This window comes from Streptomyces tremellae (genome assembly GCF_039540215.1).
GTDB lineage: Bacteria > Actinomycetota > Actinomycetes > Streptomycetales > Streptomycetaceae > Streptomyces > Streptomyces tremellae.
Genome location: NZ_BAABEP010000005.1, coordinates 1 through 57671, shown reverse-complemented (window position 1 = coordinate 57671; position 57671 = coordinate 1). Strand labels below are relative to the sequence as shown.

General features: G+C 73.5%; 42 protein-coding genes (1 of these 42 running past the window's edge). 13 read left to right on the top strand and 29 right to left on the bottom strand.

From position 1 onward, the window contains the following. The 4 genes from ABEA77_RS06170 to ABEA77_RS06155 all read left to right on the top strand — a co-directional run. Positions 1 to 9, top strand: the 3' portion of a protein-coding gene (locus ABEA77_RS06170) for a GPW/gp25 family protein (RefSeq protein WP_345642306.1). 414 nt of this gene lie to the left of the window's left edge; the window shows 9 of its 423 coding nt (coding positions 415-423); the start codon falls outside the window, past its left edge; its stop codon occupies positions 7 to 9. Next, complete coding sequence (locus ABEA77_RS06165) at positions 9 to 1970, top strand: putative baseplate assembly protein (protein ID WP_345642304.1); 1962 nt, start codon at positions 9 to 11, stop codon at positions 1968 to 1970. The genes ABEA77_RS06170 and ABEA77_RS06165 overlap by 1 nt, the downstream gene beginning before the upstream one ends. Further along, positions 1967 to 2530, top strand: a complete 564-nt coding sequence (locus ABEA77_RS06160; protein WP_345642301.1) for a phage tail protein — start codon at positions 1967 to 1969, stop codon at positions 2528 to 2530. Before ABEA77_RS06165 ends, ABEA77_RS06160 begins: the two co-directional genes overlap by 4 nt. A 711-nt stretch (positions 2531 to 3241) precedes the next feature. Further along, a complete protein-coding gene (locus tag ABEA77_RS06155; protein WP_345642298.1) occupies positions 3242 to 3946 on the top strand; it encodes an NADase-type glycan-binding domain-containing protein in 705 nt (234 codons plus the stop codon). Positions 3947 to 3969: 23 nt separating this feature from the next. Here ABEA77_RS06155 and ABEA77_RS06150 read toward each other — a convergent pair whose 3' ends face one another. The 6 genes from ABEA77_RS06150 to ABEA77_RS06125 all read right to left on the bottom strand — a co-directional run bounded on the left by ABEA77_RS06150 (position 3970) and on the right by ABEA77_RS06125 (position 9955). After that, positions 3970 to 4629, bottom strand: coding sequence for a GntR family transcriptional regulator (locus ABEA77_RS06150; protein ID WP_345642296.1), 660 nt, complete (start codon positions 4627 to 4629; stop codon positions 3970 to 3972). 93 nt (positions 4630 to 4722) lie between these two features. Continuing rightward, entirely contained in the window at positions 4723 to 6039 is a 1317-nt protein-coding gene (locus tag ABEA77_RS06145; protein WP_345642293.1) for an Nramp family divalent metal transporter, read from the bottom strand. 37 nt (positions 6040 to 6076) lie between these two features. After that, the gene (locus ABEA77_RS06140; protein WP_345642290.1) at positions 6077 to 7051 is read right to left on the bottom strand and encodes a PDR/VanB family oxidoreductase; all 975 of its coding nucleotides are present in this window, start codon (positions 7049 to 7051) and stop codon (positions 6077 to 6079) included. Between the two features lie 103 nt (positions 7052 to 7154). Further along, on the bottom strand, positions 7155 to 7700 hold the full coding sequence (locus tag ABEA77_RS06135; RefSeq protein WP_345642287.1) for a Rieske (2Fe-2S) protein: 546 nt from the start codon (positions 7698 to 7700) through the stop codon (positions 7155 to 7157). Next, the gene (locus tag ABEA77_RS06130; protein WP_345642284.1) at positions 7697 to 8827 is read right to left on the bottom strand and encodes an amidohydrolase family protein; all 1131 of its coding nucleotides are present in this window, start codon (positions 8825 to 8827) and stop codon (positions 7697 to 7699) included. The genes ABEA77_RS06135 and ABEA77_RS06130 overlap by 4 nt, the downstream gene beginning before the upstream one ends. A gap of 3 nt (positions 8828 to 8830) precedes the next feature. Continuing rightward, a complete protein-coding gene (locus tag ABEA77_RS06125) occupies positions 8831 to 9955 on the bottom strand; it encodes an amidohydrolase family protein (protein WP_345642281.1) in 1125 nt (374 codons plus the stop codon). Between the two features lie 458 nt (positions 9956 to 10413). Here ABEA77_RS06125 and ABEA77_RS06120 point away from each other — a divergent pair, with 458 nt between their 5' ends. Further along, positions 10414 to 11697 carry an MFS transporter gene (locus ABEA77_RS06120; RefSeq protein ID WP_345642279.1) on the top strand — a complete coding sequence of 428 codons (1284 nt, stop codon included), beginning with the start codon at positions 10414 to 10416 and terminating at the stop codon, positions 11695 to 11697. A 96-nt stretch (positions 11698 to 11793) separates the two neighbouring features. On the opposite strand, the gene ABEA77_RS06115 is transcribed toward ABEA77_RS06120, so the two are convergent. From ABEA77_RS06115 to mmsB, 8 genes are all read right to left on the bottom strand, one after another. After that, complete coding sequence (locus ABEA77_RS06115; protein WP_345642277.1) at positions 11794 to 12516, bottom strand: GntR family transcriptional regulator; 723 nt, start codon at positions 12514 to 12516, stop codon at positions 11794 to 11796. Between the two features lie 126 nt (positions 12517 to 12642). Further along, positions 12643 to 13299, bottom strand: a complete 657-nt coding sequence (locus ABEA77_RS06110; RefSeq protein ID WP_345642274.1) for a LutC/YkgG family protein — start codon at positions 13297 to 13299, stop codon at positions 12643 to 12645. Next, entirely contained in the window at positions 13296 to 14732 is a 1437-nt protein-coding gene (locus ABEA77_RS06105; RefSeq protein ID WP_345642272.1) for a lactate utilization protein B, read from the bottom strand. The genes ABEA77_RS06110 and ABEA77_RS06105 overlap by 4 nt, the downstream gene beginning before the upstream one ends. Further along, positions 14714 to 15466, bottom strand: a complete 753-nt coding sequence (locus ABEA77_RS06100) for a (Fe-S)-binding protein (RefSeq protein WP_345642269.1) — start codon at positions 15464 to 15466, stop codon at positions 14714 to 14716. Before ABEA77_RS06100 ends, ABEA77_RS06105 begins: the two co-directional genes overlap by 19 nt. Then, the gene (locus ABEA77_RS06095) at positions 15463 to 16668 is read right to left on the bottom strand and encodes a CaiB/BaiF CoA transferase family protein (protein ID WP_345642268.1); all 1206 of its coding nucleotides are present in this window, start codon (positions 16666 to 16668) and stop codon (positions 15463 to 15465) included. Before ABEA77_RS06095 ends, ABEA77_RS06100 begins: the two co-directional genes overlap by 4 nt. A 1-nt stretch (position 16669) precedes the next feature. Next, on the bottom strand, positions 16670 to 17665 hold the full coding sequence (locus ABEA77_RS06090) for an enoyl-CoA hydratase/isomerase family protein (protein WP_345642265.1): 996 nt from the start codon (positions 17663 to 17665) through the stop codon (positions 16670 to 16672). Further along, complete coding sequence (locus ABEA77_RS06085) at positions 17662 to 19134, bottom strand: aldehyde dehydrogenase family protein (RefSeq protein WP_345642262.1); 1473 nt, start codon at positions 19132 to 19134, stop codon at positions 17662 to 17664. The genes ABEA77_RS06090 and ABEA77_RS06085 overlap by 4 nt, the downstream gene beginning before the upstream one ends. 180 nt (positions 19135 to 19314) lie before the next feature. Next, on the bottom strand, positions 19315 to 20211 hold the full coding sequence (gene mmsB, locus ABEA77_RS06080) for a 3-hydroxyisobutyrate dehydrogenase (protein ID WP_345642260.1): 897 nt from the start codon (positions 20209 to 20211) through the stop codon (positions 19315 to 19317). A 111-nt stretch (positions 20212 to 20322) separates the two neighbouring features. Between mmsB and ABEA77_RS06075 the strand changes: the two genes are divergently transcribed. Beyond that, positions 20323 to 21240: a LysR family transcriptional regulator gene (locus ABEA77_RS06075; protein ID WP_345642258.1), complete on the top strand. Its 918-nt coding sequence runs from the start codon at positions 20323 to 20325 to the stop codon at positions 21238 to 21240. A 162-nt stretch (positions 21241 to 21402) separates the two neighbouring features. Then, positions 21403 to 21942, top strand: a complete 540-nt coding sequence (locus ABEA77_RS06070) for a gamma carbonic anhydrase family protein (protein WP_345642255.1) — start codon at positions 21403 to 21405, stop codon at positions 21940 to 21942. Between the two features lie 25 nt (positions 21943 to 21967). Here the strand turns inward: ABEA77_RS06070 and ABEA77_RS06065 are convergent, their stop codons facing one another. Beyond that, positions 21968 to 22672: a FadR/GntR family transcriptional regulator gene (locus ABEA77_RS06065; RefSeq protein WP_345642252.1), complete on the bottom strand. Its 705-nt coding sequence runs from the start codon at positions 22670 to 22672 to the stop codon at positions 21968 to 21970. A gap of 158 nt (positions 22673 to 22830) precedes the next feature. On the opposite strand from ABEA77_RS06065, the gene ABEA77_RS06060 reads away from it, so the two are divergent. Genes ABEA77_RS06060 through ABEA77_RS06050 form a run of 3 tightly spaced genes read left to right on the top strand, consistent with a single transcriptional unit; the run spans position 22831 to position 25120 of the window. Continuing rightward, entirely contained in the window at positions 22831 to 23058 is a 228-nt protein-coding gene (locus ABEA77_RS06060; protein WP_345642249.1) for a biotin/lipoyl-containing protein, read from the top strand. Next, positions 23055 to 24062: a thiamine pyrophosphate-dependent dehydrogenase E1 component subunit alpha gene (locus ABEA77_RS06055; protein WP_345642246.1), complete on the top strand. Its 1008-nt coding sequence runs from the start codon at positions 23055 to 23057 to the stop codon at positions 24060 to 24062. The genes ABEA77_RS06060 and ABEA77_RS06055 overlap by 4 nt, the downstream gene beginning before the upstream one ends. Then, the gene (locus ABEA77_RS06050) at positions 24059 to 25120 is read left to right on the top strand and encodes an alpha-ketoacid dehydrogenase subunit beta (RefSeq protein WP_345642244.1); all 1062 of its coding nucleotides are present in this window, start codon (positions 24059 to 24061) and stop codon (positions 25118 to 25120) included. Before ABEA77_RS06055 ends, ABEA77_RS06050 begins: the two co-directional genes overlap by 4 nt. Before the next feature lie 225 nt (positions 25121 to 25345). Here the strand turns inward: ABEA77_RS06050 and ilvC are convergent, their stop codons facing one another. The 3 genes from ilvC to ABEA77_RS06035 form a co-directional block, all read right to left on the bottom strand. Further along, complete coding sequence (ilvC, locus tag ABEA77_RS06045) at positions 25346 to 26359, bottom strand: ketol-acid reductoisomerase (protein ID WP_345642241.1); 1014 nt, start codon at positions 26357 to 26359, stop codon at positions 25346 to 25348. A gap of 129 nt (positions 26360 to 26488) precedes the next feature. Further along, complete coding sequence (locus ABEA77_RS06040) at positions 26489 to 27238, bottom strand: SDR family NAD(P)-dependent oxidoreductase (RefSeq protein WP_345642239.1); 750 nt, start codon at positions 27236 to 27238, stop codon at positions 26489 to 26491. Positions 27239 to 27427: 189 nt separating this feature from the next. Then, on the bottom strand, positions 27428 to 28645 hold the full coding sequence (locus ABEA77_RS06035; RefSeq protein ID WP_345642236.1) for a PucR family transcriptional regulator: 1218 nt from the start codon (positions 28643 to 28645) through the stop codon (positions 27428 to 27430). A gap of 425 nt (positions 28646 to 29070) precedes the next feature. Here ABEA77_RS06035 and ABEA77_RS06030 point away from each other — a divergent pair, with 425 nt between their 5' ends. After that, on the top strand, positions 29071 to 30981 hold the full coding sequence (locus ABEA77_RS06030; RefSeq protein ID WP_345642234.1) for an N-acetylmuramoyl-L-alanine amidase: 1911 nt from the start codon (positions 29071 to 29073) through the stop codon (positions 30979 to 30981). A 204-nt stretch (positions 30982 to 31185) separates the two neighbouring features. On the opposite strand, the gene ABEA77_RS06025 is transcribed toward ABEA77_RS06030, so the two are convergent. After that, positions 31186 to 32145, bottom strand: coding sequence for an amidohydrolase family protein (locus tag ABEA77_RS06025; protein WP_345642231.1), 960 nt, complete (start codon positions 32143 to 32145; stop codon positions 31186 to 31188). A 75-nt stretch (positions 32146 to 32220) separates the two neighbouring features. Here ABEA77_RS06025 and ABEA77_RS06020 point away from each other — a divergent pair, with 75 nt between their 5' ends. Beyond that, a complete protein-coding gene (locus ABEA77_RS06020) occupies positions 32221 to 33054 on the top strand; it encodes an IclR family transcriptional regulator (protein WP_345642228.1) in 834 nt (277 codons plus the stop codon). A gap of 339 nt (positions 33055 to 33393) precedes the next feature. Here the strand turns inward: ABEA77_RS06020 and ABEA77_RS06015 are convergent, their stop codons facing one another. Genes ABEA77_RS06015 through dpgA form a run of 4 tightly spaced genes read right to left on the bottom strand, consistent with a single transcriptional unit; the run spans position 33394 to position 37899 of the window. Then, on the bottom strand, positions 33394 to 34695 hold the full coding sequence (locus ABEA77_RS06015; RefSeq protein ID WP_345642225.1) for an aminotransferase-like domain-containing protein: 1302 nt from the start codon (positions 34693 to 34695) through the stop codon (positions 33394 to 33396). Further along, positions 34692 to 36050: a (3,5-dihydroxyphenyl)acetyl-CoA 1,2-dioxygenase DpgC gene (gene dpgC / locus ABEA77_RS06010; protein WP_345642222.1), complete on the bottom strand. Its 1359-nt coding sequence runs from the start codon at positions 36048 to 36050 to the stop codon at positions 34692 to 34694. The genes ABEA77_RS06015 and dpgC overlap by 4 nt, the downstream gene beginning before the upstream one ends. Then, a complete protein-coding gene (gene dpgB / locus ABEA77_RS06005) occupies positions 36047 to 36766 on the bottom strand; it encodes an enoyl-CoA-hydratase DpgB (RefSeq protein ID WP_345642220.1) in 720 nt (239 codons plus the stop codon). The genes dpgC and dpgB overlap by 4 nt, the downstream gene beginning before the upstream one ends. A gap of 20 nt (positions 36767 to 36786) precedes the next feature. Continuing rightward, entirely contained in the window at positions 36787 to 37899 is a 1113-nt protein-coding gene (dpgA, locus tag ABEA77_RS06000; protein ID WP_425588208.1) for a 3,5-dihydroxyphenylacetyl-CoA synthase DpgA, read from the bottom strand. A gap of 1601 nt (positions 37900 to 39500) precedes the next feature. Here dpgA and ABEA77_RS05995 point away from each other — a divergent pair. Next, on the top strand, positions 39501 to 41849 hold the full coding sequence (locus ABEA77_RS05995) for an ATP-binding protein (protein ID WP_345642217.1): 2349 nt from the start codon (positions 39501 to 39503) through the stop codon (positions 41847 to 41849). 85 nt (positions 41850 to 41934) lie between these two features. Here ABEA77_RS05995 and ABEA77_RS05990 read toward each other — a convergent pair whose 3' ends face one another. The 6 genes from ABEA77_RS05990 to ABEA77_RS05965 form a co-directional block, all read right to left on the bottom strand. Next, positions 41935 to 44166 carry a pyridoxal-phosphate dependent enzyme gene (locus ABEA77_RS05990; RefSeq protein ID WP_345642214.1) on the bottom strand — a complete coding sequence of 744 codons (2232 nt, stop codon included), beginning with the start codon at positions 44164 to 44166 and terminating at the stop codon, positions 41935 to 41937. Further along, complete coding sequence (locus ABEA77_RS05985) at positions 44156 to 45076, bottom strand: GHMP family kinase ATP-binding protein (protein ID WP_345642211.1); 921 nt, start codon at positions 45074 to 45076, stop codon at positions 44156 to 44158. Before ABEA77_RS05985 ends, ABEA77_RS05990 begins: the two co-directional genes overlap by 11 nt. Next, the gene (locus tag ABEA77_RS05980) at positions 45073 to 46563 is read right to left on the bottom strand and encodes an argininosuccinate lyase (protein ID WP_345642209.1); all 1491 of its coding nucleotides are present in this window, start codon (positions 46561 to 46563) and stop codon (positions 45073 to 45075) included. Before ABEA77_RS05980 ends, ABEA77_RS05985 begins: the two co-directional genes overlap by 4 nt. Continuing rightward, the gene (locus tag ABEA77_RS05975) at positions 46554 to 48188 is read right to left on the bottom strand and encodes a condensation domain-containing protein (protein WP_345642208.1); all 1635 of its coding nucleotides are present in this window, start codon (positions 48186 to 48188) and stop codon (positions 46554 to 46556) included. Before ABEA77_RS05975 ends, ABEA77_RS05980 begins: the two co-directional genes overlap by 10 nt. Positions 48189 to 48234: 46 nt before the next feature. Beyond that, complete coding sequence (locus tag ABEA77_RS05970; protein WP_345642205.1) at positions 48235 to 51411, bottom strand: non-ribosomal peptide synthetase; 3177 nt, start codon at positions 51409 to 51411, stop codon at positions 48235 to 48237. A 69-nt stretch (positions 51412 to 51480) separates the two neighbouring features. Next, the gene (locus ABEA77_RS05965) at positions 51481 to 57660 is read right to left on the bottom strand and encodes an amino acid adenylation domain-containing protein (protein ID WP_345642202.1); all 6180 of its coding nucleotides are present in this window, start codon (positions 57658 to 57660) and stop codon (positions 51481 to 51483) included. Between the last annotated feature and the right edge of the window lie 11 nt (positions 57661 to 57671).

Genomic DNA, 57671 nt, shown 5'->3' with positions numbered 1-57671 from the left:
GGCGACTGATGGCCCTGCCCTCCCCCAATCTGGACGACCGGCGCTTCCAGCAGCTCGTCGACGAGGCGAAGCGGTACGTGCAGCAGCGCGCGCCCGAGTGGACCGACCACAACGTCTCGGACCCCGGCGTGACCCTGATCGAGACGTTCGCGTATCTCGTGGACCAGCTGCTGTACCGGCTCAACCGGGTGCCGGACAAGAACTACCTCGCGTTCCTGGACTTGTTGGGCATCGAGCTGTTCCCGCCCGCGGCCGCGAGCGCCGAGGTGGACTTCTGGCTCTCGGCCCCGCAGCCGGACACGGTGGCACTGGCCGCAGGCACCGAGGTCACCACGGCGGCCGGGGAGGACGAGGAGGCCGTGGTGTTCGCGACTACCGGCGAACTGAGTGTCGTTCCCAGTGAGTTGACGCGCCTGGTGACCGCGCCGCGCCGCGGCGAGCAGACCGACAGGACGGGGGCGCTCGCGGACGGCGCGGACGTGCCGTGTTTCCAGGCGGCTCCCGAGCCGGGCGACGCGCTGCTGTTCGGGCTGCCGACCGCCGCTCCGCGCTGCATCGTCGCGGTGCGTGTCGACAGCCGCGTCGAGGGCGTCGGCGTCGATCCGCGGCAGCCGCCGCTGGTGTGGGAGGCGTGGGACGGCGGGCGGTGGCAGCGGTGCGAGACGGGCGAGGACTCCACCGGCGGCCTGAACCGGCCGGGCGAAGTCATCGTGCACGTACCCGCGGGACACACCGCCTCGGTGATCGGCGGCACCCGCGCGGGCTGGCTGCGCTGCCGGGTCGTCGAACCCGAGCCGGGCCAGCCGTTCTACTCCGAGTCGCCGACGGTGCGCGAGGCGGCGGTGTTCACCGTGGGCGGCACGATGACGGCGGAGCACGCGGAGACGGTGGTGGACGTGCCGCTCGGCACGTCGGAGGGCGTGCCGGGTCAGGTGTTCCGGCTGGAGCGGCCCCCTGTGCTGCTCGACGGGGAGCCCCCGGTGGTGGAGGTGTCCTCGCCCGAGGGATGGCGGCGGTGGAGCGTCGTGGACCACTTCGGGCGCTCGGGCCCCGGGGACCGGCACGTCCATGTGAACCCCGCCACGGGCGAGTTCACCTTCCCGCCCGCGCTGCGCGAGGCCGACGGCACGCTGCGGGTCTGCGGGGACGTGCCGCCGAAGGGCGCCCAGGTGCGGGTCGCACGCTACCGCACCGGCGGCGGCCCCGCGGGCAATGTCGCGCGGGGCGCGATCAACGTGCTGCGCAGCTCCGTACCGTACGTGGCGCGGGTCGGCAACCGGGAGGCGGCCCAGGGCGGTGTCGCGGGCGAGACCGTCGCCAACGCGAAGCTCCGGGCGCCGCAGGCGCTGCGGATGCAGGAGCGCGCGGTGACCGCCGAGGACTACGAGATCATCGCCCGCCGCGCGGCGCCCTCGGTGCGCAGGGTCCGCTGCCTGCCGGCCGCCGACGCTCCCGGCGCCGTCCGGGTCCTCGTAGTGCCGGACGCGGTCGCCGACGAGGGCGACGACCGGCTGCGCTTCGAGCAGTTGATCCCCTCGGACCACGTGCTCGCCGCGATCGCCGAGGCCCTGGACGAGCGGCGGCTGATCGGCACCAGGCTCGTCGTGGAACCGCCCGTCTACCAGGGCGTCACCGTCGTCGCCCGGCTCTCCGCGCCCGCAGGGGACGCCGACCGGATCCGGGAGGCGGCGCTTGCCGCGCTGTTCCGCCATCTCAACCCGCTGCACGGCGGGGCGGACGGCGCGGGGTGGCCGTTCGGGCGGCCCGTGCAGTACGGGGAGGTGTTCGGGGTGCTGCAACGCGCCGTCGGGGACGTGCTGGTGGAGGACATCAGGATGTTCGCCGCCGACCCGGTCAGCGGGCGGCGCGGCGCACCCGTCGACCGCGTCGACATCGGCGCGGGCACGCTGGTCTTCTCGTACCAGCACCAAGTGGTCGTCACCGCGGTGGAGTCGGGGGACGGCGCATGAGCAGGGCCGCGGTTCCCGGGCTGGCGAGCCGGTACCCCATCGGTGGGCAACTCCCTGCGCTGTACGCCGAGGACGACTTCGCGCAGCGGTTCACGGCCGGGCTCGACACAGTGCTCGCACCGGTGTTCGCGACGCTCGACAACCTGCCCGCGTACTTCGATCCCCGGATCGCGCCGGCGGACTTCGTCGCGTGGCTGGCCTCGTGGGTGGGTGGCTCAGACGACGAGCGCAGGCCGCTTGAGCTGCGGCGCGAGGCCACGGTGCGGGCGCTTGAGCTGCACCGGCGGCGTGGCACGGCCCGCGGCCTCACCGAGGCGCTGCGGCTGGTGCTCGGCGTCGGCGCGGACGTCACCGAGGGCGGGGCCGCGGCCTGGTCGCGCACGGCGGGCGCCGCGCTGCCGACCGCGCCGGACGACGAGGTGCTCGTACGGGTCTGGCCCGAGCGCGTGGACGCCGTCGACGCCGACCGGGTGGGCGAACTGGTCCGGGCGCTGTGCCCGGTGCACACGGCGTTCCGGGTGGAGGTTCTGCCGGGACCGCCCGTCGATGACGGAAGGTGAGCCATGCGCGAGTGCCCTGTCTGCGGGGCGTCCAACGGGGAGACGGACGACTTCTGCGGCAACTGCGGCAGTTACCTGGGCTGGTCGGACCAGTCGCCGGCCGGCGGGCCGCGGCGGGCGGCCGCGGGCCCGCCACCGGACTCCGCGCCCGAGGCGGCGGCCGGTGCCCCCGCGTCCCCGGAGGCGCCCCCGCCCGCGCAGGCCGGAAGCCCGTTCGGCGCACCGCCGCGTGCGGAGGCGGACCGCGCGTCGGGACCGCGTCCCGGCGCCGGGGCCGCGCACCCGTCCGGCACGCCCCCGCGCCCGGACCGTCCGCCCACGACGGCCTCCGGAACACCCTCGCTCCGAGACGCTCCCCCCGCACCGCCTCCCGGCACACCCCCACGGCCGTCCGGCCCGCCGCCGCGCCCGGACGGCCCGCCCGCACCGCCGCGGCCGGTGTCCGGAGGCCCGGCCGCCGGGGCGGTGCGCCCTCTCACGCCCCACCCCCCGGGGGCCGGCGACTCGGCGGCGGGCGTGCCGCGCACCGCGGAGTCCACGGGTGGCGCCACCGCGTCCTCCGCCCCGCGCACCGGGGTTCACCCCGCCGCCCCCGGGGGCGGCGCCACGCCGCAGGCCGGGGCGCAGCGCCCCGTGGGGCCGCAGCCGGTGAAACCCGCCAAGGCGGTGGCGCCCCGCCCCGTGGTGCGTCCCGTCCCTGCCGAGGAGGACGTGTCCGGCACGCCGTGCCCGGTGTGCGGCACCCTCAACCAGCCCGGCCGCCGCTTCTGCCGCCGCTGCGCGGCCCGCCTCACACCCGAGGCGGCACCGGCTCCTCTGCCGTGGTGGCGCAGGGTGTGGCCGCTGCGCCGGCGGCGCGCCCGGGCGGGCTCCGGCCGGCTGGTGCGGGCGCTGGTGATCCTCGCCGTCGTCCTCGTCCTGGCCGCGGCGGCCGTCCTCCTGCTGCCCGCGGGGCGCGGGCTGTTCGAGGACACCCGGGACAAGCTCGGCGGAGTCAGGTCCGTGACCCCGACCGCCGTCAGGGCCACCGCCGAGTTGCCGGGGCACCCGGCGACCCGCACCGTCGACGGACTCAGCAACCGCTACTGGGCGGCGCCCGCCGCGGGCGCGTCCGTCACGTACACCTTCGCCAAGCCGTTCCGTCTGGTGAACCTGCTCATCACCAACGGCGCCTCCGCGTCGGCCCAGGGGTACGCCGGGCAGGGGCGCGCGCTGGAGATCGACGCGGAGGTGACGACGAGTGGCGGACGGGTGGAGCACCAGCGGCTCACCCTGAGCGACAAGCCGGGCTCGCAGCCCATGCAGGAGGGCATCAGCGACGTCACGCGGATCCGTCTCACGCTGAACAACCCCGTCGGCCTGACCCGCGGCCGCCATCTGGCCCTCGCCGAGGTGGAGTTCTTCCAGCGCACCTGACCCCGCGCCCGGCCCGCGCCCCGTCAGTGGCGGTACGCCCAATCGAGGTGGGCGCGGAGCGCGGGCGCGAACGCCTCGTGCTCCGAGGACTCGATGATGCGGATCAGCTCCTCGTGTTCGCGCAGCACGGGAGGGAACTGCTCGGGCCCCGGCCCCAGCGCGTGGATGCTCATACGGCGCTGGCGGTCGGCCAGGGTCGCGTAGAAGTCGATCAGCAGCGCGTTGCGGCCCGCGCCGACGATCAGCCGGTGGAACGCCTCGTCCGCCTGGATGAACTTCCCCAGGTCCCCGGTCTCGGCCCGGGCCCGCTGCACCTCCAGGGCGGCGCGCAGCTGCTGGACGACGCGCGGGATGTCGTCGGGCCTGCCGCCCAGCCTGCGCACCGCCGCGGTCTCGACCGCCTCGCGCGCGTCGAGGACGTCCTCCGCCTCCCCGCGTTGCACGGGGACCACGACGGCGCCGCGCCGGGGCATCAGCCGCAGCAGCCCCTCCGTACGCAGCCTGATGAACGCCTCGCGCACCGGTGTGCGACTCATGCCGAGGCGTTCCGCGATGTCGCCCTCGGTCAGGAAGTGGCCCCCGGGGAACTCCCCGTTGAGCACCAGCTCCTTCGTCTCGCTGTACGCGCGCTCGGCCGCGGGGACCTCCCGTGTGCCGTGGCCGCCGGTCACGTCTCGCTCCATGGGTTCCGCCGTTCGTCGGGTCGGCTCGCTGCGGCCGGCCTCCGTCTGTGTGGGTGAGGGGTGCTCGGGTGGTTGGTGCGGGGCGCGCGGCGGTCAGCCGCCGGCCCACTGCCGTGCGATCAGGAAGACGTTCAGCGCGCTGACCACGCAGACCACGGCCCAGGCCGCGGTCTTGGCCACGGCTCCGCTCGCGTAGGGACCCATGACGTCCCGGCGCGAGGTCAGCAGGACGAGGGGGACGAGCGCGAAGGGGATGCCGAAGGACAGGACGACCTGGCCCAGCACGAGCACGGCGGTCGCGTCGGCGCCCGAGGCAAGGACCGCGAGCGCGGGCACCATGGTGACCAGGCGCCGGATCCCCGGGGACAGCCGCAGCCCGGTGAAGCCCGACATGACGACCTGTCCCGCGTATGTCCCCACCCCTGCGGAGGAGAGGCCGGAGGCGAGAAGTGCGACGGCGAACACGGCCGCGGCCGCCGGGCCGAGGAGCCGGCCGAGCGCGTGGTGCGCCGCCTCCAGGTCGGTGATCCCTTCGAGCCCCGGTACGTGGAAGAGGCGCGCGGCGACGGCGAGCATCGCCATGTTGACGGCTCCCGCGAGCCCCAGCGCCACGAGCACGTCCACGCGCTCGCCGCGCAGCACCCGCCCGGTCGGTGTGCCGCGCAGCGCCGCCGCCCGGGCGGATGTGAGGCCCGAGTGCAGGTACACGGCGTGCGGCATGACGGTCGCGCCGACGATGCCCACCGCGAGGTACACCGAGTCGCCGCCGCTCAGGGAGGGCAGCAGCCCGTGCAGCACGTCGGAGGCCGGGGGACGCACACGTGCCACCTCGTAGGCGAAGCCCGCGAAGACCACGGCGAGCAGGGCGATGATGCCGCCTTCGAACGCGCGCCGGCCCCGGGACTGGAGCGCGAGCAGGCCGAGCGCCACAACACCGGTCAGGAGTCCGGCGGGAAACACGGGGACGCCGAGCAGGAGGTGCAGGCCGATGGCGGCGCCGAGGAACTCGGCGACGTCGGTGGCCATCGCCATCGCCTCGGCCTGGATCCACAGGCCGTGCGCCACGGGCCGCGGGCAGCGGGCGCGGACCAGCTCGGGGAGGGTGCGTCCGGTGACCGTGCCGAGCTTCGCCGACAGGTACTGCACGGGCATCGCGCACAGGCTCGCGCAGAGGACGACCCACAGCAGGAGGTAGCCGTACCGGGCGCCCGCCTGGATGTTGGTCGCGTAGTTGCCCGGGTCGAGGTAGGCCACCGACGCGACGAACGCCGGCCCGACCACGGCCGGCAGAGTGCCGAGCCGGCCGCGTCGTCCGCGTCTTCCGCGGGTACGTGCCTCGGGTCGCGCCGCACCGCCCGTACCCGGTTCCGGCACCGTGTCCGCACCCGGGCCGCCGCTCTCCGTCCCCATGGCAGGTCCCGCTCCTTTCCGCCGGTGCGGCGGGCGCTCAGAGGTCAAGGACCAGGACGTCGCCGAGGGCACGTGAACAACACACCATCATGACCTCGCCGGAGTCCTTCTCCTGCGGTGTGAGGAACGAATCGCGGTGGTCGGGGGTGCCTTCGAGCACGACGGTCTCGCAGGTGCCGCAGGTGCCTTCCCTGCACGAGGTGGGCACCCGCACACCGGCCTCCTCCAGCACGTCGACGACGCTGCGGTCGGCCGGGACGGTCAGTTCGAGTCCCGACTCCTCCAGCACCACCTGGAAGGGTGTGTTCCGTCCGTCGAGCGCGCCTGCCCTCGGCCGGAAGCGCTCGACGTGCAGGGCGCCCTCGGGCCAGTGGGCGCAGGCGCCTTGGACGGCGTCGAGGAGGGGGCGCGGTCCGCAGCAGTACACGGCCGTGTCGTCGCGCGCCTCGGCGAGCAGGGTGCCGAGGTCGATGAGTCCCCTGGTGTCCTGGGGCCAGAGTTCCACCCGCGGGCCGTACCCGGCGAGGTGCCCGGTGAAGGCCATGGAGGCGGCGGTGCGTCCGCCGTAGACGAGGCGCCAGGGCCGTCCCGCCGCCTCGCAGGCCGCGGCCATGGGGAGGAGGGGTGTGATGCCGATCCCTCCGGCGATGAACAGGTACGCGCCGGCCTCCACCAGGGGGAAGTTGTTGCGCGGTCCTCGGCAGGTGAGGTGGTCGCCGACGGTGAGTTTCTCGTGCACGTACTGGGAACCGCCGCGGCTCTCCGGCTCCCGGAGCACGGCGACCCGCCAGCCGCCGGTGTCCTCCGGGTCGCCGCAGAGTGAGTACTGCCGTTCCATGCCGGGCGAGAGGAGGAGGTCGATGTGGGCGCCCGGCTCCCAGGCCGGCAGCGGGCCGCCGTCGGCCGCGGCCAGCCGGACGGAGACCACGCCGTCGGCCTCGGTGGCGATGCCGGTCACCACCGTTCGGGTCTCGGCCAGGGCGGACGAGGCGGTTGTCTTCGCGTGTGCCATCGGTGCCATCCGTACGTGAGAGAGGGGGCGGGGCGTCCTGCCGGGCCGGGGGCGCCGGTGCGGTCGGCGCCGCGCGCCGGCCCGGCAGGGGCGAGGGGGCCGGCTACGCGCGGCCGGCTTCGGCGTGGGGCGCCGGGGCGCCCGGTCCCCCGCCTCCCTCGCCCGGGGTGCGCTCCCGGTGCCGGCGGGTGCCCGGCCTGCGCCTGCTGGTGTCGACGACGACCAGGTCGCCCTCCAGCGTCACGGCGTAACCCTCCATCACGTAGGGGCCCTTCTGGGGTCCGCCCGCGGGGTCGACAACGTCCTCGGGGGATCCGGGGACGACCTCGACCTCGTACTTGCGCACCCGCGCGCCGCGCGGGTCGTACCAGGACTCCCCCGTCCTGATGTCGTACTCCCACTGGTGCCAGGGGCAGCGCAGGGAGCGCCCTCGTTCGTACACGATCGAGCCGTCGGGCACCTCTGCCTTCGACACACCGAACACCGTGCCGTAGGAGCAGAGTTCGGCGCCCGCGTGCGGACACTGGTTGAGCAGGGCGTAGTACTCGCCCTCGACGTTGAACACGCCGACGGAGCGGCCCTCCAGCTCGACGATCTTCCGTTCGCCCTCGCCGATCTCGGTGGACGTGGCCACCACGTACTTGGTCATCGGTCCGTGACCTCCAGGCCGAAGAAGCGCTGCCCGTTCGTGCGCAGCAGCTTGTCCCGCAGCTCGTCGGGGAAGCTGTGCGGGAAGACCGTCTCCGGCGAGTCGAAGTCGAAGTGGGGGTAGTCCGAGGCGAAAAGCACGTTGTCGGGGCAGAACTCCTCGATCAGTTCCGCGAGGTGCTCCGGGTTCTCCGGCTCGTCGATCGGCTGGGTGGAGGCCCAGACGTGGTCGCGGACGTACTCGGACGGGCGGCGCTGGAGGTCGGGGACCTCGCTGCGCAGATTGGCCCAGTGGTAGTCGAGGCGTTGCACGAGGGGGACGAAGTGCGCCACGTTCCCCTCGACGAACATCACCTTCAGGTCGGGGAACCGATCGAAGGTGCCGCTCAGGATGAGGCTGAGGATCTGCGACTGGAAGCTCTGGACGTGCCCGACGTGGTATTCGGTGTGGTACGAGGTCCAGCCGGTGCCCGTGTTGGGGTTGCCGCCGCCCTGTGACAGGTGGAACTGGATCGGCAGCCCGTGCGCGACGGCCGCCTCGTAGATCGGCCAGTAGCGCCGGTTGCCCAGCGGCTCCAGGGTCTTGCTCAGTCCGAGCACCGCGACGACCCCGGGGTCGGAGCCGACGCGTTCGATCTCCGCGACGGCGTACTCGGCGGTCTCGAACGGCACCGGGATGGCGGCGCGCAGCCGGGGCTCGGGGTAGACGAGGTGTTCGAGCTGCCAGTCGTTGATGGCGCGCACGAGGGCGTGGGCGAGTTCCTGGTTGAGCGCCTGGCTCGCCGGGTTGAGCGTCTGGCCGCCGGGGGCGATGCACTGGAGCACGCCGAGCTGCACGTTGTGCAGGTCGAGCAGCTGGTCGCGGATGAGTTTCAGGCTGGAGCCCGGGTAGCCGGTCTCCGGCCAGGCGTCGGCGCGCATCGCACCGCCGTACATCTGCGGGTATTCGCCGTTGTTCTGGAGGCCGTTGGTGGTGCGGGAGCCGTACTCGCGCACGTGCCTGCGCCAGCGCTCCGGCAGGTAGGAGTCGATGGCGCCCGGGAGCGGAACGGGGTGGATGTCGACGTCGATGACGCCGGTGTCGACCACGGGCCGGCCGAGGGTGGCGGGGTGTTCGAGGATGGTCATGCTTCAGGCCGCCTCTCCTGCGGTGGGGACAGAGAGCTGGTACAGGTCCCACGCGTTCTGCCGGTAGATCCGGTCGAGCAGCGCCGCGTCGCGGGTGCCGCCCTCGATGGCGCGGGGTGCGGTGTGGTGCTGGTGCGGGTAGTCACTGGAGTAGACGAGGAGTTCGTCGGAGCCCATCCGCTCGACGGTCTTGTCGAGGTTTCCCGCGAGTTCGGCGCCGTCCGACGGGCTGGTGGTGAACTTGACGTGTTCCCTGATCAGTTCGGACGGGGCCCGGTCGACCCAGGGGATGTCGGGCCGGTAACTCTTCCAGAGCTTGTCGAACTTCCAGAGGTAGGGCGGCAGCCAGTTGAAGCCGACCTCGGACACGACGATCCGGGTGCCGGGGAACTTCTGCAGGACTCCCTCGGAGACGATGGAACTGAGCTGCGCCTCCAGGTTGGACTGCTGGCCGACGTACCACTCCAGGTGGGTGGCCGGCCAGCCGACCGAGGTGGGGGCCTGCCGGAACACCCCTCCGATGTGGATCGCGACGGGCAGTCCTGCCCGCTCGGCGGCTTCCCAGATGGGCCAGTTGACCTGGCGTCCGTACAGCAGCTCGGACTGGCCGAGCAGCAGCACCTGGACGAAGCGCTTGTCGTGTGCCCAGTGCTCGATCTCGGCGGCCGCCGCCTCCGGTGTGCCCTGGGGCACCACGATGGAGGCCCGCAGCCGCGGGTCCAGGTCCAGCCACTCGCGGGCGATCCAGGAGTTGAGGGCGCGGGTGTGGGCCTGTTCGCGGCGCGGCTGGTGGATCTGCTGCACTCCGTAGAGGCAGTTGAGGATGGCGAAGTCGGCGAAGCCGTCCGCGAAGACGTCGCCGGTCAGGTCCTGGGGGCGGGTCGCGGCGCGGCCGTCGGGACCGGTCGCGGCGTCGGGGCGCTGGGCGATCGCCGAGCCGCGTGGATGGTAGTTGGGTTCGTACGACGGTGACAGCGCGGCGACCAACTGGTCGCCCCAGTACTCGTCGAGGTAGGGCAGGAGTGCGTCGGGCGAGGGGAGTACGGGGTGGACGTCGCAGTCCACCACGGCCGGCCGGGTGCCCTGCGGCACGGTCCTCGTTTTGTCGATCACGGCGTTCTGGGCCATCGGTGTGTACGCCACCTTTTCTTCGGACGTGGGGCGGGAGTTGACGGAGGGGAGGCTCCGGTGGATGGGAAGGCGGGCGCGAAGACGTCAGTGTGACGGGCGTGTTGCGCCGGAGTACCGGCTCCCGGACAGCGCGGGGAGCCGTTCGACCAGGGGCGGTGCTGCGGTTCAGGAGGGCCTGCGGCCCTGATCCGCCGAGGAGTTCGAGGCCGGATGCTCTGAGCTGGGACGATCGACAGGTCTTTCGGCTGCATTCATTGACGACGTCCGCATCCGTTGTTAGCTTCATCGCTCGTGGATCCAGAGTCCAGGATACATACAGGTTAATTTTCCACAAGGGATACAGCGCAACACAACAGCGGTCGACGAGAACCCCGCGAACGGTGGCCCATCAAGGGAGCTGAACTGCCGTGTCACACACCGAACGACCCGCACCACACGCCGCACCACCCTCCGGAGTGCCGAACGCCCGCTGGCGCCGCACCGGCCTCCTCCTCTTCCTCGTGTACTTCACCGCGTTCGCCGAGCGCGCCAACGTGAGCGTCGCGGCGCCCTCCGTCTCCGAGCAGCTGCACCTCACCGGGGCGGCGACCGGAGTCATCCTGTCCGCCTTCTTCTGGGGCTACGTCGTCACCCAGGTCCCCGGCGGCTGGCTCGCGTCCAAGGCGAGTCCCAGCCGGATCATCGCGGGTTCACTGCTGGTCTGGGGCGTCACCGCCTTCGCCCAGGCATGGTCGGGCTCGGTCACACCGCTGATCGTCTCCCGTGTCTTCATGGGGCTCGCGGAGGGCGTCGTCTGGCCCGCGTTCGCCGTCCTGTTCGTCCGCTGGTACCCGGTGAACGAACGCGCCCGCGCCGCCGGGCTCTCCCTGCTCGCGCTGCCCGCCTCGTCCCTGGTGATGGCCCCTTCGGCCGGCTGGCTCATCCAGACCTGGAGCTGGCAGACGATGTTCATCGTCCAGGGCGTACCGGCCTTCGTCCTGGCCGCGGCCGTACTGCTGTTCCTCCGCGACAGCCCGGAGCAGGACCGGCGGCTCTCCCCCGCCGAGCGCACCTTCATCGTCGAGAACCGGGCCGCGCCCGACCCGGCCGCCCGGCGCCAGTCCGTGCTGCGGCCGCTGACCTCGCCGGTGGTGTGGGCGTGCAGCCTGGTGTACTTCCTGTGGCTGACCGGCTTCTACAGCTTCGGCCTGTGGCTGCCCACCGTGCTCAAGCAGCTCTCGTCGCGCGGCATGGAGGCGGTCGGCTGGCTCTCCGTCATCCCGTTCGCCGCCGCGGCCGCCGCCATGCTCCTCAACTCACGTGCCGCTGACCGCTCCAGCAGGCCCAAGGCCCACTTCGTGGTACCCGCCCTCTTCGTCGGCGCGGCCGCGCTGCTCGCCCAGCACGTCCTGCCGGCCGCCCTGCCGCTCCAGCTGGTGTGCCTGCTGATCACAGCGGTCGGCGTGTACGCGCCCTTCGGCCCGTGGTGGGCCTGGGCGCTGCAGTTCGTCCCGGCGGAGCAGGCAGGGCCCGTGACCGGTCTCGTCAATCTGTTCGGGAGCCTCGGCGGGCTGATCGGGCCGATCGTCGTGGGGGCCGCGTCCGACGGCGGGTCCGCACGCGGCGGACTGTACATACTCGGGTTCTTCCTGCTGGCGGGGGCGCTCGCGGCCCTCGCGGTCGAGCGGTTCGCCGCGCGACCCGCGCCCGCCACCACACCGGCACCCGTCATCGCGACCGCCCCGCTCAAGGAGGGGTGACCAGGCCTTCGGGCACTGCGGACCCCGGCCCGCGCGTACCGCGGGAAAGGCCGAGAAGAGGGGGAGGCGGCCGGCCGCCTCCCCCTCCCGCGCCGCTCAGGTCTCGTCGGGCGAGCTCGTCGGCATGGTCTGCGCGAGCTTGCTCGACGCGTTGCGCAGGTGGTGCAGGAGCAGCTGCTCGCCGTGGCCCGCGTCCCCCGCGCGCAGGGCCTCGGCGATCGCCTCGTGCTCGTCCCACGCGCCGGTGAAGACGTCCGTGATGTGCAGAGAGCGCACCATGCCGCGCTCCACGATGGACCAGACGGGCACCAGGGCGCGGCGGAAGTACTCGTTGCCGGTGGCGTCGAGTACGGCCATGTGGAACTCCCGGTCGGCGGCCAAAAGTTCGGCGGCGCCGTAGCCGGTGACGCGCGGCTTGTGGGTGGAGACCACCTGCTCGATCCGCGCCAGCCCGTCCGCGGGGCGCAGCTGGGCCACCCTGCGCACCGCGCGCGACTCGATCGCCTCGCGCACCTCGTAGACGTCCAGCAGGTCGCCCGGGGTCAGCGAGCGCACGGCGACGCCGCCTCCTGGCACCATTTCGAGCAGCCCCTCGGAGACGAGTTCGCTGATCGCCGTGCGTACCGGCATGCGGCTCACACCGAGCTGCTTCGCCACGGCGACCTGGTTGAGGCGGGTGCCCGAGGGGATCTCCTCCAGGCTGATCGCCAGCCGGAGCCGGTCGCGCACCGCGCGCACGAGAGCCGTCGTGTCGCGCGGCGGCAGCTCACCGAGAACGGGTTCGGTGCGATCGGTGAAATCGGCGTCCGGCCCGGACATCTGTCCGCCTCCCATGCGTCGGCTGTCCCGCCCGCACTTCCGTGCGGGCGGTCTGCCGACGATGATACGGCGACGACACCCTGGATCCACAATCCACCCCGGGGCCTCTGTGCTGATCCGGCCCGGTCAGGCGTCCGCAGGGCCGTCCACGAGCAGGACGTCGAGCGTGCGCGGGCCGTGCACGCCCTCCACCCGTTCGAGTTCGATGTCGCTGGTCGCGGAGGGCCCGGAGACGAAGGTCAGCGGCCTGGCCGGCGAAAGTCTCGCCATGGCCTCGGGCACCGTCGCCACGATCTGTCCGGGGCGCACGACGCACAGGTGCCGGTCGGGTACGAGGGTGAGCGCGCGTCTGCCCTGGCCGGGGCCGCCGTCGAGGACGAGGGTCCCCGTCTCCGCGATCACGAGAGCGCATCCCGTCAGGACGGCGTCGGCGCCGTCCAGCTCCGCCAGGGTCAGGGGCGGCCGGTCCCGCAGCCAGGTGACCCCCGCCGCGTCGGCCCCCGAGCACCATTCCCCAGGCAGGCCGGGCGGCGCGACGACCCGGCGGGAGCCGCGCAGCGCCAGCAGGTCGGCGACGGCGTGCGGGAGGCGCGCGGCCGGGACGCGCAGGACCGTGGCGCGGTAGTCCTCGATGCGCCCGCGGGCGAGTTCCACGAGATCGCCGTAAGCACGCGAGGTGTCGTACTCCCTGGGGACGGGCGGGGGCTCGGGCCGGTCGGCCAGGGCCGCGCGGACCCGTGCGAGCACCTCGGCCCTGGCACCGTCGTGCTCCCGGCCGCTCACGACGCGCCCTCCCGCCGCCGCCACCAGGCCCTGAAGGACTCCGCAGGAGGCGCGGGCAGGTCGCGCGCCGCGCTCCAGCACGAGCCGGGCCAGGGCAGCCGGCTGAGCGTACCGTCCCGGGCGAGGCGGCCGAGGAGCCCGCCGGCGCGCTGCGCCCTCTCGTAGACGCGTGGGTGCTCGAAGACCCTGGCGAGCGCGGCCATGGCGAGCGCCTCAGGCGCGGCGGCGGGCTTGGCCTCCACGGCGCGGGCCCGCAGGTGGGTCAGGACGGCCGGGATGTCGATCCTGACGGGGCAGGCCTCGAAACAGGCGCCGCACAGGGAGGACGCGTAGGGCAGCGAGGACGCCTGCTTGTCGTGCGGGTCGCCGACGAGCTGCGGGGTGAGGATCGCCCCGATCGGGCCGGGGTAGACGGAGCCGTAGGCCTGGCCGCCGGTGCGCTCGTAGACGGGGCAGACGTTCAGGCAGGCGGAGCACCTGATGCAGCGCAGCGCCTGTCGGCCGACAGGGTCCGCGAGGGTCGCGGTGCGGCCGTTGTCGAGCAGGACGAGATGGAAGGCGCGGGGGCCGTCGCCCGGAGTGACACCGCTCCACACCGAGGTGTACGGGTTCATCCGCTCGGCGGTCGAGGAGCGGGGCAGCAGTTGCAGGAACACCTCCAGGTCCCGCCAGCTCGGCACCAGCTTCTCGATGCCCATCACGGTGATGAGGGTCTCGGGCAGGGTGAGGCACATGCGGCCGTTGCCCTCGGACTCGACGACCATGACGGAACCGGTGTCCGCGACGGCGAAGTTGGCGCCGGAGACGGCCACCTTCGCGTTGAGGAACCGCTCCCGCAGGTGCCGTCGCGCGGCCTCGGCGAGGGCGTGCGGCTCCGCGGGCAGGTCGGCGGGCGCGTCCGGCATCTCCCTGCGGAAGATGTCCCGGATCTCCGCCCGGTTGCGGTGGATCGCGGGGACAAGGATGTGGGACGGCCGGTCGTGCCCCAACTGAACGATGAGTTCGGCGAGATCGGTCTCGACGGCGGTGACACCGCCCTCGGCGAGCGTCTCGTTGAGCCCGGTCTCGGCCGTGGCCATGGACTTGACCTTGACGACCTCGCGGGCGCCCTGTGCCCTGACGATGCGGAGTACGGTGGCGTTGGCCTCCGCCGCGTCCCTGGCCCAGTGCACGGTGCCGCCCCGTGCCGTCACGGCGGCCTCAAGGCGCTCCAGATGCACGTCGAGGCGGGCCAGGGTGCTGTCCTTGATGGCCTCTCCCGCGCGCCGCAGCCTCTCCCAGTCCGGGAGTTCCGCGACGGCGGCCGCACGTTTGTCCCTGATGGTGTGTGTGGCGCGGCGCAGGTTGCCGCGCAGCTGGGAGTCGGCGAGCGCCGTGTGCGCGGCCTCCGGGAAGGCAGGCGTGCCGAGCCAGGTCACCGGGTTGCGCGCCATGGCTCCTCCTCCGTGGACGCCAGGATGTCGGCGAGGTGCAGGGTGCGCACGCCCGTGCGCAGCCGGGACAGGCCGCCGCCGATGTGCATGAGGCAGGAGCGGTCGCCCGCCGTCAGCACCTCGGCGCCGGTGGCGAGGACGTGGCGCATCTTGTCGCCGAGCATGGCGCCCGAGGTCTCGTGGTTCTTGACGGCGAAGGTGCCGCCGAAGCCGCAGCAAGCGGTGGCCTCTTCGAGCTCCACCAGCTCGATGCCGCGCACCGCGCGCAGGAGCCGCAGCGGTCGCTCCCCCACTCCGAGCATACGCAGCGAGTGGCAGGTGGGGTGGTAGGTGACGCGGTGCGGGAAGTACGCTCCGACGTCGGTCACGTGGAGCACGTCGACGAGGAATTCGGAGAGCTCGTAGATCTTGCCGGGCAGTCCGGACTGCGGGACGCCGAGCCCCGGGTGGACGTCCCGGACCATCGCGGCGCAGGAGCCGGAGGGTGTGACCACGGCGGTGTGTTCCCCGAACGCGGTGTCGAGCGCCGCGGCGAGGCGCGCGGCGGGAGGCCGGTAGCCGGTGTTGTAGTGCATCTGTCCGCAGCACGTCTGGCCCATCGGGAAATCGACGTCACAGCCGAGGCGTTCGAGAAGCCGCACCACGGAGACGAGGGTCCCCGGGTACAGGGTGTCCGCGAGGCAGGTGCCGAACAGCGCCACCCTGGTGCGCCCGCCGGTGGCGGCAGGACTCATGAGGGGGACGTCCACTGTCGTGCCCGCCCTGAGCCGAGGAGCGCGTCGACGGCCGCCTCGTCGTAGCCCGCCTCGGTCAGCACCTCGCGGGTGTGCTCGCCGAGCATCGGCGGCGGGCGGCGCAGCCAGCCCTCCCCGCTGCCGCTCACGTTGACCGGCTGGCCGAGCACCTTCATGGCTCCGAGCAGGGAGTGCTCGGTCTCGGCGACCATGCCGAGGCCCCGGGTGACGGGGTGGTCGAGCGCCTCGTCCACGGTCAGCACGGGCCCGCACGGCACCCCGGCACGGCCGACCTCGTCAAGCCATTCGGCGGTGGTGCGCCGCGCGAGCACCTCCTCGATGAGGCGCCGCAGTTCGCCGCGGTTCTCCATCCGGGCGGCGTTGTCGGCGAACCGCGGGTCGCCGGCGAGGGGCCCGAGGCCGAGCACGTCGCACAGCCTGTGCCACATCTTCTCGTTGCCGCAGGCCAGGGTGATGGCACCGTCTGACGTCCGGAAGGTGCCCTGGGGGAACATGATGGGGTGGTCGTTGCCGTCCTGGCCCGGCACGATGCCGAGGCTCAGGTACTTCTGCGCCTGGTACGACAGCAGGGTGAGCATGGACTGCATCAGTGAGCCCTCGACCACCGCGCCCTCGCCGGTGAGTTCGCGCTCGTAGAGCGCCGCGAGGACGCCGACCGCGCCGAACACACCGGTCGCCGAGTCGGCCACGGCGATGCCCACGCGCAGCGGTCCCGTCGCGGGGGTGCCGGTGACGCTCATCAGCCCGGACATGGCCTGGGCCGTCTGGTCGAAGCCCGGCAGCTCGGAGCCGGGCGGGCGGCGGCCGAAGCCGCTGAGCCCGACGTACACGAGGCCGGGGTTGAGGGTGCGCAGGTCGTCGGGGCCCAGGCCCATCTTCTCGGCCGTGCCTGGTTTGAAGTTCTGCACGAACACGTCCGCGGTGCGCACGAGTTCACGGCAGGTCCGCATGCCCTCCGCGCTGCGCAGGTCGAGTGCGACGCTGCGCTTGTTCCGGTTGGAGGCCATGTAGTAGACGCTCTCGGAGTCCTGGAACGGGCCCGACTGGCGGGCCGGGTCGCCCACCGGCAGCGGTTCGATCTTGACGACGTCGGCGCCCAGGTCGGCGAGGAGCATGGTCAGGGTGGGCCCTGAGAGGTAGCGGCTCATGTCCACGACGCGAATTCCGTCGAGTGCGGCCATGTCAGTTCTCTTTCACGGTTGCGTGGGTGTGCGGTGCGTCCGCGGCGCCGGACGCGCGGGGCCCGCGCGTCCGGCCGAAGTCGGCGGGCCTGCGTTCGCGGAACGCGGCGACGCCCTCCTTGAGGTCGTCCCCCTCATACGCCTCGACGGTCAGCCGGGAGAGGAGTTCGCTGTCGGCGGCGGTCAGCGGCCGTCCGTGCATACCGGTCACGAGCTTGGCGGCCCGCATGGTGATCGCGGACTGGCGGTGGACGCCCGCCACGAATCCGGCGACTTCTGCCTCGAACTCCGCGTCGGGGACGACCCGTTGGGCTAGCCCCAGGCCGAGGGCGGTCTCGGCGTCCACCAGGTCACCGGAGAACAGCAGGTACTTGAGGGCGGCGGGGCCGATCGTGCGGGCGAGCGCCGTGGTCTCCGTGTAGCCGAGGATCACCCCGAGCCTGCCGACGGGGATGCCGAACCGGGAGCTCTCGGTGGCGATGCGGATGTCGCAGGCGGCGGCCAGTTCGCAGCCGCCGCCCACGGCGAGTCCCCGTACGGCCGCCACCACGGGAACGGGCAGCCGCTCCACGGAGCGCAGCGCGCGGGCGATGGACTCGTTGTACTCCGTGGCGTCGGCGGCCGTCAGCCGGGTGTGCGGAAACTCCGTGATGTCCGCGCCCGCGGCGAACGCCCTGTCCCCCGCGCCGCGGACCACGACGACGCGCAGCCCGCGGTCGCCGGCCAACTGCCCGAAGACCTCTTCGAGGCGCTTCCAGCTCCCCAGGGTGAGTGCGTTGTGGGAGGCGGGCGCCGCAAGGGTGACGACGGCGGTCCCGTCGAGCCTCGCGAGGTGCACGCGGTCGACGGTCCCGGCCGGCGGCGGGTCCTCGGACAGGGCGGCCCGTACCGCCTCGACGACGGCGTCGGGGGCGCCCGCGGTGTGCCGCGCCGGGGGCGCGGTGCGCGTGCCCTGTGTGCGGGGGCCCTGTGTGCGCGCGCCGGGGGGCCGGCTCACCGGCTGATGTCCACGGAGACGTGCTTGCGCTGGGTGAAGCTCTCGATCATGCCTTCGAGGGAGAACTCACGGCCGATGCCGCTCTGCTTGTAGCCGCCGTAGGACTGGCCGAGTACCTGGCCGCCCCCCTGGTTCACCTGCACCCAGCCGGCCTCGATGGCGTGGGCGGCGCGCAGCGCGCGCCCGATGTCGTGGGTCCACACGAAGGCCGAGAGCCCGTAGTGCGTGTCGTTGGCCATGCGGATGACCTCGTCCTCGTCGTCCCAGGGGATGACGCACAGCACGGGTCCGAAGATCTCCTCCTGGGCCATCCGCCACTCGTTGTCGACGCCCACGAAGACGGTGGGTTCCACGAAGTAGCCCTCGGACAGCGGCCCTTCCGCGGGCGGCCGGCCGCCGAGCGCGACCGTGGCGCCCCGGTGGCCGAGGCCCTCGTCGATGAAGCCGCACACGCGGTCGTACTGCTTCCTGTTGACGATGGCACCGATGTCCGAGGCCTCGTCCAGCGGGTCGCCCACCGTCAGGGTACGGAGGTTGGCGACGACCTTCTCGACGAAGGAGTCGGCGATGGAGCGGTGGACGAACAGCCGCGACCCGGCGGTGCAGGACTGGCCCTGGCGTACGAAGCGCATGCCGGTGACGGTGCCCGCGGCGACCCAGTCCTCGTCGGCGTCGGGGTAGACGATCTGCGGGTTCTTGCCGCCCAGTTCGAGGGAGACGGGGACGATGCGCTCCGCGGCGGCGCCCATGACGCGCCGGCCGACGGCCGTGGAGCCGGTGAACGACAGCTTGCGCACGTCGGGGTGGGTGATCAGGGCCTCACCGGCCTCGGTGCCGTATCCGACGAGTACGTTGAGGACGCCAGGCGGCAGGTAGGCGTGGCAGGCGCGGGCGATTTCGAGGACGGCGAGCGGCGCGTCCTCGGCGGCCTTCAGCACGAGGGTGTTGCCGGCCGCGAGCGCGGAGGCGATCTTCATGACGGCGAGCTGGACCGGCGCGTTCCAGGGGACGATCGCGCCGACCACGCCGAGCGGTTCGCGCCTTGAGTAGTCGAGGGTTTTGGCGCCGAGCGGGATCGTCTCGCCCTTGGTCTCGCCGGCGACGGAGCCGAAGTAGCGGAACACGTCGACGGCGAAGGTCACTTCACCGCGCGATTGGGTCCGCAGGGCGTTGCCGTTCTCCTCGGAGATGAGGCGCGCGATGCGCTCTGCCTCCGGCTCCAGTGTGTCGGCGATCTGCTGGAGCAGGCGGCCCCTGGCCCGGGGGGCGGTGTCGCGCCAGCCGGGGAAGGCGCGTCCCGCCGCGGCGACCGCGTCCTGTACGTCCTTCTCACCACCGCGTGGGACGCGTGCGATGACCTCGCGGTTGCGGGGGCTCTCGACGTCGATCCATTGCCCGTCGCGTGCGGGGACCCACTGGCCGTCCACCAGGTGGGGGTGCTCGCGCGGAGTGGTCGCCTTGTCGGCCATGGCAGTTCCTTTGCGTGTGTCGTGTGCGGTGTGTCGAGGGCCCGCGGCCGGTGGGCCCCGTCCCGTCACACCGGGGCGGCGCGGGCCGGGGCGCGGGCGTCAGGTGCGGGTCCCGCGTGCGGGCCCCGCGTGCGGGTCCCGGCCGGCGGGTCGCAGGCGCGGCCTCCCGGGGTGCGGTCCTCAGGCGGCGGTGTCGATGGCCTCGACGGCCTTGATGACGGCCGAGGCGTCGAGCGTGCCGTCGCTCGCGGCGAGTTCGTCGACCCGGCGCCGTGCGGCGCCGCCGACCGCGAGGTCGACCCCGACGCTCTCGGCCGCGGAGGCGGCGAGGCCGAGGTCCTTGGCGAGCAGGGCGGCGGCGAACTTCGCCACGTACCCGTTGTCCGCGGCCGACCCCTCGACCAGACCGGGACGCGGGCAGAAGTTGGTGAGCGCCCAGCAGTTGCCCGATGACGTGCTGAGTACGTCGAAGAGGTTGCGCGCGGAGAGGCCGAGCCGGTCGGCCAGGACGAACGCCTCGGCGAGCGCCACGAGGCTCGCGCCGAACACCATCTGGTTGCACGCCTTCGCGGCCTGCCCTGCCCCGGCGCCGCCGACCTCGATGAGCCGTCCGCCCATGACCTCGAGCAGGGGGCGCGCCAGGGCGAGTGCGCTCTCCGCCCCGCCGATCATGAAGGTGAGGGTGCCGTGGGTGGCTCCCGCGACGCCCCCGGAGACGGGCGCGTCGAGGACCTCGATGCCCAGGGCCTTGCACGCCTCGTGCACGTCGCGCGAGGTGGCGACGTCGATGGAGGACGCGTCGACGACGACGGCGCCCGCGGCGAGCCTGGTCAGGGGGCCACCGTCGGCCAGGAGCACACCACGGACGTGTGCGCCCTTGGGCAGCATCGTGATGAGCGCGTCGGCCCCGTCCGCGGCGGCCTCGGCGGATCCCACCACGGTGACGCCCTGCGCGGCCGCGCGCTCCCGTGCCTCCGGTACGACGTCGAAGCCCCGCACCTCGTGCCCCGCCGCGGCGAGGTTCGCGGCCATCGGCCGCCCCATGTTGCCCAGTCCGACGAACCCGACGATGCTCATCGCGCCTGCTTTCGCTGGTAGTTGGAGAGGACAGCGGCTGTCCCGCCCCTCACTATCGACAGCGACTTGCTGCACAGGCAAGACAAAACTCTGCATGACCAATGTGCAAAGATGCACACCATGAACCTGGACGACCTGCGCTACTTCCTGGCCCTCACCCGCTACGGGCGGCTCACCCTGGCCGCCGAGCGTTTGGGGGTCGAGCACACGACCATCCGCAGGCGGGTCGTGGCACTGGAGAAGCGGCTCGGCGCACGGCTGTTCGACAAGACGGCGGGCGGCTGGACCCCCACCGCGGCCGGCCAGCGGCTGCTGCCGTACGCCCAGCGCATCGAGGCGGAGTCGGAGGCCGCCCGCACGGCCGTGACCGGACGGGAGCACAGCCCGCGCGGCACGGTGCGGATCGTGGCCACCGACGGCTTCGGCTCGAAGATCATCGCCCCGGGTCTGGCGCGCCTGCGAGCCGAGCACCCGTCCATCGAGGTCGAGTTGGTGACGAGCAGCCAGCTGCTGAGCTACGCGGTGGGCGAGTTCGACATCGCCGTCACCATCAACAGGCCGACCCGACCCGGTTACCAGGTGACCCGTCTGTGCGACTACGACCTGCGGCTCTACGGCAGCAGGTCGTACCTCGCGGGCCGGCCTCCGCTGCGGACGCCGGCCGACCTCGCGCGCCACGATCTGGTGTGGTTCGTGGAGTCCCTGCTCGACCTGCCCGAGTTGCGCAGCGCCGAGGAGATCGCGGCGCAGGCCAACATCGTCTTCCGTACGACCAACCTGTTCGCGCAGCTCGAAGGCGCGGCGGGCGGAGTCGGCCTCGGCCTGGTGCCGTGCTTCCTCGCCCACCACGACCCGCGGATGCTGCCGGTCCTGCACGAGGAGGTGCGCGCCCGGCGGACGTTCTGGATGATCGTGCCCTCCCGCCTGCTCACCACCGAGCGCGTCAGCGTCGTGTGCGAGCACCTGCGGGAGACGGCACGGCGGGACCGGGCCCGGCTGATCCCGCCGGCCGCGGCGGACGGGCCCTGAGCCCGCCGGGACGCCCCGCGGGACCCGGGCGCGTGTGCGCCACGAGACGGTTTCCTCTCCACGGCGGAGGAAGGCGGCCCGTTTTCCGCTCCCGCGCGCTGGCGCGCGGGCCCGCTCGCGCCGATGATGCATCCGAGCCGCCCCGACTTCCGAGGACCCACCATGAACAGCTCGCACCCGCACGGCCCGTACCTGCTGGCGCTCGGCGAGGGCCGGCCCGCCACCGACGCGGAGGCCTGGATCGCGCCCGGCGCCCGGCTGCTCGGCGCGGTGGCCGTGGGCCCCGGTTCTTCGGTGTGGTACGGCGCGGTGCTGCGCGCGGACCTCGCGCCGATCACCGTAGGCCGCGACTCCAACCTCCAGGACAACGCGGTGGTGCACAACGACACCGGCTGTCCGACCGTGATCGGGGACCGGGTCTCGGTGGGGCACACGGCCGTGGTGCACGGCGCGACGGTGGAGGACGACTGCCTGATCGGCATGGCCGCCGTCGTGATGAACCGGGCCCGGATCGGCGCCGGCAGCCTGGTCGCCGCCGGCGCGGTGGTCCCCGAGGACACCGTGGTGCCGCCCGGCTCGCTCGTCGTGGGCGTGCCGGGCGGCACGCGCCGCCCGCTGCGCCCCGAGGAGGCGCTGCGCATCAGCGAGAACGCCGCGCTGTACCGGGAGTTGGCCGAGCGCCACCGGGCGGCCTCGGCCTGACCCCGCGGCCGGGGACGGCCCTCCCTCAGCCGCTCTCCCGGCCGCCGCCGAGCCCCTGGTCGAGCCAGACGAAGTGGCTGTCGACCGCCCGCATGGCGCGCTCCGGGTCCTCCGCCGCCGCGGCGAGGTGGATGTCCCGGTGCAGCTGCCGCATGTGCCCGATGTCGCCGGTCATCCGCATGATGTGCTGCTGGCGCTGCTGGACCGAGCGGGACAGGACGCCGGAGAGCGCGTCGGCGAAGAATTCGAGCGCGGGCGAGCAGGACGCGGTGAACAGGGCCCGGTGGAAGGCGACATCGGCCTCGTACAGCTCCTGGCCGTCCTCTGTCGCCTCCATGCGCTTGACCGCGGCGGCCATGTGCGCGGTCTTCACCGGGTCCCCGGCGAGCGCGGCCTCGTACGCGGCCTGCCGCTCCAGCGCGACGCGCACGGAGTACAGCGAGGCGAAGGTCAGGTGCGAGGCCAGCAGGCCGAGGCCGAGCGCCTCGGTCACCGTGTCGGGCCGCACACCGCGGACATACGTCCCCGAGCCGGTCCTGCGCTCCAGCACCCCGAGCGACTCCAGGTGGGTCAGCCGGTCCCGCAGGGCGGTCCTGCTGACACCGAGCTCCTCCGCCATCCGGCGCTCGCTCGGCAGCCGCTTGCCCGCCCCCATCGCCAGCACGCGCTGCGCCAGCTCACCGGTCAGCCGGTCGGGGAACAGCTCGGTGGCAATCAACCCGTCGCTCATGCCCTCACCCTACACGGATTGGTGTTACCAATTCCGCCCCCAGCCCTCCCCGCAGATCGGTACAACCAATGATGGAGTCGGTATGAACGAAACCCTTGACAGAGAGCAACGGACACACCAATCATGCAATCGGTCGTACCGATTCTAGGAGTCAGAACATGGACGTCACCGTGCACGGGGACCTGCTGGGGGACGAGGAGGAGGCCGAACTGACGGCCTGGCTCGTCGCGGACGGCACCGCGGTGGAGAGCGGGCAGCCGATCGCAGAACTGGAGACCGGCAAGGCCTCGGTCGAGTTCACCGCGCCCGCCGCCGGCACCCTGAGCATCCTGGTGGGCGCGGGCGAGGTCGTCGCCGCGGACACCGTCGTCGCGAGGCTGGCATGAGCGGCACGGCGGACTTCGGCACGGCGGGCTTCGACCCCGCGGAGGACGGCCTGCGGGCGCTGCGGACCATGCTCCTCATCCGCGAGTTCGAGCGCAGGCTGCCGGGTTACGCCGAGAAGAAGCTCATCCGGGGCTCCACCCACCCCTCCGTGGGCATGGAAGCCGTCGCAGTCGGTGTCTCCATGGCCCTCGGCCCGCTCGACAGCATCGCGAGCAACCACCGCGGCCACGCCCACTGTCTGGCACGCGGCGCGGACCCCGCCCGCACCCTCGCCGAGATCCTGGGCCGCGCCGACGGGTACTGCGGGGGCAAGGGCGGCTCGATGCACATCGCCGTGCGCGAGCTCGGCATCCTCGGCACCAACGGCATCGTCGGCGCGGGCATCGGCCTGGCGACCGGCGCGGCGCTCGCCGCGAGGCTGGCGGGCTCGGACGAGGTGGCGGTCGCGTACTTCGGCGACGGCGCGTCCAACCAGGGCGTCCTCGCGGAGAGCCTGAACCTCGCGGCCGTCTGGGCCCTGCCCACCGTCTTCGTCTGCGAGAACAACCACTACGCGCAGTCCGCGGCCATCGAGCGCATGGTCGCCCAGCTCCGCATCAGCGAGCGCGGCACCGCGTACGGCGTGCCGTCCGTCGACGTGGACGGCATGGACCTCGTCGCCGTACACGAGGCCGCGACGTCGGCGGTACGCCGAGCCCGCGCGGGCGGGGGTCCGACCCTGATCGTGGCGGACACCTACCGCTACCTCGGGCACATGGCCGACGACACCCAGATCTACCGCGAGCCGGCGGAAGTGGACACCTGGCGCGAGCGGGATCCGATCGCCGCCCTCGCCCGGCGGCTGATCGCGGCCCGTCACCTGACCGGGGACGCGCTCGGGCGGCTGGAGCGCGACGCCCTGCACGCCGTGGACGCGGCCGAGGCGTTCGCGCTCGCGTCCCCGCACCCGGCGGCGGAGAGCGCCTTCCGGGACGTATACGCCACGGAGGGACGGACACGATGACCGACACCGCACCGGAACACACCGAACCCGCCGAACCCACCGCACACCGCGAGGGCGGGACGGCGCCGCGTAGCACCCGCACGCTGAGTACCTGGCGCGCCCTCAACTCGGCGCTGCACCGAGCGATGGCGGCCGACGGGCGGGTCTTCGTCATGGGCGAGGACCTGACGCGCTGGGGCACCGGGGGCGGCATCTACGGCGTCACGCGCAAACTCGCCGAGACCTTCGGCACCGAGCGGGTGCGCGACACCCCCATCAGCGAGGAGGCCCTCGTCTCCGCCGCGGTCGCCGCCGCCATGCGCGGGGCACGCCCCGTGCTGGAGATCATGTACTCCGACTTCACCCTGCTGGGCATGGACGGCATCGTCAACCAGGCGGCGAAGGCGCGGTACATGTTCGGCGGGCAGTACGAGGTCCCGCTGGTGCTGCGCACCAACCAGGGCTCGGGCATCGGCAAGGCGGCGCAGCACTCCCAGTCCCTGGAGGTCCTCTTCGCCCACGTGCCCGGCCTCGAAGTGGTCGTCCCCGGCAGCGCGGGCGACGCGTACGGCCTGCTGCTCTCCGCGATCGAGAGCCCCAACCCGACGGTCTTCCTCGAACACAAGGCCCTCTACAACGACCGGGGGCCGGTGGGCGAAGGGCCGATCCCGCTGGGACTCGCGGACGTCGTACGCCCGGGGTCCGACGTCACGGTGGTGGCCACCCAGCTGATGCGCAGGCGCGCGCTCGAAGCCGCGGACGTACTGGCGGCCGAGGGGATCGGTGTGGAGGTGGTGGATCCGCGCACGCTGTACCCGCTGGACATCGACACCGTCACCGCGTCCGCGGCCCGCACCGGCCGGCTGCTCGTGACCCATGAGGCTCCGGAACTCTTCGGCTTCGGCGCCGAGTTGGCAGCTCAGGTGGGGCGGCGCCTGTGGCACACCCTGCGGGCGGCCCCGCGCCGGCTCGGTGGCGCCAGGACGCCCGTGCCCTACGCGGAGGGGCTTGAGGCGGCCGTCGTGCCCGACACCGGGCTCCTGGTGCGCGAGATCAGGGACCTGGTCGCCTCGGGCTGAGCCCTTCCCCGGCCGGGCACGACCGGCCCCGCAGGACGCGCTGCCGGCGGTCTCCGTCCCTGTCCACGCCCTGACACGGGAGGCCGCCGGCAGCGCTTTGCCGCGTCCGGATGCGGGCGCCCGTCCGCGCCCGGAACCTCCGCCCACCGGGCAGGGCGGCGGCGCCGCGGCGCCGCCGCCCTGGGTGACCCGGACGGCGGCGCGGCGAGGCTTCCCGTCTGCCGCTCAGGCGGTCTCGGTGATCGGCCGGTCGACCCAGGACATCAGCCCGCGCAGCCGCTCCCCCACCGCCTCGATCCCGTGCGCCTTGCCCTCGGCCCGCAGCCGCAGGAAGGCGGGCCGGCCGCTCTCGTCCTCCGCGATCCACTCCTTGGCGAAGGTGCCGTCCTGGATCTCCGTGAGGATCTTCCGCATCTCCGCACGCGTGGCCTCGCCGACGACCCGGGGTCCGCGCGTGAGGTCGCCGTACTCGGCCGTGTCACTGCACGAGTAGCGCTGGCGGGCGATGCCGCCCTCGTAGATGAGGTCCACGATCAGCTTCAGCTCGTGCAGCACCTCGAAGTACGCGATCTCCGGCTGGTATCCCGCCGAGACCAGGGTGTCGAACCCGGCCTGGATCAGGGCCGAGGTGCCGCCGCAGAGCACGGCCTGCTCGCCGAAGAGGTCCGTCTCGGTCTCCTCGGCGAAGGTGGTTTCGAGCACGCCCGCCCGTGCGCCGCCGATCGCCGCGGCGTAGGACAGGCCGAGGGCCAGGGCACCGCCCGAGGCATCCGCCTCCACCGCCACCAGGCACGGCACGCCGTTGCCCTCGGTGAACTGGCGGCGCACCAGGTGCCCGGGGCCCTTGGGCGCGACCAGCAGCACGTCCACACCCTCCGGCGGCGTGATGTAGCCGTAGCGGACGTTGAAACCGTGGCTGAACAACAGGGCGTCGCCCGGACGGAGATGGGGCTCGATGTCGTCCCGGTACAGCGTGCGCTGCACCGTGTCGGGCGCCTGGACGGAGACGAGGTCCGCCTCGGCGACGGCCGCTGCCGGTGTCAGGACGCGCAGCCCGGCCTCCTCCGCCTTGGCGCGGGACTTGGAGCCCTCGGGCAGGCCCACGCGCACGTCGACGCCGGAGTCGCGCAGACTGAGGGCGTGCGCGTGCCCCTGGCTCCCGTAGCCGATGACGGCGACCTTGCGCCCCTGGACGATACAGAGGTCGGTGTCGGCCTCGTAGTAGATGGTGGCTGCCATGTGCTCCCGGATCCCTTTCTCGGCGGTGTGCTCCGCAGCGGACGGTGCGGCCACCGACAGCGTAATGCATCCTGGATCCAGGATGTAGCTGCGGTGGCCGTACCGGGACCCGCTGGAGGGAGAGGGCTCTCACCCCAGGTGGGAGCCCCCGTTGACGTCGATCGTCGCGCCGGTGAGATACGAGGCGGCCGACGACCACAGGAAGAGCACGGAGGCCGCTATGTCCGAGGGCGCCGCGAGCCGGTTCAGCAGGGTCTTGGCGCTCAGCCGCTCGATCACGCCGGGGTCGTCCCCCACCATGCCCGTGGTGGTGGCCCCCGGCGCCACACAGTTGACCCGGACGCCCCGGCCTGCGAGCTCCCGCGCGGCACCCCTGGTGAGACCGATCACGCCCGCCTTCGAGGCGCCGTAGACCGAACCGCCCACATAGCCGCCGCCGGTGTACGCCGCGACCGAGGCGCACAGCACCACCGAGGCGTCCGGGGCGAGTGAACCGGCCGCTGCCTTCAAGGTGTTGACCGATCCCATCAGGTTGATCAGCAGACACCGCTGGGCGGCCTCCGCGGAGACGTCGAGCAGGCTGCCCGGCAGTGTGACGCCCGCAGACACGAACACACTGCCCACAGGACCGTCCTCGGCCGCGGCGGCGAAGCACCTCTCCAGGCTCCCGGGGTCGAGCACGTCGCCCCTGAGGTAGCGGACCCGCCCCCCGAGTGCGGCGAGCCCGGCGGACGGCCGGTCGGGCAGGTCGACCACGGTCACCGACGCGGCGGTGACCGCTGCCCTGCGGACCACTTCGAGGCCGATCCCGCTGTTCCCGCCCACGACGACGGCGGGCCTCGACACCAGGTCGGGCGGGTTCGGTGGTGTGCTGCTCATGCGTGGCTCCCGGATCTCGGCAGGCTCGGCGCTCGACGCGCCGGCAACGTCGCACCGGCGGCGCGGGCGGGCGCCGCGCGCCGTCAGCCGGTGTGTTCCCGGAGTATGTCCGGGCACCCGCCTCCGGGTGATCCCCCGGAGGCGGGAAAGAACCGGGGGCCCTTTCCTACGCGAAGAGGAAAGGGCAGGTCACACCCTGTCCGGCCGGCGTGCGGCGATCCGGGCGCGGCGCAGCGCGAGGTGGAGTGCGAGCCGGTCCCCGCCGTCGTCCAGGTCCAGTCCGGTGATCTGCGCGATGCGGTCGAGCCGGTAGTAGAGAGTGGTGCGGTGGATGTGCAGGGCCTCGGCGGTGCGCGGCCGCGAACCCGCCTGGTCGAGGAAGGACTCCAGCGTCTCGACGAGCCGGCCGCCGCTGTCGCGCGCGGCCAGCGCGCGCATGGCCGGGTGCGGTGTCTCCCACCCGGCGGTGTCCTCGGGCAGTTGCAGGAGCGTGGCATAGGGGCCGAGTTCCGACCACACCGCGGCGGGGCCGAGGCCGGGCACGCGGCGTGCCGCGTCGGCGGCGACCAGGGCCTGCCGGTGGGCCCGCCACGCCTCGTCGAGCCCGGCCGCGTCGTCGCCGATCCCGGCCGACGCGCGGGCGCCGCCGCACAGTTCGTCCACGGCCCCGACGAGCGCGGCCGCCCGCTCGCGCAGCGCGGCGGCGAAGACCCCCGCACCCGTCTCCACCAGGCACGCGCCCGCGGCGGACACCCGGGACAGGCAGCACCAGGCGCCGCGGGGCCATACGTGCTGGATCGCCGTGCGCAGCGCGTCCTCCGCGTCGACCGCGCCCCTTCCGCCCGCCGGGGCGGCCACCTCGACGACCGTCACCGTCGTACGCGCCCCGGCGGGCGGCTCGCCCGTGGCGGCGGCGAGCGCGGCGAGCGCTTCCTGTCTGCGGGCCCGCGACCCGTCGAGGAGGTCGCCGACGGTCCGCTCGGTCACGGCCCGGTCCTCGTCGGCGGCGAGGCGCTCCGCGTACAGGTGGACCGCGACGTCGTCGGCGGTGCGGCCGATCAGCTCGCGCTCTGCCCCGGTCAGAGAGTGGTCCGCGTCGATGACGAGCAGCAGCCCGAGGAAGCAGCCGTGCAGTCTGACGGGCGCGGCGAGCCGCGCGGCCATGCCGAGATCCGCGTCGGCGGGCACGAGCGCCGGGGCGGCCCACCGCCGCACGCCCTGGGCGAGCAGGTGCCGGGTCGCCGCGAAACCGGAGTCGCGCTGGAGGACGCTGCGGATCCGCTGCTCGTCCTCGTCGCCGAAGTGCCTGCTCGTACAGAGGGGCCTGAGCTCCGGGTCGTCGACGACGACCGCGCGCCCGAGCCGGTCGGCGAGCCCGTCGACCAGCCGCTGCACCACACCGACCATCCCGCCCCACCGCCTCCTCGCCGGTCCGCCGTCCTGACAGTGGCATTCTCCTCCCGGGCGGCGGATCCGCGGCAGGGCGGGGCAGCCGGCCACCGCGTGTGACGGTGCCCGGCTGATCGTGCGACCGGCGCCCGCGCCGCCCCGCCGCCCGGTGAGGAGATCGTGTGGGGTTGTTGTGCGGGAGGTGGGACGGTCCTGTGCGGCGCGATCCCCTTCGCCGCCGCCGTGTGTGCCCCGGTGCGGGACGCGGCCGGTCAGACGCCGGCGAGCTGCGCTTTCGCGGTCTCACCGCGCCCTCAGGTCCGGCCGAGTGGAGGGGCAGACCGGCTTGATACGTTCGACGAGTTGTCGCGACCGCGGTGCCATCGCACCGGGGCGGGCACCGCCTGACGGACTCCCAAGAGCGCGTGATCGAGGTAGGTTCCTTGCGAAAGTCTGCACACAAGAAGAAGTCCCGCACCATCCTTGCGGGCACGGTGGCGGGGGCCGCGGTCGTCGCGGGCTGCCTGGTGGCCCTGCCGTCCGCGCAGGCCGCGCTGACCGGCGACGCGGGCACTCAGGACAGACAGGCGGAATTCGCCGACGCGGCGAAGGAGTTCCACGTACCGCTCGACGTACTCCTCGGCGTCTCCTACCAGGAGTCGCTGTGGGACGCGCACGGCGGCCGGTACAACACCTCTGGCGGCTACGGCCCGATGAACCTCACGGACGTCACCACCGCGATGGTCTCGGGCGGCGCCGCCGGAGCGGCCGGGCGCGGTGACATCGCGTCGCTCACGTCGAGCCCCTCGCTCCACACCCTCAAGGCCGCCGCCGGGCTCACAGGCGCGTCCGCGAAGCAGCTGCGCACGGACGACCGCGAGAACATCCGCGGCGGCGCGGCCCTCCTCGCCTCGTACGAGAAGGAGTTGACGGGCGGCACCCCCAACGACCCCGCGGCCTGGTACGGGGCGGTGGCGCGCTACAGCCAGTCCCCCGACGAGAAGTCCGCCGGCCTGTTCGCCGACCGTGTCTTCACCTCGGTCACGTCGGGCGTCAGCCGCAAGACGCAGGACGGGCAGCGCGTCAAGCTCGCGGCCGCCCCCTCGGTGCGCCCCTCGACCGGGCAGCTCGCCAAGCTGAGGCTGAAGGCAAGCACGCCCGCCACCGACACCGAGTGCCCCACCACGGTGGACTGCACCTTCCTGCCGGCGGCCGCCTCCAACGGCCAGGTCGCGAACCGGCCCGCCGACGGTGTCGACATCAAGTACATCGTCATCCACGACACCGAGTCGTCGTACCAGGCCGCGATCGACACGTTCCAGCAGAGCGGCAGCGCCGACTCGGCCCACTACGTGATGCGCGCCTCGGACGGCGCCGTCACCCAGATGACGGCCGCCAAGGACGTCGCCTACCACGCCGGCAACTACTGGTTCAACCTGCACTCGATCGGCATCGAGCACGAGGGCTTCGCCGCCCAGGGCGCGAGCTGGTACCCGCAGACGCAGTACCAGGCGACCGCCGAGCTGGTGAGGTACCTGGCCGCCAAGTACGACATCCCGCTCGACCGCCAGCACGTCATCGGCCACGACAACGTGCCGGGGCCGCAAGACAGTTACGTCGCGGGCATGCACTGGGACCCGGGCCCGTACTGGGACTGGTCGCGCTTCATGGGCATGGTCGGCACGCACACCGCCACCCGCACCGGACGCACGCCCGCGGTGGGTGAGGCGGTGACGATCGCACCGCCGTTCTCCGGCAACGAGCAGACCGTGCGCGTCTGCCCGGACGACGACCCCAGCGGCACCACCACCGAGTGCGCCGACCGCTCCGAGCCGGCCAACTTCCTTCCCGTGCGCACCGCTCCGGACACCGGCGCGCCCCTCTTCGCCGACCCGGCCGTGCACCCCGGTGCCGAGGGCAAGGGCACGGACCAGATCAACGACTGGGGAAGCACCGTCGAGGACGGGCAGCAGTTCGTGGTGGCCGGTGTCAGCGGCGACTGGACCGCGATCTGGTTCAGCGGCGCGAAGGTGTGGTTCTACAACCCGGGCGGCCGCAACACCGTGCCCGCGCCGGGCGCGACCGTCGTCAGGCCCACCGGGGACAGCGCCGCGCTCTACGGCTCCGGCTACCCGAAGCCCTCCGAGTACCCCTCGGGCCTCTCGCCGTCGGCCCAGGAGCCCCTGAGCGTGTACTCCTTCCCCGCGGGCCAGGCGTATGTGGCGGCCCAGCCCCCGGTCAGCGCCGACGACTTCTTCGTCTCGGGCGACACGCACGTGATCGGTGCGGAGAAGTTCTACACCATCCAGTACAACCACCGCGTCGCCCTGGTGGACAGCGCCGACGTCGCGTAGGCGGCAGTTCCCCCGGGGCCCGGACCGGCTGTGTGCCGGTCCGGGCCCCGGCCGTGTCCCGAGGCCGTACCCGGCGCCGACGTGCTCGATCGGCTTCACGCCCAGCCTGGAGGCGGTACGGCGCGCCGTCCCGCGGATCGACGACGGTGGCGGAGCGCAGCACCAGGGCCCGCGCCCTCCCCTGCGGTGCGGGACGCCAGGCGGTCAGCGCCCGTCCGCCGCGAACAGGCGGCGCGCGTTGCGGGTGGTGAGGTCGCGCCAGGTGTCGTCGGCGGACGGCCGGGGGGCGGCGTCGACGGAGGCGACCTGTGTGAGCACCGCCTCGGCCGGAGTCCAGCAGGAGTCGCTGCCGTAGAGGAGCCGTCCGGTGCCGAACGCCGCGTCGAGCGCCGGGATCTGGCGGGGGAAGGGCGTCCCCGCCATGTCGTACCAGAGGCGTCCGAGCTGTTCCACGGTGCCCGGCGCCTCCGCGGGCCCGGTGCCCGCGAGGGTGCGGAAGAGTTCGATGCGGTCGGCGAGCAGCGGCAGCGCCCCGCCACCGTGCGTGAGGATCCAGCGGATGCGCGGGCGGCGGGCGAGGACGCCGTTGAGGAGCAGGTCGCTCGCGGTCCTCGCGGTGTCGAAGAGGAATTCGAGCATGGGCCTCGGCCGTCCCAGGGCGATGTCCTCGGCGCGGGGCGGGGAGGTGGGGTGGACGAAGACGAGGGCGCCGCGCCGGTCGAGCTCGGCCCACAGCGGTTCGTTGCGCGGGTCGCCGAGGTACTGGCCGCGGTGGTTGCTCTCGACCGTCACGCCGTCCGCGCCGAGCACGTCGAGGGCGTGGGCGGCCTCGGCGAGCGAGCCCTCGACGTCGGGCAGCGGCAGAGAGGCGAAGTGGCCGAAGCGCGAGGGATGTTCGGAGCGGATCCCGGCCCCGTACCCGTTGACCTCCCGGGCGAGGGCGCGGGCCGCCGCGTCGTCGCCGAAGTGGACGCCCGGGGAGGAGATCGACAGATAGGACTTTCCGATGCCCGCGCGGTCCATCGTGTCGAGCTGCCCGGCGACGCTCCACCCGGGCCAGCCGGGCATCCCGTCCGGGTGGTCGATGCCGGCGGACCTGGCCGCCGCGACATAACCGTCGGTGACGAAGTGGGCGTGGACGTCGACGAGTCCTGTCGGCTGCATGCGGCTCTCCCTGTCAGCGGGTCCGTACGCGTGCCACCGTAGGAAGGTGTCCGTCGAACGGCAGGGGTGATGCCGATGAATGAAACACCGAGTTCTGCTGAGGGGTCCGTGCGGCGGCGCGGGGGCCGGCCCCCGCAGGGGCAGCCGGTCGTCGAGCGTGCCTTCGCCCTGCTCCGCTCCTTCGACAGCGGCCGGCGCGCGCAGACGCTCGGCGAACTCGCGCGGCGCAGCGGCATCCCCCGCAGCAGCGCGCTGCGGCTCGCCAGGACGCTCGTCGGGGTGGGCGCGCTCGAACGGCTCGACGACGGCAGGTTCGTGGTGGGGCTGCGGCTGCTGGAGACGGCGTCACTCGCGCCGCGCGGCCACGGGCTGCGGGCCGTGGCCATGCCCTTCATGGAGGACCTGTTCCACGTGACCCGCCAGCATGTCCTCCTCGCGGTGCGGGAGCAGGCGGAGGCACTGCTGGTCGAGCGGCTCTCGGCGCTCGACGCGGGCCCGGTCCGTTACCGGGTCGGTGGCCGCCTGCCGCTCGCCTCGACGGGTGTCGGCCTGGTGCTGCTGGCGTTCGCGCCGCCCGCCGTCCAGGACCGGGCCGTCGCGGCCCACCGTCCCGGGGAGGGCGACGACCGCCTCCACGCCCCTTCCGACCTGCGCCGCGCTCTCGCCGAGGTGCGGCGCGGCGACTACGCCCACGGCCACCAGAGCCACCCCGGGCCGATGAGCACGGTGGCCGCGCCGGTGCGCGACGGCCGCGCGGTGGTGGCGGCGCTCTCGGTCGTCGCACCGAGCAGCGGCTTCCCTGACGCGGGCTACGGGCCCGCCGTGCGGGCGACGGCGCGCGCGATCTCCCGCCGGCTGGCGGAAGAGGCCGGCCGGGCGGGGCCGCCCGCTGAGGGGCGCCTGCCGTGAGGGCGCGGGCCCCGGACCGGACGGCTCCGCGGCGCCACGGACTCGGACGGCGATGACCTCCGGTGTCCTTCCGCACGAGGGGAGGCTGCCCCTCATGAACGCCGCCTCCCCGGTCTCCGCGTAGCGGCCCCGCTTGTTCGCCCGGTCGGGAGAGCGGCTATCTCCGTCTGCCGCTGAAAATCCGCCGCTGAAAGGCGGTTCTGCCTACACACCGCAGGGCGGGCTCTCCCTGCGGCGCTGACCCGGTCAGCGGGAGGCCGGCCGTCCACGGCCCCAGGGCCCCCTTCGGGCGTCAGCGGCTCGGAGGACGGCCGGGGGCGTGTGCCTCCCGGCCGTTCGTCATCCCGTGGCCTCCTTCCGCAGGAAGGCCGCGAGCCGCTGGACGCCGGTCTCGATGCGCTCGGGCTCCAGGTAGCTGCACGAGAGCCTGATCTGCCGGTCGCCGCGGTCGGTGAGGGAGAACTGGCGCATGGGCGTCCACAGCACGCCGTACTCGGACGCCGAGACCTCCAGGAGCGCCGAGTCGGCCGGGACGGGCAGATCGATGCGGGCGAAGAAGCCGCCGGCCGGCCGGCGCCAGGCGACCCCCGGCGGCATGCCGTGGCCCAGGTGCCGCTCCAGAGCGTCGGTGAGGCAGGCGAGGTTGTACCGGTAGCGCTCGGCCTTGCGCCGTGCGAGAGCCGTCAGCGAGTGCCCGTGCTCAAGCAGCAGGCCGCCGATGACCGCCTGGGAAAGCGGTGGGGTGTTGACGGTGACCATCGTCTTGAGGCCGGCGAGTTCCCCGGCGAGCGGCCGCTCACCCGCGGCGTGCTGGACGCGCTGGTCGGCGACCGCGTAGCCCACGCGGGCACCGGGGAACCCGACCTTCGCGAAGGTGCCGAGGTGCACGACGCGGCGCCCCGTGTCGAGGGCCTTGAGGCCGGGCAGGGCGTCGTCCTCGGGGGCGGTGAAGGCGTAGGCGTTGTCCTCGATGAGCAGCAGGTCCTCGCGGGCCGCCAGGGCGAGCAGGCGGTGCCGGGCTTCGAGGGGCATGCTGACGCCGCCGGGGTTCGAGAAGTCGGGGGCGACGTAGCAGGCGCGGACGCGCCGGCCCGCGGCACGGGCCTGCCTGCAGCGCGCGGCGAGGTGGTCCAGGTCGAGTCCCGCGGCCCCCTCGCGGACGTCGGCAACGGGGATGTCGAGCAACCGCGCGGCGCCCACGATCCCCGGGAAGCAGGGGTCGGCCACCGCGAGCACGTCACGGCCGTCCCGGTACAGCGCCCGCAGGGTCAGCAGCATGGCCTCCTGGGCGCCCACGGTGATCACGATCTCGTCGGGGGCGGCGTCGATCCCCTGGTCGGCGCGGAGCGCTTCGGCCACGAGGTCGTTGATCAGGCCCTGCGCCGGTCCGTACTCGTAGAGCACGCGCTCGGCGCGGCACGGGCCGAGGCCGCGGTCGGTGCGCAGGTGGGCGAGGAAGCGGTCCGTCAGGCCGCCGAGGTCAAGGCCCTGGACGAAGTCCGGGTAAGGGGCGCCGGGCGCGAAGGAGATGGCGTCGGGGTAGCGGTCCATCACCTCGGTGAGGAAGCTGATCGAGCCGAGTACCGGGTCCTGGAGCGATCGGTGCAGGTCGGGTGCGAACAGGTCGGGTGCGTCGGTCATGGCCGGCTCTCCCGCGCGGCACGCCGCCGTTCGCGCTCCCGCCAGCGGCGCTCCACCTTGTCGAGGACGTCGGGCGCGTAGGCGCGTTCCGCCTGGGCGACGGCGAACTCGGCGAGGTACTCGCGGAAGAGGTCGAGGGGTTCCTCGGCGAGGGCGAGCATGCGCCGGTTCGCCGCGACCGCGGGCGCGGACAGGGCCGCGACGGCCCGTTCGACCGTCTCGTCCATGCGGTCGGCGGGCACGACCTCGTCGCAGACAGCGCGGGCCTCGGGGTCGGTGGCGGCGATCCTGCGTCCGCCGAGCACCACCTGCCGGGCGAGCCGGGCGCCGGCCAGCCGGGTGAGCCTGAGGTTCGCGACCCCGGGCACGATGCCCTCCTCGGCGGCGGGCAGGCTGACGTAGGCGTCCTCCTCGGCGATGACGTGGTCGAGGACGAGCAGGAGTTGCATACCGCCTCCGATGGCAAAGGTGTCGACCGCCGCGATCCACGGCTTGGTGACGCCCCGTTCGCTCAGGGCGCCAGGGTGCGGGTCGGTCAGCAGGCCCCGGAACATCTTGTTGATGTAGCCGAGTTCGCGGCCGAGGAGGAACCCGACGAGGGGGATCCGGCCGTTCCTCAGGTCGCTGAGGTCGACCCCGGCGCTGAAGACGCGTCGCCCCCGGTAGGCGGGCGGGTCGACGGTGCCGCCGCGCAGGACGCCGACGCGGACCGCGTCGTCGAGCAGGACGAGGTCCACGGCGGTGTCGAGGTCGTCGATCAACCGGTGGTTCTCCGCGTTGAGCCTGCGGGGGTTGCGGAACTCGACGTGGGCGGCGGCGCCACGGCGTTCCACGTGGACGGTGTCCAGTTCGGCACGGCCCTGCGCACGGAAACCGTCCGCGAGCTCCAGGGCGCGCGGAGTGGGCCCGAGCATCGTCTCCACGAGGTGCCTACCGGCGGTGGGCGAGCGCAGCACGGCGCCGCAGAACAGTCCCTGGTCGATCTCCCTTCCTTCCTTCTCGGCCTGGACCAGCCGGCGTTCCGCGGCCATCTGCCGGCGGGTCGGCACCAGGCCGGGGATCCGGTCGGCGGCGTCGTGGACGAGGTCCGGCAGCCGTACCCCGCGCGCCATGTCGTCGGTGAGCAGCCCGTAGACGGACTCGGTGTGCCGGGCCAGGAAGGCCCGGCGGACCCGGCGGGCGCCGCGGTGGACGGCGGCGGCGTGGGCGCGTTCATCCGGGGAGCGCTCGGGGACGGGTGGCAGCGCCGCGAGGGCGCGCTCTGCCCCGGCTGCGTACTCGGCCAGGTGGCGCGCGTCGGTGTCGAAGCGGCCGGTGGGTTCCGGCGCGGTGGCGGTGCGTGGGCCGGCGGTCACCCGGCCGCCTCCGTCCGGTCGGCGCGGTCCGGGCCGCCGCCGGCGAGGCGCCGCAACTCACGGTCGCAGGCGGCGAGATGGACGCCGAACGCGTCGTCGTAGTCGGCGCAGGCGGCCTCTTCGAGCAACCGCAGGCGTATCCGTGCCTCGCGGTCGCTGAGCCGGTCGCGCGACACCGCCGCGTCGCGGACGGCCTCGGCGAGGTCGTCGCTGACCCGGTCGACGATGCCGAGTTCCGTGGCGGCGGGGAGCCCGATGGCGGTGTCCCCCAGTACGATGCGGCGGGCGCCGGCCGGTCCGACGCGCCGGACGAGCCGGTACAGGGACATGCCCGGCCAGAACTGCCCTTCGTTGACGGGCAGCAGCAGCCGCAGGTCGCGGGTGCAGATCCGGTAGCCGGCGGCGAGCAGCAGGTCGAGTGCGGGGCCGCCGCAGGCGCCCTCGGCGATGGCGACGCTGTCCAGCTGTTCCAGGCGGCGTACGGCGCGCTCCCAGCGCTTGACCTCGCGGATGGACACCCCGCCCGGCCATGGGCGCGGCTGGAGCGGCGGCGGGGCGGGCCGGAGGAGCACGACCACCCGTTCGCCCTGTTTCGCGGCCTGTTCACATGCCTCGTCCAGCGTCGCGGTCAGCTCGGGCAGCGGACTGCCCGCGTCCAGCCTGACCAGCACGTCCGGGTCCTCGGGCAGCCGGGTCCGATCGGGCTCGGTCTCCATGTCTGCGCGGATTCCTTTCCTCACCAGCGCACCAGCGCCGTCTCGATGGTCGAGCCGGGCCCCATCGTCATCAGGACCCCGATGTCCCCCCGTACGGCGGCCCTCTCGTCGCGCAGCCGCTCGTAGGAGAACAGGAAGGAGCCGCTGGAGAGGTTGCCGTGGTCGCGCAGGACCCCGGTGGTGTGCCGCACGTCGTGCCGGGAGAGTCCGAGGTTCACCCGGAGCGCGTCGATGACCTTCTTGCCGCCGGAGTGCACCACCCAGTGGCCGATGTCGCCGATGCCGAGCCCCGTGCCCCGCAGGAGCCGCGCCACGGCGGTCTCGGCGTTGGCGCCGACGACGTAGGGGACGTCGGGGTCGAGGTAGAAGCTGTACTTGCCGTGCCCGTCGTCCCAGTGGTAGCGCATCGCGTCGACCGCCTCGGGGATGATGTGGCTGCTGAACTTCAGCAGGACCGGGCCCGCCGGGGGCTCCTGCGGGGCGGTGCGCACGGCGACGGCCGCCGCGCCGTCGCCGAACAGGCTGTTGACCACCGAGGAGCGCATGGTCCCGTCGAAGACGTACGCGGCGGAACAGACCTCGATGCAGACCATCAGGGCGAGTTCGCCCGGGTGGCCCCCGGCCCATCCGACGACGGCGTTGAGGGCGTTCAGACCCGCGTTGCAGCCCATTCCGACGACGTCGAGGCGCTGGCAGGACTGTTCGACACCCAGGTCCTTGATGAGCAGTGCGGAGAAGCCGGGGGTGAGCAGTCCCGTGGAGGTGACGCAGCACAGGTACCGGACGTCGCCGAGTGCGGCGCCGGCGTCCTTCAGGCAGCGTTCGACGGCCTCCCGCCCCATCCGCAGTCCGCTCGCGGTGTGCTTGCCCAGCAGGTCCCCCTGGGACTCGACGACGGGGAGCCCGTCGGGTCCTGCCGGGGGAAGGGTGAGGCCGCGGCGCTCGATGGCGCCGCCGAGGAAGACGGAACGGATCCGCGGGTCGGTGATGCCGAAGGTGTCGAGGACTTCCTCCTGTGTGTAGGAGGTCCTCGGCACCGCGGTGCCGACGCCGGCAATGCCGGGGGCACCGTAGCCCCTGCTCCCCGGCGGGCCTTCAGGAGCCGGGGCCGCCGACTGCTGCGTTGCGCGCACGTTTCTCCTCCGTAGGACACGTGACCGGTCCCGGCTGGACGGTCCCGGGTGTCGGCCGTGGGGCCCGCCGCGGCGCCGGAGGGCGGCCCCGGCAGTGTCCGGGCGCGGCAGTCGCGCCGGCCGGCGCGACTCTCGTGGGCGAGGGCAGGGCGGAAGCGGAAGCGGACGAAGGGCACGGCCCGTCGGGCGAGGCTTGGCTCCTCGCCGACGCGCCACCCGGTGACCACGCCTCTGCGCTGCCGGGAACCTCTCCACTGCCCGGAACCACGCGACAGACCACCCGTCCTTCATTCACCTCAGCGTGAACGCGATACTCGCAGCGATTTCCGCGGTCGGCACCAGTGCTAGCCGCAGTTACGGGACGGAGGGGCTACGGCGGCTCCCGTCTGCGGCCGCGCGCCGTCGCGCCGGCCCGGCGGAAAAAGCGCATGACGCCTTACCGGATGTTTTTCTTTTGTTTTCCCGCGTGGCATTTCCCGGTGGCACTCGGGGCCGCGGCAGGGAGCCGGACACCGGTCGGCCCGCCTGTCCCGCGGGGGTCGGGGAACGGTCCGCGAGCCCCCGGCGTGACCTGCCACAGGGGCAGCACACTTACGACATAGCAGGGATGAAGGGGCAATTCATCGACGGTACACGGGCATGAGTCGGGCAGCGCTACCTGCAGAACGGGCTTGGATCATGCGTACGGCCATGCTTAGATATAGCGGCAGCACGATCGACGGAGGACGCCGAATCGCCGACAGGGCGCTGCCACGGTCGCGATTTCCGGCGTCACCGAAAGTCGAGCCGCACGGGGGCACAGCACGAAAGCAACCGTCCGTCGGCCATGAATCCGCAGAACGTCACACGTCAGCGTTTTCTCCCTTTCCCCCCATCCCCCCACACCTCTTCCTCGGCTCCGGACCCCGAGAGACGCGGCCCGTAAGAGACCCAGTCCGTGCGACACCCGGCCGCACCGGCCGCGGTGCGCCGGGCAACGTCCGGCATCCCCCCACCGACGATCACAGCGCCAACCCCCTCGCGCGTGCGGCCTGTCCGATCTCCTGCGCGGACCGCAGCCGTGCGCCGTCGTCACGAAGCCCCCTGCTCCGTCAAGCTGTTCGCGGTCCTGCGAGAGGGCCGCAGACCTCCGGCCCCGCGTGTGCGCACGACATCCGTCCGGGAGACGGCGTACACGGCGGCGACACGGTCCTCGAAGGCGCCTGCCCGATGCCCGGAACAGGTACGTGCCGTCTTCGGGCAGCCGAGGACCGGGGCACGCACGGGCCCCGCCCCGGCCCGCCCCGCCGGCGCTCCCCCCTCGTACGCCGTCGTCCGCGACAACCCGGCTCCGGCCGCCGCCGGGAACCCACACGGCCAGGCCGACGGAGAACGGAGAGACCTCCCCGACACGTTCTCCCGACACAGTGCGGTGCCGCCATGCAGCACTGACGGAAAGGTCCGGATTGATCTCTGCATCCTCTCCCGCCACCGTTTCCTGCGACATGTGCGGCAAGCACATGCACAGAAGAGATCCGGAGAGCACGGCGCCACTTCGCTCCCGGTACTGCTCGAACGCCTGCCGTCAGCGCTCCTACCGGCAGCGGCAGAAGGCCGGCGGAATGGGCACGGCTGTCGGCGGCGGACCGCTGACCCAGTTGAGCAGCTTCGTCGGCCGGACCGACGAGATGGTGGAACTCGGCCGGTTCCTCCACGGCGTACGGCTGCTCACGCTGACCGGGCCCGCCGGTGTGGGCAAGACGCGCCTGGCCCTGGAACTGGCCGGGCAGGAGCAGCGCGCCCGGCACTGCGAGGTCGTCGTGGTGAAACTGGCGGCGCTCACCCGCATCGACGAGATACGGGGGCAGATCCTGGCCGCGATCGGCGAACCGGCCGAAGGCGGTGCGCCGCGCGCGCCGCAGGCGGCGGTCCCGTACGCGAACGAGCGAGACCGCCTCCTGGTCCTGGACGACTGCGAGCACGTCCTCGACGAGTGCGGGCTGATGCTGGGCGAACTGCTGCCCCGGCAACCGTACTTGCGGGTCGTCGCCACCAGCCGCGAACCGCTGCGCCTCCCGGGGGAGGCGGTGTTCTCGCTGTCAGGTCTTGCGCTGCCCGACAAGGACGGCGATTCCTTTCTCTCGGAATGCCGGCGGTCGGACGCCGTGCGCCTCTTCCTCGACCGGGCGCGCGCGGTCCTGCCCGATTTCCAGCTCACGCAGGAGAGTGCCGGGGACGTGGGCGAAATCTGCATCCGGCTCGACGGACTGCCGCTCCCCATCGAGATGGCCGCCCGGCTGACCGGGGTGCTCCCCCTGCCCGAGGTCACCGCCCGCCTCGACGACCGGCTCTCCCTGCTGACGAACGGGTGGCGCCTTGCGGACCGACGGCACCAGAGCCTGCGGGCCTCCCTCCAGTGGGGCTATGACCTGCTCAAGCCGACTGAACAGTCGCTGCTGCGGCGGCTTTCCGTGCTCCCGGGCGGTTTCGGTCTCGACACGGCCGCCGTGGTGGCTGCCGAGGACGGCGCCGCGGATGCGGGGACCTCGGAACTGCTGATCGCCCTGTCCGCCAAGTCCGTCATCACGCCGTGCACCGGCCAGGGCGGCCCCGCGCGGTTCCGGCTGCTGGAGTCCATGCGGGGTTTCGGCCACGAACGGCTGGTCGCCAAGAGCGAGGACACCGAGACCTACGGACGGCTGGTGACCTGGCTGACCCGGCTGTCAGAACCGCTCAACCGGGAGACCTTCGTCCAGCCCGCGACGCTGCGGCGTCTGCAGGAGGAGCACGGCAATCTCACCGAGGCCCTCCACTGGCTGCTCTCCGGCACGGACGAGCGGCAGCTGCTCCTGGCAGCCGCGAGGGCCACGGTGGAGCTGTCGCGAGGGCCCGCGGACGACACGCTCGCACTGCTCTCGCAGGCCCTGGAGCGCAGCGCCGGGCCCTCCCCCTACCGGAGCGTCGCCCTGGAGTGCGCCGCCGCGCTGGCGGGGCGGCGGGCGGACTACGACACCGCCATGCGCTACGCCGAGCAGGCCGTGGAACAGGAGCGGGAATACGACCGCCCCCCGCTCCTCAGCCGTCTCCTGCTGCTCCGCAGCGCGCTCCGCGAGACACACGGCGACCAGGGCGGCGCGGTGGCGGACCTGCGGGAGTGCCTCAAGATCGGTCGAGGCCTGTGCGACGAGACCCTGACGGCGCTCTGTCTGACCGGTCTCGCACGGTACCGGCTGCTCAAGGGCGAACCGGGCCGGGCCGAGCAGGTGATCAGCGAGGTCCTGCCCCTGCTGCGCACACGGGTGTCGTCGCGGTGGCTGCACACGATCCTCGTCACTGCGGGCGCGCTCGCCCTGGAGAGGGACGACCTGCCCGCGGCGGAGGCCTACTTCACCGAGTCCCTGCACAGTCCCGCGGAGCACACGCGCGGGCCGGCCGAAGCGCTGCGGGGCCTGGCCGTCGTCGCCGCCCGCGCCTACCGGTTCGAGAAGGTGCTCCGGCTGATCGGTGCCGCCGAGCGGATCGGCCCCCGTGCCTCGTGGGGCGACGCGTGGTGGCGGGAGCGGGTCAACGCGGCGCGGTCCGGGGCGCTGAAGGTGTTGCCTGCCGACCGGGCCAGCGCCTCGCTCGAAGCCGGCCGCACGATGCGCCCCCGGCACGTCCTCGCCCTCGCCCTCGGCTCCCAGGCGGCCAGAGCGACCGCCGAGGAGGCCGACAACCTGCTGAGCAAGCGGGAGCAGGACGTGACAGCGCTGGTGGTGCAGGGCCTCACCAACCGCCAGATCGCCGCCCGGATGCACGTGTCGGTGCGCACCGTCGAGACGCACATCCGCCACATCAGGACCACCCTGGGGCTGCGCTCGCGCGCGCACATCGCGGCATGGGCCGCGGAGCAGAGGACAACGACCGTGCCCACCACCGTGCTCCCTCCCCCGGGCCGGGTGTCCCTCGCCGACGGCGGACCGCTGGTGTAGGTGCCCGCTGCGGTCCCGCACGCGCCGCCGGGGCTCCGCGTGCGCGGACCACGCCCAGCCCCGGACGGCGTTGCGGCGCCGAAGGTCAGTCCTCCACGGTCACCACGTCGACCAGCCCCAGGGCGGTGTCGAGGATCTCCTCGACCTCCAGGGCCGACCCGCCGCTCGCGATCACGTAGCCGAGCCGGTCGTAGGCGTCCCGCGGCGGCCGTACCGCGCGGCCCGGGGACGCGGTGGTCACCACCCGTTCGACCCCGGGCACGCGCTCCGCCTCCGCGGTTCCGGTGACGGCCGCGAGGCGGCCCGCCCGACGCGCGGTCAGGAACCTGATGCCCGCGTGCCGGGACCGGTCCGCGCTCAGCCGCACGGGGTATCCGGCCGCGGCGCGCACCTGCTGCTCCACGAGGTCGATCCCCGTCGCCGTACGGACCAGTTCGGGGATCATGCCGCCGGCCAGCCTGGCATTGATCTCGATGACCGCCGGGCCCGTGTCCGTCATCCTGACCTCCACATGGGCGGGCCCCCGGTCGAACCCCACCGCCTTGAGCGCCTGGCGGGCGGACTCGGCGAGTTCGTCGCGGGCGGCGGACGGCAGCGCGGCGGGGAAGAGATGGCCGGTCTCGACGAAGTACGGCAGCGCGGTGGCGGTGCGCTGGGTCACCCCGACGCAGACGGCCTCCCCCTTGTCGCAGAACATCTCCACACTGAACTCCGGCCCCCGGACGTACTGTTCGATCAGTACCCTGCGGGCGGTGGCCTGGCCGCGTACGTTCTCGGTCACGGCCAGGACGCGGGCGGCGTGCTCCGCGGCGGCCCCGGCCTCCTCGCACCACAGGACGTCCTGCGAGCCGGACCCGTCCACGGGCTTGACGACGCACGGCAGGCCCACGGACGCGACCGCGCCGGCCGCCTCGGCGGGGTCGCCGACCACGGCGAACGCCGGCTGCGGCACCCCCGCGTCCCGCAGCGCCCTGCGGGTCAGCGACTTGTCGCGGCAGACCGCCACCGTCCTCGGGGCGTGGCCGGGCAGACCGAGCGCGGCGGCCAGCCGTGCGGTGCCCTCAAGATAGAAGTCGCTGGTCGTCGTGGAACCGGCGACGGTACGTGCCCCGGCCGCCTTCCGTACCGCGCCCAGGACGTCCGCGTCGCTCTCGGTGTCGCAGACGGCTGTCACGCAGCCGGTGCCGTCGACGCCGGCGTAACGGGCCGGATCCTTGGCCAGCAGGACAGGCTCGAAGCCGAGCCGCACCGCTGTGCGCAGGGCCAGCATGCCCGTCCCCGTCGTGTTCGACTCAAGGAAGACCAGGACGGGCCGGTTCCGGCGCGGGGTCGAGGCGAACGACCAGCCGGTGACCGTCGTGCCGTAGGGGACCTCGACGGGCCGGGCGGCGACCGGCCCGGCGGGCCGGTGGCGGTACACACTGTCCACGTAGCGGTCGCCGCGGTCCGGCAGGATCCCCAGCAGCCGGGTGCCGGGGGCCGCCTCCGCGGCGAGGTGGGTCAGGATCCGGTACACCGACCCGGAGGTGTTCCCTGCGAAGATCTTCTGCTCCCGGGCGAGCCGCCGGGTGGCGTCGAACGCCTCGTCGTCCGAGAGCCAGTGCACCTCGTCGATGAGGCGGTAGTCGATGTTGTCGGGGTAGAGGCTGTTGCCCAGTCCGCTCTGCTTGCGTGACGGCGCGTCGGGCTGGCCGAAGAGCACACTGCCGACGCAGTCGACACCGACCACCTTCACGTCGGGCAGCCGCTCGATCAGCGCCGCGGACGTGCCGCACAGGGAGCCGCCGCTGCCGACGGAGCCGACCAGGACGTCCACGGTCCCCAGGTCGTCGACCACTTCGTCGGCGAGCACGCGGTACGCGGCCGGGTTCTGCGGATTGCTGTACTGCCGGGGCCAGTAGGCGCCGGGCATACCGTTCATGAGTTCCGCGAGCCGTTCGAGCCTGGCGCCCTGCCATCCCTGGCCCGTCATCGCCTCCACCACGTGGACCTCGCAGCCGAGAGCCTCCAGTTTGGCGAGGGTGATCGGGTCGATCCGGGGGTCGGTGACGATGTGCACGGCATGCCCCAGGTAGGTGCCGACCAGGGCGATTCCCAGCGCCATCGTGCCGGACGAGCTCTCCACGATGGGCGCGCCCTCCTTGAGCGCACCGGACCTGCGGGCCTCCGTGATCATCTGCCGGGCGACGCGGTCCTTCATCGCATAGGGGTTGAGCAGTTCGAGCTTGGCATAGACCTCGACCCCCTGGGCGGCGTCCACCCGCAGCCGCACGACCGGGGTGTTGCCTATCGCGTCGACGATGTCGTCATGCCGCATGCGCGCTCCCTGGTGACGTGGACGAACGAAAGACGGTGGTGGCACCGGGCAGGCGCGAGCAGGCCGCGACCACGGCCGGCAGGCGGTGCCGGTGGTCGGGGTCGCCCTCGTCGAGCAGGAGGCCGAGCATGGTGCCGCTGTGGGTGCAGACCACGCCGAGCGCGCCGGTCCCGGCGCTGATCCGGATCATGGCGTCGAGGTTCCGCTTGGGCGCGAGCCGCTGGTTGAGGACCGCGCTGCGCGTGGCGACGGCGCCCACCCGGGCGAGGTCGCCGTCGCCGACGGCCGCGGTGAGGTCCGACAGCAGGCGCCCGTACTCGTGTCTCTGGGCAGGGGTGCGGTGGGCGGGGCGCCGGTTGAAGGCCACCGTGTCGAGGCGGCCGCCCTCGTCCACGGCCACCACCGTGGCCGGGGGCAGGGTGCCGAGTGACGCGCGCAGCCGGACCGCCCGGTGCTCGAACGCCACGATGCCCGGGTGCATCACCCCGTCGGTGGGCTCGATCGGACGCAGCCAGCCCTCGACGGCCGCGGGCGACGTGTCGCAGCCGAGCGCCCCGCCCACGGCCCTGGCGGTGGCGACCAGGTCGGCGGAGGAGCTGGCGAGCCCCTTCCCCACGGCCAGGCCGCTGTCGAGGACCAGGGAACCGCCGCCGACGGCGCCCTGCGCCTCGCACATGGCCCGCGCAAGGCGCAGCGACTTGGTCTTGTGGGAGGGGAAGACCTTCAGCGGACCGTCAGGGATGTACCGGAACCAGGCCCGGCTGCCGAGGCTGATCGGGAAGGTGACGAGGAAGTCGGCGCCCCCGGGCAGCACCCCCTGCAGCAGCTCGCCGAAGGTCCCACAGGCGCACCCCGCGCCTTCGCGCAGGTCCACGCCCGGCCGGCGGGCGACGAGCGCCGCCCGCCTCATGACCGCCGCTCGGCCGCGGCCAGCAGGTCGTCTTGTCGGCGGGCGGCGTCGGTGGACCTGCGTGCGCGCAGCGACCACTCCCCGGCGAGCCGCGTGAGTTCGCCCTCCTGGCCGACGAGCGCCGCCCGCACCTCGTCAGGGTGGGCCGAGCCCGCCGACCGCTTCGCACGCAGCCCCTCGTCGACGTCAAACGCGACGGCGAGGAGCGCGCCGGTCCCCTCGGCCTCGTACCCCTCCTGCGCGCAGAGGGCGGCCAGGAGCGTGGCGTCCGCCTCGGCCGGCCGCAGCCCCTTCTCCAGGGCGCGCTTGACGTACCGTCCCGAGATCACCTGAGCCGTACGCCAGGGGACGCCGTAGTCCAGTGTGAGCCGGTTGGCGAGGGTGAAGCCTCCCAGGTACTCCTCCGCGCATGCCTCGCGCATCCGGTCCGCCGAGAAGACCGCTCCGCCGACGACCGCACGCGTCAGCCGCAGCACCGAGCGCATGGCGTCGAACTGGGTACGCAGCTGCCCGCCCGCCTCCTTCGACACCTCCACGGTGTTGGTGTAGGCGGTGTTGCGCTGCCCGGCGGCGAGGTCGGCGGCGCACCCGGCGACCTGGGCACACCGGCCGCGGATGCGCTCCAGCACGGGGAAGTTGCGCTTCTGCGGCATGGCCGCCGAGATCCCCGACAGGTCGTCAGGGAGTTCGAGGAAGCCGAACCCACTGCCGCCCCAGGCCATGAGGTCGGTGGTGAACCTGCTCAGCGCCACCGCGTAGTGGGCCAGGTCGCCGGCGATCGCCAGGGCCCAGCCGCGGGAGGCGACGGCCACGAGCGCGTGCGGCTGGACACGGGAGAAGCCGAGCAGTCCGGCCATGCGTGCGCGGTCCCAGGCGAGCTCCTGGCCGGCCATGGTCCCCGAGCCCAGGGGGCAGGCGTCGGCCTCGTCGTACGTGTGGAGCAGCCTGCGCAGGGTGGCGGTGGTCTCGGCAGCGAGGGCCCCGAGGTAGAACCCCGGGCTGACGATCTGCGCGGCCTGTGCGTGGGTGTAACCCGGCATGGGCACGTCGGCGTACCGGGCGGCGAGCGAGGTCACCGCGCGGCCGAGCGAGACCAGGCCGGCGGCCACGGCGGTCAGGTTCTCGCGGGCGGACATCATCTGGGCGCAGACCTGGAGGTCGTTGCGGCTGCGGTCCACGTGCCAGGCGTGGAAGGGCGGGACCGGGCCGGACATGACGTGCCGCTCGACCGCGAAGGAGATGTCCGACATGTTGTCCTCGGGGTCGGCGCGGACGGCGTCAGGGGTGAGCGAGTCGAGCCTTGCTGCGATTCCGGCCGCCCCCGCGGCGTCCACCAGTCCCATCCGCACGTATTCGAGAAGCAGGACCTTCTCGATGGCGAGGTAGTGTCCCAGCAGGTGCTCGGCCTCGTAGGCGAACTGCGGGGCGAGCACCTCCTCGTGCCAGATGTCGCTCGGTACGCCGTCGATCCTGCCCGTCACCGCCATGCCGTCCTCCTCGGGCGCCTGCGTTCGAGTTCGGTGGCGAGACCGGCCACCGTCGGGTCGGCGAAGAACGCCTGGACGCTCGGCTCGGCGCCGTGCTCAGCCGCGAGGCGCGCCAGCATGCGCAGGGCCTGCACCGAGTGGCCGCCCAGGTGGAAGAAGTCGTCGTGGACGTCGGTCACCGCGGTGCCGAGGACGGCGCACCAGGCGTCGGCGACCAGCTTCGCCGTCCCGGTGGGCGGCCCGCCGCCCACGGCCGTGCCCGCGGGGTGCCGCGCCGGCGCGGCACCCGCCCGGGGCGCGGCCGGGAGGTCCGGCAGGCGGGTGTCCGCGGCACGGACCCCCGCGGCCAGGAGGGCGAGGTAGTCGGCGAGCAGCGTTTCCGCGGTGGTCCGCTCGACGAGGGCCACGTTGTACTCGACGCGTACCGTGTCGGCCGTGACCTCAAGCAGCAGGTCGTCCTCGCAGCCGGCGGTCCCCGAGGAGCAGCCCCCCGGGCCACCGCCCGCGGGCACGTGGTTGAAGGCCAGCTGGTACAGGGGCGGCACCCCCGGCAGCCGCGGCGCGGGCAGAAGCTCGACGAGGGTCTGGAACGGGATGTCGCGGCCCTCCTCGACCCGGACCGCCTCCCGCACCCGGCCGGCCAGTTCGGCGAAGGACGGGGCGCCGCCCGCGTCGACCCGCACCACCAGCATGTTGACGAACGTGCCGATCATGGGGAGCACGTCGGCCTGGCGGCGGCCCGTCACCGGCAGCCCGACGACGATGTCGTCCTGGCCCGAGTGCCGGTGCAGCAGGGCGACGTAGGCGGCGAGGCAGAGCGTGACCGGCTCGGTGCCGAGCCGGCGCGCCGTTCCCGGCAGCGTCGCGGTGACCTCGGGCGGGAGTCCGGCCCGCACCTCGTCCCCCGCGAACGTACGGGCCGCGGGCCGCGGGCGGTCGAGCGGCAGACGGTGGACGGGCGGGATCCCGGCCAGCCGCGCACGCCAGTACGCGGCCAGTTCGGCGCGTCGGCGGGGCGAGAGCCGGTCGCGCTCCCCCTGTGCGTAGCCCGTGTAACTCAGCGGCAGCTCGGGGAGGTCCGGCGCCCGGCCCTGCTCGGCGGCCGCGCAGATCTCGGTCAGTTCCGCGTGGAGGTTGAACCGTGAGGCGGCGTCGTAGACGACGTGGTGGGCGGCGAACACCACCGCCCATTCCGCCTCTCCGAGTTCGAGCAGCTCCACGCGCCACAGGGGGGCGCGCTCCAGGTCGAAGGGCCGGCGCGCCAGCTCCTCCCTGCGCGAGCGCCGGGCGTCCGCCCGCCGGGCGTCGTCCGCACCGGTCAGGTCGACGTGCCGGAGCACCGGGCCGATCCGCGGGAGCACGTACTGCGTGAGCCGGCCGTCGGCGACCCGCAGGGCGGTGCGCAGGGCCTCGTGGCGCTGTGCCAGCAGGGCGAAGGCACGCCGCAGGTCGGCCTCCGACACCTCGGCGTGCACCACCAGTTCGTCCACGATGCGGTACGCCGACGCGTCGGGCGCCATCCGGCTGGCGAACCACACGCGCTCCTGGGCGAAGGACGCGGGGACGGCGCGCGGCGCCGCCCGGTGGGACGGCGCCGACACCGCGCTTCCCGGTTCCGCGGTCATGGCGCGGGGCGGGGCGACCACGGCCCGGCCCCGGGGCGGGCGCCGCTCACGCCTGCTCATGCCCGGTGCCCGGCTGGTCGTGGCCGGGGATCCGCACCGCGTCGCCCATGACCACCACGACCTCGCGCTCGCCCTCGAACGGCTCCCGGCCGTGGGCCATCCTGAGGTTGTCCACGACGAGCACGTCCCCGCTCCCCCACGGCTCGCCGGCCGTGCAGCGGTCGTACACGGCGTTGATCGCCTCCACGGTCTCGCCGTCGATGGCTGTGCCGTCGCCCGCCGCGGTGTGGAACGGCAGGCCCTGCGGCCCGTAGACGTCCGTGAGGTATGCGCGGACTGCCGGGTCCATCGTCAGCCCGTTGAGGAAGGCGATCTGGTTGAACCATCCGGGGACGCCCGTCGCGGGGTGGCGCAGGACGGCGGGGCGCCGCTGACGGGTGCGCAGCCGGCCGCCCGGCAGCCACTCGTGGTCGATGCCCCAGGCGGTGCAGTACGCGTCCACCTCGGCCGGGTCGTCGGTCCCGAACGCCTCCTGCCACGCCACGCCCACGTCGTGGTACATGCGGGTCAGCAGCCAGCCATGGCGCTCGAACGGGGCGACGAGACCGGGCGGGAGGGCCTGCAGCACCTGCTGGGAGTCCGCGACGTTGGTCCTGCCGCCGCGCTCCGGGGCGGTGAGGCAGCCGAAGACCAGGGTGCCGGGGACCGTGGCGGCGTAGCTCAGTTCGTGGTGCATGCACATCGGCTCGTCCGACGGCCAGTGGCTCGCGGAGTAGAGACCGGGGGCATGGGTGGTGCGCGGGGCGAAGCCCTCGCGTTCGGTCATCGCGGTGATCCCGAGCGCCTCCGCCACCGCGGCGACGTCGGCGGCCGTGCGCACCCCGACGCCGCGCAGCAGCACGGCGCCGGACTCGGCGACGGCGGCGCGGACGGCGGCCCGGTGGCCGGCCGCCCAGGCGGCCGGTCCCTCGCCGGGCTCAGCGGCGAGTACCTGGGGCGCCGGTCGCGCCCCGGTGCCGGGCGCCGCTGCGGCCTTGCGGTCGACCAGGGCGGCGACGTCCGCGACGGTGGGGGTGTCCCACAGTTCGGCGACGGTCACCCTGCGGTCGAGGGCGATCGACAGGCGGATCGCGGAGAGGGAGGTGCCGCCGAGTTCGGTGAAGCGGGAGTCGCGTCCGATCCGCTCGGGCGGGATCCTCAGCACGCGCGCCCACAGGTCCGCGATCCTCCGCTCGGTGCTCGTGGCGAACTCCGTGCCCTGCGCCTGCCCGGTGCCCTGCCGCTCCCGCTGGGCGAGAGCGGTCAGGGAGAGCTTGTCGATCTTCCCGTTGCCCGAGAGGGGCAGTTCGGGGGTGTGGCGGAGGCGCGGCGGAACCATGTACGCGGGCAGGCTCCTGGCGAGCGTCCTGGCGACCTGCTCGGGATCGGGCGCGTCACCGCCGGTGTAGTAGCCCACGAGCTGCGGCTCCGCGGCGGATCCCGCGACCACCACGGCGCCGTCGCGTACGCCGGGTACCTGGAGGAGCCGGTCCTCGACCTCGCCGATCTCGATCCTGAATCCGCTGATCTTGACCTGCGAGTCGCGGCGGCCGAGGTACTCCAGCTCCCCTGAGGGCAGCCAGCGGCCGAAGTCGCCGGACCGGTAGAGCCGTTGCGGCGGGCGGAGGAGGTCGCGTCCGAAGACCGCTGCCGTACGCTCCGGGTCGTTCACGTACCCGCGGCCGACGCAGACGCCGGCGACCACGATCTCGCCGGGGAAACCCACCGGCAGAAGCCGGAGCTGCTCGTCCATGACATAGACGCGCGAGTTGCGCACCGGGTCGCCGAGCGGCACGGAGCGGTGAGCCGGCAGGGCGCTCATGACGCCGTGGTTGCAGTCGTCGCTGATCTCGGTGAGGCCGTAGCAGTTGACCAGCGGCACGGTGGGGAGGACATCGAACCAGCGGCGCACCAGCTCCTTCTTGAGCGCCTCGCCGGTGACCGCCATGACACGCAGGGCGGGCAGGTCCCGGTGCTCCTCGGCCAGTGTCGCGAGGAGCAGTTCGAGGTACGTGGGCACCAGCTGCGCCACATGGACGCCGTGCTCGACCAGGGTGTCGGTGAACGTGTGGACGTCCATGAGCACGTCCTGCCCGACGATGAGCGTCCGCCCGCCCACGAGGAGTCCGGAGACGAGCTGCCAGAGGGAGATGTCGAAGCACTGCGGCGCGGTCTGCGCCACGACGTCCCCCTCCTGGATGCCGAGGTCCTCGATCTTGGCGTAGAGGTGGTTGAGGAAGCCGTCGTGCTCGCACATGGCGCCCTTGGGCTCTCCGGTGGAGCCCGAGGTGAAGTAGATGTACGCGAGCTGGTCGCCCGCGACGGCCAGGCCGGGGTCGTGGCGCGGGCCGGCTGCTCCGAGGAGGTCGCCGACGTACAGGCGCCGCGTCTCCTGGTCGGCCAACGCCTCCTCCAGCGGCGCGACGCCGTGGTCGGCGAGCACCCACCGGCACTCCGCTCTGGTGAGGGTGCGCGCCATCCGCCCGGCGGGGAAGTGCGGTTCGAGCGGCAGGTAGCAGCCGCCTGCCTTGAAGACGGCGATGACGGCCGCGAGCCATTCCAGAGTGCGGTCCGTCACGACCGCCACGACGTCCTCGGCGCGCACCCCTTCCCGGTGCAGGGTCCAGGCGATGGCGTTGGCGTTCTCGTTCACCTCGCGGTAGGTCCAGCTCCGGCCGCCCTCCACGGCGGCCACCGCGTCGGGGTGGCGGCGCGCCCTCTCCTCGAACAACTCGTGGAAACGACGCCCCGGCAGCGGCTCCACAGGACCGGAGCAGAAGGCGATCGTCTCCTCGGTCTCCGCCTCGGACAACAGACCGTGGCCGGTGTGCGGTTCGTCGGGGTACGCGGTGAGCAGGCCCAGTGCGACCCGTACGTAACCGCGCAGGCGCTCGGCGGAGACATGGGGCTGCCCGGCCGCGCCGTGCCAGGCGTCGTCGGCCTCCTTCCGCCCTCCGGGCGCGGCCACGCGGCGGACCAGGTCGCGCCAGGTGGCGTCGGGGGGAAGGACGGGGGCCCCGGTGGCGAGGGCCGCGACCTTCAGCCGGGCGGCGGCCTTGACCGTCTCCGCGTCGACACCGCAGGCGCCGGCGAACTCGGCGACGGCGCCGGCCGGTTCGCCGGACGGCTCGGGGGCGGGCACGGTCCGTGTGTCGCCCGCCCCGCGAGGGGCTGTGTCCTGCATGGGGTTCCTCCTCATCGATGGCCCAGCGGCGGTCCGGCGTCCGCGAGTGACGCCGGAACCTGTAAGGGGCTAGTCGGACTCGGCCAGGCCCAGTTCGCGCGTCATGAAGCCCCAGACACGCCCCGCGCTCTCGGGGCTGAGCAGCAGTTCCCGGTGTGGGCAGTCGAGGGTGGTCTCCCGCACCTCGCCGGAGGCCAGGGGCTGCCACAGGCCGGCCTTGGCGTCCGAGTCGCCGGAGACCAGCAGCAGGTCGCCGGCGGTCTTCCGCGTCCGGTGCGCCAGCAGGATGTGCGTGTTGTTGCGCACGATCCGGACGTACGCCTCATGCTCCGCACCGGTGAGCGCCTCGGCCACGGTGTCCTCCTGCTCGGCGAATCCCGCCCGGACGTCTGCGGTGGGATCACCGTCCACCGGGCTCGAGTCGAGGACGACGAGGGCCGCCACCTCTTCGCCTGCCTCCTGAAGTTGGGCGGCCATCTCCTGGGCGACGTGGCCGCCGAAGGACCAGCCGAGCAGGTGGTACGGGCCTGTGGGCTGGACGCCGCGGATCTGCGCGATGTAGTCGGCGGCCATCTGCGGGATCGAGGCGGGAAGCTGGGCCGTGGGGTCGTCCAGGCCCCGGGGGCGGAGGGCGTAGAACGGGTACCGCTGGGGTGCGCAGTCGGCCAGCCAGCCGTACTCCCAGCCGAGCCCCATGATGGCGTGGACGCAGAAGAACGGCGCGCGGTCGCCGGTCGGCCTGAGGGGCACCAGTACGTCCGCCGCCTTCGCCTCGCCGCCCTCGGCCGCCCTGGCGAGGAGCCCCGCCACGGTCGGCGCCTCGAACACCGCCCGCATCGGCACCTCCAGGCCGAGGACCGCCAGGATCCGGTTGACCAGCCGCACCGCCATCAGGGAGTGCCCGCCCAGGTCGAAGAAGCTCTCCTCGGCCCCGACGGACGGCACGCCGAGCACCTGCTCGAAGATCGAGCAGAGCAGCTGCTCCCGTAGCGTGACCGGGCCACGTCCGCCGCGTCCTGCGGCGGCCGAGTAGTCCGGTGCGGGCAGCGCGGCCCGGTCGAGCTTGCCGTTCGCGGTCACCGGCAGCCGCCCGAGCACCGTCACCGCCGACGGCACCATGTACTCCGGCAGCCGGCTCGCCGCGAACTGCCGCACCGCCGAGGCCAGTCGCGGCTCTGCGCCACCGGCCTCCCCGTCGCCGGTCCCGGAGTCCGGGGTGTCCCCGTTCCCGGAGTCCGGTACGACGTAGGCCACAAGGCGCGGGCCGCCCGCGCTGTCCTCCCGTGCGACGGCCGCGGCCTGCGCCACCTGCGGGTGCCCGGTCAGCACGGCCTCGACCTCGCCCGGTTCGATCCTCACCCCGCGGATCTTCACCTGGTCGTCCACGCGGCCGGCGAACGCGAGGCGCCCCGCGGCATCCCACCGCGCCAGGTCTCCCGTCCGGTACATGCGCTCGCCCGCCGGTCCGAACGGGCAGGGCACGAACCGCTCGGCCGTCAGTCCACGGCGCCCGAGGTACCCGCGGGCCAGTCCCTCGCCGGCCACGTACAACTCGCCCACCGCGCCCGGCGGCACGGGCCTGAGCCCCTCGTCGAGCACGTACGCCCTGATGTTCCACAGGGGCCGTCCGATCGGCACGTGGCCGCCGTCCCGTTCCGCGTCGCAGGGCCACGAGGTGACGGCGACCGAGGCTTCCGTGGGGCCGTAGAGATTGTGCGGCACCACCCCCAGCACGGCCCGGCAGCGGTCGCGCACCGGCGCGGGAAGCGCCTCTCCGATGCATATGACGGTCCGCAGGCCGGTGCACTTCCGCGCGGCGGCGTCCTCCAGGAACGCGCGCAGCATGGAGGGGACGAACTGGACGACCGTCACCTGTTCCCGCTCGATCAGCTCCGCCAGGTACCCGGGGTCCCGGTGCCCGCCCGGCCGTGCCATGACCATTCCCGCGCCGTTCAGCAGCGGCCAGAAGATCTCCCATACCGAGGCGTCGAACCCGAACGACGCCTTCTGCACGATCCTGTCCGTCTCCCGCAGTCGGAACTCCTCCTGCATCCAGGCAAGTTGGTTGACCACTCCGTGGTGCGGGACGGTGACGCCCTTCGGGGTGCCGGTGGACCCGGACGTGTACATCACGTAGGCCGGGTGGCCGGGCCGCAGCGGCGTCGTCCGGTCGGTGTCGGTGACCGCCGTGGCGTCCTTCGCGGCCACGGCCGCCCGCACCGCGGGATCGTCGAGCCTGATCCACTCCGCCGGGGTCCGCGCCGGCCCGGTCCCGCGGTCGAGCAGCCGCGTGGTGAGCGCGTCCGTGCTCACCACGATCCCCGGGGAGGCGTCGGCGAGCACCTGGTCGATGCGCCGGAGCGGCTGGCCGGGGTCGACGGAGAGATAGGCGCCGCCGGCCTTGACGACGGCCAGGAGTGCGACGGCCTGCTCCGCCGAGCGGTCGAGTACCACGCCGACCACGGACTCGGGGCCCGCGCCGTGGGCGATCAGGTGCCGGGCGAGCCGGTTGGTCCGCGCCTCCAGCTCGGCGTAGGAGATCCTCTCTCCCTCGGCGACCACGGCGACGGCGTCGGGGGTGCGAGCGGCCTGCCTGCTGAGGAGTTCGGCGAGGGTCACGTCCGGCACGGGGCGTGCGGTGGCGTTCCACTCCCCGAGCACCTGTCGCCGTTCCGCGTCGTCGAGCAGGTCGATGCCGTGGACCGGCAGCGCGGGATCGGCGGTGACCGCGTCGAGGACCCGCACCAGCCGGTTCGCCAGCTTCTCCACGGTGGACTGGTCGAACAGCTCGGCCGCGAACACGATTCCGCCGTCGAGGCCGACCGGTTCCCCTGTCTCGTCCCGGCGTTCGTGGACCTCGATGTCCAGGTCGAACCTGGCAGAAAGCAGCCCCGCGGGGGTCTCGGCCACCCGTAGTCCCGGCAGCCGCGGCACCGCCTGAGCGTTGTTCTGCACCGCGAGCAGAACCTGGAACAGCGGGGGCCTGGCCATCGAGCGCGCCGGGGCGAGCTCCTCGACCAGCCGCTCGAAGGGCACGTCCTGGTGCTCGAACGCCTCGATGCCGGCCGCGCGCACCCTGCCCAGCAGTTCCACGAAGTCCGGGTCGCCCGACAGGTCGGTGCGCAGCACGAGGGTGTTGGCGAAGAATCCCACCAGATGGTCAAGGGCCTGGTCAAGCCGTCCGGCCACCGGGCTGCCGATCACGATGTCCCGGCCGGCGCCGCTCCGCGACAGCAGTACCGCGACCGCCGCGTGCAGCAGCATGAACAGCGTGACGCCCTGGTCGCGCGCCAGCTCGGCCAGCCGCGCGTAGACCTCCGCAGGTATCCGCAGCGGCACCCATCCGGCGCGGCGGCCCGCCACCGCGGGCCGTGGCCGGTCCAGTGGGAGGGCGAGCTCCCGGGGCGCCCCCCTGAGCCGGGCCCTCCAGTAGGCCATCTGCCCGGCGAGCACGCTCTCCTGGTCGTCCGCTTCGCCCAGCAGGGCCCGCTGCCACAGCGTGTAGTCGGCGTACTGCACCGGCAGCGGCTCCCAGTCCGGCGCACGCCGCGCGCACCGCGCCGCGTACGCCGTCGACAGGTCCCGCCAGAACGGGCCCATCGACCATCCGTCGCCCGCGATGTGGTGCAGCACCACGGAGAGCACCCATTCCTCCTCGCCGGGCGTCTCCCCCTGGGGCAGACGGAACAGGTCCGCCCTGAGCGGGAGTTCGGCTGCGAGGTCGAAGGCGTGGGCGGCGAGTCGGCCAAGGTGCTCCTCCAGTTCCCCGGCTCCTGTGGAGATGACCGGCAGCTCGAAGGCGACCTCCTCGACGGGCCGGATCCGCTGGGACGGCTGGTCGCCCACCAGGGGGAAAGTGGTCCGCAGGCTCTCGTGCCTGGCCACCACGTCGGTGAGGGCCGCCCGCAGGGCCGCTGTGTCAAGGCGCCCGGACAGCCGCAGCCGCAGGCAGATGTTGTAGACGTGGTTGGGCCCCTCCAGCCGGTCGAGGAACCACAGCCGGCTCTGCGCGTAGGACAGCGGCAGCTCGCGCGGACGCGGTGCGGCCGTCACCGCGGGCCGCGCGGGGCCGGCGGCTCCGGGCAGCCTCCGGGCGAGGCCCGCAGGGGTCGGCTCCTCGAAGACGGCCCGTACGGAGATCTCGACCCCGAGGACCGTCCGGATGCGGCTGACGAGGCGCACCGCCAGCAGGGAGTGCCCGCCGAGCACGAAGAAGTCGTCGTCGCTCCCGACCCGCGGCAGCCCGAGCACCTCGGCGAACGCGGAGCACACGAGCTCCTCGCGTGCGGTGGCCGGCGTCCGGCCCACTGAGGCGCGGGGAGCGCAGTCCGGTTCGGGCAGGGCGGCGCGGTCGACCTTGCCGTTCACCGTCAGCGGCAGCCGCTCGACCACCACCACGGCCGACGGCACCATGTGCGAGGGCAGCCGCGCGGCCAGGGACCGCCGTATCGTGTCCGACACCGCGGAAGCGTCTGGCGTCACGCCGGGACGGGGCACCACGTATCCGTTGAGGCGCTTGCCCCCGGGGCCGGTCTCGCGGGCGACGACCACCGCCTGGGCGACCAGCTCGTGGGCGGCAAGCACGGCCTCCACCTCGGCGGGTTCGACACGGAAACCGCTGATCTTCACCTGGTCGTCCGTGCGGCCCACGAACCCGAGCCTGCCGGAGCGGTCCCAGCGCACCAGGTCTCCGGTGCGGTACATCCGCGCTCCCGCCTCCTCGAACGGGCAGGCCACGAACCGCTCACCGGTCAGCGCGGGACGGCCCAGGTAGCCCCTGGCGAGCCCCGCGCCGGCCAGGTACAGCTCTCCCGGCACCCCCGCGGGCACCGGGGCCAGCCGCTCGTCCAGCACGTACGCGCGGGTGTCGGCCAGCGGGCGCCCGAGGGGGATGTCTCCCCCGTCAGCGACGTCGGCTCCGGTGACCGGGTGGGTGTGGGTGTAGGTGGTGCTCTCCGTAGGGCCGTAGCCGTTGACGAGCCTCGTGTCGGGCAGGGCTTCGAGCAGGGCCCTGCAGTGCGGCACCGAGAGCACGTCCCCGCCCGTGAGGAGGCTGCGGACGCCCCGCAGCACCTCGACGTCGATGTCCACCACCTGGTGCAGCAGCCCGGTGGGCAGCACCGCGACGGTGACCCGGTGCTCGGTCAGGAAGCGGCCGAGGGCTGCCACGGACGGCGTCCCTGCGGGTCCGACCGCGAGCGTCGCCCCGTTGACCAGTGCGATCCACATCTCGAAGGTGGTGCAGTCGAACGACACGGAGGCGAGGTGCGCCACGACGTCGCCGGGACGGACACCGGCGTACGCGGCCGGGCGTACGAGGCGGTCGATTCCCCGGTGGGTGACCGTGACCCCCTTGGGGGCGCCGGTGGAGCCCGAGGTGTAGATGACGTAGGCGGCCTGGTCGGGGCGGGGCGGTGCGGTGCGGTCCCGCCCGGTGAGCGGGCCGCCGTCCCGGCCGGCCACCGCCGCTCGTACCGCCGGGTCGTCCAGGATGATCACGTCGGGGCCCGGATCGCCCCGGTCGGCGCGGGCCGCGGTGGTGACCACGGCGACCGGGGCAGCGGCGGCCACCATGAGACCGATGCGGGCGGTGGGGTACGACGGGTCGATCGGCAGGTAGGCGCCCCCGGCCTTCAGCACCGCGAGCAGCACGGCGATCCGCTGGGGCGAGCGGTCCATCACCACCGCCACCACGGACTCGGGGCGCACGCCGCGGTCGACGAGGTATCGGGCGAGGCGGTTGGACTCCGCGTCGAGCTGCGCGTACGTCAGCCGCTCGCCCCCGCCGACCACCGCGACGGCGTCGGGGGTGCGGGCGGCCTGCGCGGTGAACAGCTCGGGCACGGTGGCGGCGGGTTCCGTACGTGCCGTGTCGTTCCACTCCGTCAGGATCCGCCGCCGCTCGGCGGCGTCGAGGGCCGCGAGCGCGCTCAGGCGCAGGTGCGGGTCGGCCGCGGCCGTGCGCAGGACGTGGACGAGCCGGGTGGCGAGAGTCTCGGCCGTGGCCTTGTCGAAGAGGTCGGAGGCGTACGTGATCCCGCCGTTCAGACCGGCCGGCCTGTCCTGGCCGTCGAAACGCTCCTCCACGTGGAGGTCGAGGTCGAACTTGGCCAGGGAGACTTCGAAGGGCCGGCCCTCGACCTCCAGGTCCGGCAGGTCGAACGAGGCCTCGGGAACGTTCTGCACCGCCAGCATGACCTGGAAGAGCGGGTGCCTGGCCATGGAGCGGGCCGGGGCCAGCTCCTCCACCAGCCGCTCGA

Bases quoted from the DNA above. Each gene is read 5' to 3' on its own strand.
- ABEA77_RS06160 (WP_345642301.1), top strand. From the start codon at position 1,967: ATGAGCAGGGCCGCGGTTCCCGGGCTGGCGAGCCGGTACCCCATCGGT.
- ABEA77_RS06095 (WP_345642268.1), bottom strand. From the start codon at position 16,668: ATGGCCGCACTCGACGGAATTCGCGTCGTGGACATGAGCCGCTACCTC.
- ABEA77_RS06055 (WP_345642246.1), top strand. From the start codon at position 23,055: ATGAGCGGCACGGCGGACTTCGGCACGGCGGGCTTCGACCCCGCGGAG.
- ABEA77_RS06150 (WP_345642296.1), bottom strand. From the start codon at position 4,629: ATGGAGCGAGACGTGACCGGCGGCCACGGCACACGGGAGGTCCCCGCG.
- ABEA77_RS05995 (WP_345642217.1), top strand. From the start codon at position 39,501: ATGGGCACGGCTGTCGGCGGCGGACCGCTGACCCAGTTGAGCAGCTTC.
- ABEA77_RS06065 (WP_345642252.1), bottom strand. From the start codon at position 22,672: ATGAGCGACGGGTTGATTGCCACCGAGCTGTTCCCCGACCGGCTGACC.
- ABEA77_RS05990 (WP_345642214.1), bottom strand. From the start codon at position 44,166: ATGCGGCATGACGACATCGTCGACGCGATAGGCAACACCCCGGTCGTG.
- ABEA77_RS06125 (WP_345642281.1), bottom strand. From the start codon at position 9,955: ATGGCCCAGAACGCCGTGATCGACAAAACGAGGACCGTGCCGCAGGGC.
- ABEA77_RS06040 (WP_345642239.1), bottom strand. From the start codon at position 27,238: ATGAGCAGCACACCACCGAACCCGCCCGACCTGGTGTCGAGGCCCGCC.
- ABEA77_RS06060 (WP_345642249.1), top strand. From the start codon at position 22,831: ATGGACGTCACCGTGCACGGGGACCTGCTGGGGGACGAGGAGGAGGCC.
- mmsB (WP_345642260.1), bottom strand. From the start codon at position 20,211: ATGAGCATCGTCGGGTTCGTCGGACTGGGCAACATGGGGCGGCCGATG.
- dpgB (WP_345642220.1), bottom strand. From the start codon at position 36,766: ATGGAGACCGAGCCCGATCGGACCCGGCTGCCCGAGGACCCGGACGTG.
- ABEA77_RS06070 (WP_345642255.1), top strand. From the start codon at position 21,403: ATGAACAGCTCGCACCCGCACGGCCCGTACCTGCTGGCGCTCGGCGAG.
- ABEA77_RS05980 (WP_345642209.1), bottom strand. From the start codon at position 46,563: ATGGCGGTGACGGGCAGGATCGACGGCGTACCGAGCGACATCTGGCAC.
- ABEA77_RS05985 (WP_345642211.1), bottom strand. From the start codon at position 45,076: ATGAGGCGGGCGGCGCTCGTCGCCCGCCGGCCGGGCGTGGACCTGCGC.
- ABEA77_RS06135 (WP_345642287.1), bottom strand. From the start codon at position 7,700: ATGACCAAGTACGTGGTGGCCACGTCCACCGAGATCGGCGAGGGCGAA.
- ABEA77_RS06140 (WP_345642290.1), bottom strand. From the start codon at position 7,051: ATGGCACACGCGAAGACAACCGCCTCGTCCGCCCTGGCCGAGACCCGA.
- ABEA77_RS06015 (WP_345642225.1), bottom strand. From the start codon at position 34,695: ATGACCGACGCACCCGACCTGTTCGCACCCGACCTGCACCGATCGCTC.
- ABEA77_RS06035 (WP_345642236.1), bottom strand. From the start codon at position 28,645: ATGGTCGGTGTGGTGCAGCGGCTGGTCGACGGGCTCGCCGACCGGCTC.
- ABEA77_RS06145 (WP_345642293.1), bottom strand. From the start codon at position 6,039: ATGGGGACGGAGAGCGGCGGCCCGGGTGCGGACACGGTGCCGGAACCG.
- ABEA77_RS06025 (WP_345642231.1), bottom strand. From the start codon at position 32,145: ATGCAGCCGACAGGACTCGTCGACGTCCACGCCCACTTCGTCACCGAC.
- ABEA77_RS06075 (WP_345642258.1), top strand. From the start codon at position 20,323: ATGCACACCATGAACCTGGACGACCTGCGCTACTTCCTGGCCCTCACC.
- ilvC (WP_345642241.1), bottom strand. From the start codon at position 26,359: ATGGCAGCCACCATCTACTACGAGGCCGACACCGACCTCTGTATCGTC.
- ABEA77_RS06130 (WP_345642284.1), bottom strand. From the start codon at position 8,827: ATGACCATCCTCGAACACCCCGCCACCCTCGGCCGGCCCGTGGTCGAC.
- ABEA77_RS05970 (WP_345642205.1), bottom strand. From the start codon at position 51,411: ATGCAGGACACAGCCCCTCGCGGGGCGGGCGACACACGGACCGTGCCC.
- ABEA77_RS06165 (WP_345642304.1), top strand. From the start codon at position 9: ATGGCCCTGCCCTCCCCCAATCTGGACGACCGGCGCTTCCAGCAGCTC.
- ABEA77_RS06115 (WP_345642277.1), bottom strand. From the start codon at position 12,516: ATGTCCGGGCCGGACGCCGATTTCACCGATCGCACCGAACCCGTTCTC.
- ABEA77_RS06100 (WP_345642269.1), bottom strand. From the start codon at position 15,466: ATGAGTCCTGCCGCCACCGGCGGGCGCACCAGGGTGGCGCTGTTCGGC.
- ABEA77_RS06050 (WP_345642244.1), top strand. From the start codon at position 24,059: ATGACCGACACCGCACCGGAACACACCGAACCCGCCGAACCCACCGCA.
- ABEA77_RS06085 (WP_345642262.1), bottom strand. From the start codon at position 19,134: ATGGCCGACAAGGCGACCACTCCGCGCGAGCACCCCCACCTGGTGGAC.
- ABEA77_RS06105 (WP_345642272.1), bottom strand. From the start codon at position 14,732: ATGGCGCGCAACCCGGTGACCTGGCTCGGCACGCCTGCCTTCCCGGAG.
- ABEA77_RS06020 (WP_345642228.1), top strand. From the start codon at position 32,221: ATGAATGAAACACCGAGTTCTGCTGAGGGGTCCGTGCGGCGGCGCGGG.
- ABEA77_RS05975 (WP_345642208.1), bottom strand. From the start codon at position 48,188: ATGACCGCGGAACCGGGAAGCGCGGTGTCGGCGCCGTCCCACCGGGCG.